The following is a 45,706-nucleotide window of genomic DNA, read 5'->3' as shown; positions in this document are numbered from 1 at the left end:
GGGCCTCGACGTGCCCGGCGACCTGGCGATCGTCGCCTACGACGACGAGAGCGCCTCCGTGGGGGAGATCCCGCTCACCGCGGTCACCCCGCCCAAGCGCCACCTCGGCCGCCAAGCGCCCGAGCTTCTGCTACGCCGCCTGCGCGAACCCGGCCTGCCCCACCACCAGGTACGGCTTCGCCCCGGCATCGTCGTGCGCCGCTCCTGCGGCGCCTCCTCGGGGGAGACCACCATTGACTGAACTCCGTCTCGGACTGGTCGGCGCGGGCGCCGTCGGCGTCCTGCACGCCGAGGCCGCGAGCGCCGTGCCCGGAGTCCGGGTGAGCGCCGTCTGCGACCCGAACCTGGACGCGGCCCACCGCCTGGCCGCCCCGCACGGCGCCCGCGTACACGCCACCCACCACGACCTGATCGCCTCCGGCGAGGTGGACGCGGTCCTCGTCAACACCCCGCACGCGCTGCACACGGCGATCGTCCGCGACGCGGCGGCGGCGGGCCTGCACGTGCTCGTCGAGAAGCCGATGGCCACCACGCTCGCCGACACCGACCTGATGATCGACGCCTGCGCCCGCGCCGGGGTACGCCTGGCCGTCGGCCACATCCAGCGCTTCCTGCCCGCCAAAGCCGCCGCGATGGCCGCCCTCGCCGACGGCGAGATCGGCGAGCCGCTGCTGCTCTCCGACCGGCGCGGCTCCGACTACCGCCCCGGCTCGCGGCCCGCCTGGTTCCTCGACCCGGCAGTCTCCGGCGGCGGCGTGCTGATCAACATCGGCGCGCACTGCGTGGACCGGCTCCTCTGGCTGACCGGCCGCCGAGCCGAACAGGTCGAGGCCACCGTGCACGGCTCACCCATCGAGACCGACGCCCTGGTACGGCTCTCGCTCACCGGCGGCCTCACCGCCCAGATCACGGTGACCAGCACCGGCCCGCCCCCCGCGCACGACGAACTCACCGTCGTCGGCGAGCGCGGCACCCTGGTCGTCTCCGCCTCGGCCGGCGCCGCCCTGCACCGCGACGGCACCACCACCTGGCTGCACCGGACCGCCCCCGGCGACATCGCCGCCGCCTTCGCCGCCCAGCTCACCGACTTCGCGCACGCCGTACGGCGCGGCGTCGAACCCGCCGTGACCGGCGCGCACGGGCGGCACGTCGTGCAGGTCGTGCTGGCCGCCTACGCGTCGGCCGCCGCCGGCGGCCCGGTCGCCCCGGAGGTGCTCGTTGGCCAGCCGTGACCCGCTCCGGCCCAACGTCCTGTTCATCCTCAGCGACGACCAGGGGCCGTGGGCGCTCGGCTGCGCGGGCAACCCCGAGATCAGCACACCCCACCTCGACGCGCTGGCCGCCGAGGGGGTGCGGCTGCCGAACTTCTTCTGCGCGTCCCCCGTCTGCTCGCCCGCCCGCGCCTCGCTGTTCAGCGGGGAGATCCCGTCGCGGCACGGCGTGCACGACTGGATCAGCCGGGGGCACGCGGGGCCGGACGGGGTGGACTTCCTGGCCGGGCGGCGGCTGTTCACCGACGACCTGCACGAGGCCGGGTACCGTCTCGGGCTGGTCGGCAAGTGGCACCTGGGGGCCAACGACCGGCCCAGACCGGGGTTCGTGCGATGGCTGGCGCATGAGAGCGGCGGCGGGCCGTACCGCGACGCCGTGCTCTACGACCAGGGCGTCCGGCGGGACGAGCCCGGCTACCTGACCGACGTGTTCACCGACGAGGCGTGCGCGTTCCTGCGCGCGGAGGCGGAACAGGACGCGCCGTTCTACCTGTCGCTGCACTACACCGCGCCGCACAAGCCGTGGCAGGGGCAGCATCCCGCCGAGTTCGAGGCGCTCTACGACGGGTGCGCGTTCGAGTCGTGCCCGCAGGGGGAGCCGCACCCCTGGCAGAAGTACGACTCCCGCGGGGCTCCCGTCGGCGGCGAGCCGGACCCGCGGGCGGCGCTGACCGGCTACTTCGCGGCGGTGTCGGCGATGGACGCCGGGATCGGTCGGGTGCTGGCCACGCTGTCCTCGCTCGGCCTCACCTCCTCCACGCTGGTGATCTTCACCAGCGACAACGGCTTCAACTGCGGGCACCACGGGATCTGGGGGAAGGGCAACGGGACATTCCCGCAGAACATGTACGACAGCTCGGTCAAGGTGCCGGCGATCGTCAGCCAGCCGGGGCGGGTGCCCGGAGGGCGGGTGTGCGAGTCCCTGCTGTCGGCCTACGACATGCGGCCCACGCTGCTCGACCACCTTGGCCTCGGCGGCGACGATCCTGAGCTGCCCGGCCGGTCGTTCGCCGGGGTGCTCGCGGGTTCTCCCGGGGACCCGGACGCGTCGGTGGTGGTCTTCGACGAGTACGGCCCGGTCCGCATGATCCGGACCAGCCGCTGGAAGTACGTGCACCGCTACCCGTACGGTCCCCACGAGCTCTACGACCTGGCCGCGGACCCGGGCGAGGAGCGCAACCTGGCCGGGACGCACGCCGTACAGGATGAGCTCGCGGCGCGGATGGACGCCTGGTTCGCCGCCTACACCGACCCGGCGGCCGACGGGCGGGCGCTGCCCGTGACGGGTGCGGGGCAGACCGCCCCCGGTGCGGCGGGAACGGCGGCCTTCGAGCCGCCACCGTTCCCGGTGGTCCCGCACTACGGGAGTGTGTAGCCCAGCAGGTGCTCGAACGCGCCCCGGTGCGGGGCCGGTCCTTCGCGGCCCCGCACCGGGACCCTTGCCAGCGCGCGGCGACTCCGCGACCTGGGTATGAGATCGCTTGCGGTGGGGCCATGAGCGAGGTCACGGGACGCCGGAAGTGCCCCGCTTGCCATTGGCGCCGTCACCGTTACCCTGCGGCGCGAGCCGGGCCTGGTAGGTCTCCCACAGCCTGCGACGGCAAGCGCGCGGGTAAGACGGGGAGTTGGGCCTCGATCAGCTCGTGGCCCGCCACGAGCTGGTCTTCAGAGCGGCAGTGACGGCACCGGCGAACTGCCACGGTTGGCGTGCCCGCCGCCGTAAATCACGGCGGTCGCACTGGGCGGCCGGGCCGGCAGCGCAGGTCGCGCGGGAGCGCACCGCCGGCGCGCTGATCCTGTTGCGAGCCTCCTGAGGGGGCAAAGCTCCGATCGTCAAGGGGTGGAGTCTCGATATCGCGGACTTGAACAGGTGAGTGATGATTTCGGGTAAAGATCTTTGCAACAGAGCGAGCGGCTCATGCGTCCCGGTGGTGTGGAGTTCGAGGATTTCGTCCGGACCAGGGGATCAGCCCTGCTCCGCTACGGCTACGTGCTCACCGGCAACGCGGAGGACGCCGCCGATCTCGTCCAGGAGGCTCTGCTCAAGGTGAGCGACACCTGGAGTCGCGTACGCAACAAGGACAGCCCCGAGGCGTACGTACGCACCACCATGGCCCGCCAGCACATCAGCTGGTGGCGCAGGCGGCGCAAGGAGCACGTAACCGACGAGATCCCGGAAGGGTCCCACCACGACACCCACACCTTCGGCGAGCTCTGGAAGGAGCTCGCCACGCTGCCCAGGAGGCAGCAGGCCGTGCTGGTCCTGCGGTACTACGAGGACCTGCCGGATGACGAGATCGCCGCGATCCTCGGCATCTCTCGGGGAACAGTGCGCAGCCAGGCGTTCCGGGCGCTCGCAACGCTCAGGATCAGGCCCGCTGTGCTCGAAAGGGGACGCACATGAGATCGGGAGACGAGCCGAGGGCCGGCATGAGGACGGAAGGCGATCTGGTGGGGGCGCTGCGGCAGGCGGCCGATCGGGCTCCGGAGCCCGATCTGCTGGCCGGGGTCGGCGAGCGCAAGCGCCGGAGGACCAGGCGGCGCGCGCAGTTGCTGGCAGCGGCCGCGGTGGTGGTCGTGGTGGGCGCGGGTACGGCCGCCACCAAGGTGATCTTCGCCAGCGGGGGCGGCGAAGGCGTCGGGACGGATGCCCGGCCCACAGCCGAGGAAGATCGCGGGGCGGTTGCGGAACCCACGGTCACTCAGGGGCTCGATGAGGGGCCCGAGACGGCCGGACCCACGACCACCAGGATCGTGACGGTGACGCCCAGGCGCCCTGCGGGGACGCCGATCGGGAGGCTCTGGCCGAAGGCGCTCTTCCAGATGCCCGCCAAGAACGCCGACGGCTGGCGCTACCGCCCGGTCACCGGGATCAACGCCACCGAGGTGCTGCTCATGGCGGAGTCCTCGTTTGAAAAGGCCGGAAAGATCGAGATTTATGACTCTAAAACCGGCAAGGCGCGGTTGGTCGCCGAGGTGCCGGCGACCAAGGGGTTGAAGGAGTACTTCCCGCAGAGCGCCACGACCGACGGCACGAACGTCGCCTGGTACGCGTCCGGCACGGACAAGGACCGGAACAGGGTCGCGGAGGTCTGGTGGGCTCCTCTGTCCGGCGGCAAGGCGCAGAAGATCCACACCACGACCGAGTACGCCATCGACGCCATCGGACTCGACGGAGATCAGGTCGTCTGGTCGGCCGTGAAGGGCGGGGTGCAACGGAAACCGCTCGTGGGCAGCACCATCGAGCTGCTGAGCAACGAGGACCTGCACCTGATCCGCTGGCCCTGGGCCAGCGACATCGGTGACGGGCCCGACGCCCTGGAGGCCAACCAGACGAAGATCGTCAACCTGGCGGAAGGTACGGAGACCAAGATCGCCATCAAGCCGGGCACGACGGGCCTGCGATGCGGGCCGACCTGGTGCCACGGTCGTCTGGACGACAGGGGCATCATCCAGCGCCCCGACGGAAGTGGGTTCCGCAGGTTGCCAGGGGCCGGGTTCATGAACGGGCTCTCGCCGTACCCCATTCTCGACCGCTTCCTGCAGTCCGGGGACACCGTGTACGACCTGAACACCGGCAAGCAGGCCGTGATCACGAGAGTCGGCAGCTGGGGCGGCGTCGGCACCTCGTCGGAGGCCAGCACGATCGTCTACTGGGGCGTCACCAAGGAGCAGAAACCGGCCAAGTACTGGATGCTGAACTTGGCGGCCGTTCCGCCCGGGCAATAGCGTCCGGATCATGCCCACCGCCAGATGCTGCGTGGATCGCGGCGGCCAGGTGGAGGTAGGCCACGACCGTCCACCGTATTGACGTGTCGCGCGCGAAAGATTACGGTCCTGACCATAATTGAACATGAATGGACAGCCTGGAGGTCTGCTGTGCTACGACTCTGTGTGTCCTTACTTATGGTCCTGACCGTTGTGCTGGTTCCAGTCTCCGCCCGCGCGAGCTCCGCACCGGACTGCGGCACCCAGGCGGTCACCACGTACGGCCCGGCCTCCGTCACCGGCGCGATCGTCGGTGCCACGGTCCACGACGGTCACGCCTACGTGGTCTCCCGCGGGCCGAAGCCTCCGGTCGTAGCCGAGATCGACCTGGCCACCCGCAAAGTAACGCGCACTGCCACCCTGCCGGACGGCCCCGCGGCCGGCGAGCCGGAAGGCGGTTGGGCCACGGCCGTCGCCGACGGCAAGCTGTACATCGGTACCTATCCCGTGCCCGACCTGTACAGCTACGACCTGGCCACGGGCCAGGTGGCGCACCTGCGCTCCTTCGGCGCGAACGGCGGCTTCGTCTGGAGCATGGCGACCGCGCCGGATGGCGCCCTTTACCTCGGTACCTCCTCCGACGGCCGGCTCTGGGAGTACATCCCCTCGACCGGCGCGGTCCGCAGGTACGGCGTACTGGCCCAGGGCGAGCACTATGTCAGGGCCGTGGCCGTCGACGACACCACGGCCTACGCCGGGCTGCTGGAAAAGGCCAAGCTGCTGGCCGTTGACCGGGCGAGCGGCGCGGTCAGGGAACTCGCCCAGGGCCCCGCGGCCGTCGGTACGGTGGCGCTGTACGGCGACCGGGTACTGGCGGCGAGCGGGAGCACGCTGATCGACGTGCGCAAGGACGGCACCGACCGCCGGCAGTTCGAAGCCGGAGTGGGCACCATCGACGCCTTCGAGGTGGCCCCTGACGGCACGGTCTACCTCACCTCACGCCCCGGCGGCGCCGTCTACAGCTACCGTACCGGGCAGAACGCGGTGATCAAGGTCGCCGACCCGCCCTCCCCGGGCGAGGAGACCCGGGCACTGCACCTGAACGGGCAGCAGCTCATCGGCTTCGCCGGCAGCGGCGGCATGTGGTGGCTGAACCTGGCGAGCGGGACTTCCGAGTTCGTCGACCTCATCGACGCGGGCTTGCCGGCGGGTCCCGAGCGGACCCAGAGCATCCTGCTGGTGCCCAACCGGGCGCTGTACATCGGCGGCCACTTCGCCGTGGAGGTCCGTGACCTGCGGACCGGAAAGCAGCGCAGAATCCGCGTGGTGGGCGAGCCGAAGGCCATGGTACGGCGGGGCAACGAGATCTACGCCGCGCTGTATCCGAGCGGAGAGATCATCTCCATGAACGTGCACACCGACGAGGTACGCAGCCACGGCTACATCGGCCATGGCCAGTCACGCCCGTGGGATATCGAGCACGATCCCGTCACCGACACCATCCTGGTGGCATCCGCGCCGACCGGCGCGAAGCTGAGCGGCGCCCTGACGGTGCTCGACCCCGACACCGGGAAGCTGGACGTGTATCCGAACGTTATCCCCGACCAGAGCCTGATGAGTCTGAGCGTCGATGCCGCGCGCGGTGTCGTCTACCTCGGCGGCGACGTGCTCGGCGGAGGCGGCACCCCGCCGACCAGGACGACGGCCTCGATCGCCGCCTTCGACCTGCGGCGGCGCACGGTGCTCTGGCAGATCGATCCCCTGCCGAACCACCGCACCTTCCAGGACCTCAAGGTGCACGACGGGCTGCTGTACGCGGTCTACAAACGTGTGCTCGGCGCCTGGATCGCACTCGACCCCGCCACCGGGACCATCAAGCACCAGGGCCTGCTTTCTGGCCACGGAGAGCTGCACGTACACAGAGGCCGGGTGTTCACCTCCACCTACTTCGGCGGCGGCAACGCCTACGAGCTCGGGTCAGAGGCCAAGCTGCTGGCGACCGGGCTGGGCGACGAGTGGCACACCAATCCGCAACTGCAGTTCGAGCCTGGCTCGTTCAACGCCTGGACGATCGTCGGCCGAAATCTGGCCAAGGTGCGGCTCGACCCGCGCTGCCCGCCCGTGACGATCCCGGACCAGCACGGCTAAGGCGCACTCGCAAAAGTGGAGAAATCCATGCGGGGCGCCGGGCCAGGGCTGATCCTGGGGTGGAGGAGGACTCGTGCGGAAAATGATCGCGTGCCTGTCCCTGGTGCTGTTCCTGTGCTCCTGCGGGGTGGTCCACCAGGCCCCGACCGGCGGATCACCTGACGCCTCGGCCGATGAGTTCGACAGGCGTGCCCGGGAGGTGGCGCAGCGCTGGCATGGCTCGGCCGACGACCGCGCCTGGCGTACAGGCTTCGTCGCCCTGGAGGTCCTGAACCCGCAGGGATGGAACCACGTGCGCCAAATCCCGGCATGGGTGAACAGAAGCGCGCACAACGGTGTCTGGCAACTGGCCGCCGAACTGCCCAAGGCCTCACCGGAGCGCGCCGACGTGCGATGGCCGGACGGCGAAGTCTCGCAGGTGCCGCTCATCAGTGCGGCAAGCGCGTACGCGCAGTTCAGCCGACCGGCCAAGCTCATCGAAGAGGACTGCCCGGCCAGGGGATGCCGTCCGCTCCGGGTGATCGGCGCCCGCCTGGGCAAGGTCCCGCTCCAGACCAGCCGCGGCACCATCCAGGCGCCCGCCTGGATGTTCGCTGTCGAGGGAGTCGAGCAGAAGAAGGTCCACGTGGCGATCGCCCCCTCGGCTGTCACCGCCCGTCCCGAACGCGTCCAGGGGGACATCGAGGAGGTGATGGCCTTCGAGCTCACCGCCGGCAAACCACATGAACTGCTTCTTCGTTACGGGTACGGCGCCTGCGACACCGTTCACGGGGCACGCGCCTACGAGACCGACCAGCTGGTCGTGGTCGACGTGGACACAAGGGATTCGGGTTCCGGTGAGGTCTGCCCGGCGATGCTCAAGACGGCCACGACCACCGTCGCGCTCGCCCGGCCGCTGGGAGAGCGCCTCGTGCTCGACTCAGGTACGGGGCTCCCGGTGCTGCGGGGGTTGAAGACGCGCTGAGCGCCGCAGGTCCTGAACAGCCTCTCCAGCAACGCCGGAACTTCGCTCGATCCTCCCGAGGTGGTTCGCACCCGCCCTTTCCCGGCTCCGCCGGAATCAGCGGACGGGGCGAGGCGGGTGGCTGTGCGGGTGGAACCCGGAGCGATATGGATCAACTGCCTCAGGAGGCTCGTTCGGCTCGGGGCGCCCCTGAGTGAGGCTATGCGGTTCAGACCACAAAGATGCGGATGGCTTCCATGGGAAGCCCCCAGCCCTCGGATCCGAGGTATATCCGACGCCAGGCGTTACCATCGCCCAGCCAGCCGCGATTGCGTACGTGTGCGCTACCTATCAACCGTGCGTCCGTGGCGTCGATGTCGCGTATCTTGATCTCCACTTGCTCGAGCGGCTGATTCTCGCCGACTGTGCCTACTCTGAACGATTCATTGACGTTGCGGCACTCCCAGGAGTCCCACCTGCGGGCGCCCACCAGCTTGACACGGGCGCAGATACCGCCGGGAATCGTGGTCATGAAGTTGAGCGCTTCCAAGTTCAGCCCCTGTCCCTGGGTGCCCGCCATTTGCCCAGCACACTTCCAGTCCAGCCAGCCCAGATCCTGGACATGGGCGTTGTAGCAGATGGTGCCGGTCGAGGCCCCGCCGGCCGCCGCCGCCGCGGGCGGTCCGGTGCCGCTCACCAGACCGCTGACGGTCAGCACGCCGCCCAGAACGGACATGAATCTACGCATGAAAGAAGGCCCTTCTCTTCGGTGAGCGATTCGGAGTGGCATGGTCGGCCTTACCGCCATCGACGTGCCAGGACCCGTAACGGAAGCCGTCGGCGCGTACACGCCACCGCTGGCATCCGAAGCCACACCTCATGTGTGAACAGGCCCATGCCCGAGAGGATCTCGGGCCTCGCTCACCGCGAACTCACCGCACACTCACCGTCCTGCGTCACAGCGAGCGGACGCGGCTCGTGAGGGGTTCAGCGGTGGGATGAAGGATTCAGGACAGGTGGCCCGGGATGGATCGCCCGATCGCGGGCCACCCCGCTTCTGGGCTCAGCTGCAGGTGACGCGGATCTCGTTGGACGGTCTGGAGTCGGGCTTTCCTGTGTACGGGTTTCGCCATGTCACGAGCGTGCGCCAGGTCTGCGTTCCTCGGCCGCCGCAGTCGAAGTAGATCCATTCGACGTATCCGGGACCGTTGATGACCTCGTGATTCATCTGGACCCAACGCCAGACGTCCCACCGTTGGATGTAGATGTCGGCACGGCTGTTCTGACCGCAACTGCTGTCGATACTGCCGCTGCCCCAGATGAGGTTGCCGTCCTTGTGGGTGACGCCGACGTGTCCTTGACAGGCCGCGGCACTTGCGGGATTGGCGGGGCTGAGAGCGGTGATGGACGCAGCGAGCGCCGCTACCGCTACGGAGAACCTGAGCAGTTTCAGCTTCATCGGGGCTCCTTCCGGAAGGTGTTCGGATGAAGCCACTTTCAGCCACGCGGCGGCCGGCGTTCTTGCAGATTCGTGCTCAGTTTGCGTCGGAGCCTGGCCGGTGTGTCGGCGAGGTGACGGCGGATGACATTGGTCATATGAGCCTGATCGACGAACCCGTGGAGGACCGCAAGTTCGGCCAGGTCGGTCATTCCTTCGGCGAGGTGCTCAAGGACCGAGCGGACCCGTAACTCGTTGCGGTATGCCGTGAGGGTCTGCCCGGTCACCTTCTTGAAGACCCGGCTCAGGTGGTGTGGCGACGTACCGACTAACTCGCCGAGCCGTTCCAGCCCGCACGAGGGGTTGCAGTTGAGCGCCTCCTGGGCCGCGGCGGCCAAAGCGTGATGCGCCATTCGGGTGCTCGGCCACGATGTGGGTCCAGGCCGTTCGGTACGCGCCGGCAAGGCTTCGAGCAGAGAAAGAAGCCTTTCCGCGAGCTCGAAGGAGTCGGTCCTGCCGCGGACCGCCGCGAGTAAGAGACGGTGCTGCAAATCCAGGCCGCTGCAGACGTTCAACAACCAGTGCTTCCGCTGTGCTCCCTCCACACAGGCGTCGAACGCGGCAGGTGAAAGCCGGATCCAGGTGAATCCGCACCGCCGGCCGAATACACGTTCTACGGTTCCTGCCTTCGCGAAGTAGCCTCGGGTGGCGTCGAGAAACTCTCGGCATCCCGACTCTTCCCGCCGGAACCAGCCCGACCTGACCAAGCAGAGCCCGTCGTCGGTTTCTGGAAGCTCAGGTGACCATCGACACCGCTCGCGGGCGTCTCGGAATCTGATGTCGCCGAGCACCATGCCGCCCGTCGCGGCGAGCCGCCGGCCGTGAATCACCATATGCGGATGATGCCGCATGCGATGGTGTGCGGCGGGGGCCCGCCCTTATGTGACAGGGCTTTCGGTTTGGCGAAGCTCGGGTTCTAGCCTTTCCGCATGGATGAGAACGTTTTGCTGGAACGGGCCCGCGCCGGTGACGAGAGAGCGTTCGAGCGTCTGGTGCTGGTCTATCGGGGTGAGCTGGCCGCGCATTGTTATCGGATGCTCGGCTCGCCGCACGACGCCGAGGACGCGGTGCAGGAGTCGCTGCTGAACGCCTGGCGTGGGCTGGCGGGGTTCGAGGGGCGTAGCTCGTTGCGTACCTGGCTATATCGGATCAGCACCAACACCTGCCTGCGGCTGAGCGGCAAGAGGGGGCCGCGGGTCACGTCTGCGGATCGGGAGGCGGCTCGTGGCCGTACCGACGATCTCGGGACGTTCGTGGGCGGGCCGGTGTGGATGGAGCCGTGGCCGGACGATCTGGCGTCGGACGAGGCGGGACCGGCCAGCAGCTATCTGCGGCGGGAGGGCGTCGAGCTGGCGTTCGTGGCGGCGTTGCAGCGGTTGCCCGGGACGCAGAGGGCGGTGCTCATTCTGCGGGAGGTGCTGGGGTTCTCCGCGGCGGAGGTGGCCGGGCTTCTGGACACGTCGGTGGCATCGGTGAACAGCGCGCTGCAACGGGCGGGGCAGACCATGCGCAAGCGGGTGCCCGTGGTCAGTCAGCGCGAGGAACTGGCCGCGCTCGGCGCGGGCGGGCGGCGTGAGCTGGTGGCCTCGTTCATGTCCGCATGGGAGCGAGCGGACGTGGACGGGCTCGTGGCGCTGCTGGCGGAGGACGCGCGGTTCACCATGCCGCCGCTGCCCGCCTGGTTCGACGGGCGGGACGACGTACGCCGCTTCCTGGCGGAGCGCGTGTTCGCGTTCGACTGGAGGTTGCGCCCGCTCGGGGCCAACGGTCAGCTCGGTTTCGCCTGCTACCAGCGGGCCCCTGGCGGTTCCGGGTTCGCGCCGGCCGCGATCATCGTGCTGAGCCTGCGGAAGGGGAAGATCGTGGAGATTGCCGGGTTCCTGGACGCGCAGCTGCATCACCTTTTCAGACTTCCGCCGGAAATTTCGCCCGAGGAGCGATGAGTTCGCGGCGGCTTTCGTCTCTGCACTCCTGACAACCGACACAACGGGAGAGCATCATGCGCAAAGTCGTCGTGACCAACATCGTCACCCCGGACGGCTACTTCGAAGGGCCCGGCAAGGACTTCATGGCGATGCCGGAAGAGGACGCCTTCGACGAGTACAACGCCGAACGGTTGCGTGCCGCCGACACCCTTGTGCTGGGGCGCGTGACCTACGAAGGGGCGAAGGCGTACTGGCCGGGAGTCGCCGGCGACGCCGAGGCCCGTCCCGTCCTGCGGGAGATGTCGCGGCTCATCAACGCCATGAACAAGGTCGTCGTCTCCGACAGCCTGACGCCGGAGCGGACCGCGCCCTGGCACGACACGCGTATCGTCAAGCGCGGCGACGCCCATGAGGCGGTGGCAGGACTCAAGCGGTCGCCCGGCCGGGACATCATGATCTTCGGCAGCCACGTGCTCTGGAACGACCTGCTCACGCACGGCCTCATCGACGAGTTGCACCTGATGATCGGCCCCAAGATCCTCGGCGGCGGCACTCCGGCCTTCGAACTTCCCGCGCCGATGTCCCTGCGCCTCCTGGAAGCCAGGCCGCTGCCGTACTCCCAGCTCGTCTTGATCCGGTACGGCGTCTAGCGGGACGTGGCGCTGCCGGAGGACCTGACAACCTTGAGGGCCGGGGCCGGATATTCGGTGGTCTGCCTGTCCCTGAGGACGCAAGATGGTGCGCATGACTCTGGCCACCCCCGTACTGCACACCGCTCGCCTGCGACTGCGGCCGTTCACCGATGCCGACAAGGAGGACCTCTTCGCGCTGCACAGCAGCAGCTACGTGCTGCGCTACTGGGACTCTCCGCCGTGGACCGAACGGGCTCGCGCCGAGCGCTTCATCGAGATGTGCCGGAAGATGGAGGACGAAGGTAGCGGGGCCCGGGTGGCCATCGAGCGTGCTTCTGACGGGGTCTTCGTCGGGTGGTGTGGTCTGACCGGATGGAACCCGGACTACCGCAGCGCGTCGTTGGGCTACGTTCTCCACGATGCGATGTGGGGCCGCGGCTTCGCGACGGAGGCCGCGCACGCCTTGCTGAAGTGGGCATTCGACACACTGGACCTGAATCGAGTCCAGGCCGAGGCTGATACGCGCAATGCGGCGTCCGCCCGGGTGCTGGAGAAGCTGGGATTCATGCGTGAAGGGACGTTGCGGGAGGATTGCATCGTGAACGGCGAGGTATCCGACTCGTGGGTGTTCGGGCTGATCAGGCGAGAATGGCGACCGTCGGACGCGCCGACCCCAGAGCCCCGTCAGGTTCACATTGTGAGATAGCGTTGCCGTCCGAAGCAGCCCTTCCACGGCGACGCTTGCGCCAGAGCCTCGGAAGAGCGTTCAGGTGCAGGCACCGGATCGTCCTGCCTGCCCTCGCCCGTCAGGGACTCGACCGCATGATCCGGCAACTCGACGAGGATGCCGTAGGTGCAGCCCAGCAGGACGGACACCATCAGCCGCCGCACAATGTTCGATCCGGCCATGCGGTGCCCTAGGGTTCGGTGTCGTGTCTCGACGATCATGGATTCTGTGGAGCGTGGCATTACTGGTCACGCTGATTCCCGACGTCTTCTTCTGGATCCGATCGCTCCTGGCCGGAGATGACGGCGGCACGAGTTACGTGTGGATGTCCGCGGGTTCGTGCCTGGGCAACCAGATCGACGACCTGATCAGGTACCCGGAACGCATGGTCAGGCTCCTGCCCCTCTTCTGGTACGGCGGCGCCCCCATGATCGTCGCAGCCTGGGGCGGCTGGTACCTGAGCGTGCGGACCGGGCGTGACCGGCTCGGCAGGGTCATCGCCCGCTCAGCCGCCGTGATCTTGCTCCTCCTCCGCCTCCCCGAGCTCCTGCTGTTCACGCTCGACGGGGCGCTGGGCCGGGAATGCCTGGACGCGTGGGGCCCGCCCGCGATAGTGAGCCGGAACGCGGGCATGGACCTCTACTCCCTGGCGCCGCCCATCCTGGTTCTGCTCGCGGTGCGCCCCGTTCGCCGCGGTTTCGTCAGGAGAGGCCGCTTCGCCCGTACGGCGGTCGCGGTCCTGACCCTGATGACCACCCTCCTGGTCGTGGACCAAGCTGCCCCTCCCGGCAAGGTGAGCAGCGAACGGGAGCTCGACTGCGCCGGTTTCGGCGACGGCACCGCCCACGACCTGACCAAGGCGGAGAAGGACTTCCTGTGCCGCGTCCGCGGCTACGACTCCTTCATGGACGATGGCATCGAGAGCTGGGCCGAGGTTTCCGACCGGGTGGTCCTGGCCCAGGGCCATGACCTGTGCCGCGTGGCCGAACAGCATGAGGGCGACACCGGCGCTCCCGCCGTGCGCGAGGCACCCCACGCGGCGCTGGCCGGCGCACTGGGAGCGTTGTGCCCCGCGGTGGCCAGGGCCCAGGAACTGGCCGGTCAGCGCGGGCAGGCGGAAGAGGCCGCGTACTTCGCCGGCAAGGAGAAGGCCTGCGCCGCGCACCCCGCGCACCGCCCGAAGATCGAACCGGTCCGGCGACACCGCGCCACCATGTGGACCGAGTTCTGGACCATCAACGGATGGGACGACGGATACGAAGGCACCAACCCCGAGCTGGTCAGAGAACTGGTCGGAAGTGAACGGGGCGCGCTGACCATCTGGGCGGCCGACGAGATCGGGCACGCCTGCGTGACCACCGAGTCCTACACCCGGCGGCCGCCGCTGGAGACCAAGGGGTGGAGGGAGGTGGTCGAGGTCGCCTACGAGAGCCCGACCGGTTCGCTGGCCCTCGCCGACGGCAGGGGGACCACGTCGCCCAAGCTGACGGCCAGCGGGCCAGGGTCCTACCGGGTCCGGGTCCACCTGCGTGGCCGTGACCGCGTCTACCAGATTCCCTACCCGCCGGACGCCGCCGTGGAGCTGCTGATCATGGTGTTCCCCGGCGAGCGGAAGGAGCCGGCCGTCTACCGGTGACGGAGTCCGGATCACGACGGCCATCTGGCAGGAGGGCGCGATCACATCTCACGTGCGTGGAGTTCCTTCGGTCATCCACGCACGGTTCGTAGAACGACGCACCCGTTCGAGCGGCACCTCCACGCGGCTGCCTGGCCGCACGTCCTCGGCGAGCCCGGTCAGCCGACGTACCAGGGCCACGCCGCCGGGGCTGCGCGGCATCGTGAAGACCAGCCTGTCGACGTCGAGCGCGCGCAGCTCGTGCCAGAGCCGTGCTGCCGTCGGCAGGGCCAGGTGCCGCCCGCGCAGATCCGGCCGGATCGCGAAGGCGCTCACCTCACAGGTACCGGGTTCAGGCCGGTGGAGCCGGACGGCGATGACACCCATGAGACCCAACCCCGGGTCCCCTCTCCGGGGTCTGTCGGCCACCAGCAGTACCCGCGTGTCCGCGAGCGCCTCCCGGAGGTCGTCCCGCTCGGCGTGCTCACCCGCCGCCTCCAGAGCGGCGGCCATCGACACCATGCCGGGCTCGTCGTAGGGCTCATAGTCCCGCACGATGTATCCGTCGTTGAGTTCGATCTCCAGGTAGGCGTCGTCCTGGCACGGCGCGTGCAGCGGATGCCGCCGGGCGCAGCCGGGATCCCAGTGGCCGGCGTAATGGATCAGCGAAGCGGCCAGATCGGAGTGGGCTGCCGCCCAGAGGTCATCGAACAGGAACCACTGCGCGTGTCCGAAGTAACCGCTGTGGACGCACATCTGGGCGAGATGGTCGCCGAGGTGGATGAGCGTACGGCCGGGGTCGCGCTCCTCCTCCGGGGTGAAACCGTTCAGCAGGCGCAGTGCCCTGGCGTGCGCTTCCTGGTGCGGTCGGGCCAGCGCCGCCAGGTGACGCCGGCGAGCGGCGGCGGATTCCGGGATCGACTCGTCCGGCCATCTGTTGCGACGCTCCAGCGCGGCACCGATCCGTTCCTCGCCCGGGGCCGTCAGCGCCCGCAGGGTCAGCAGTTCCTCGTCCCAGCGCTCGGGATCGGCGTCACTCTCGCGCAGGGCCGCCGCCAGCTCCGGCAGCCGCACACCGGGCAAGACGGTGGGCCGGAGTCCGCCCGCGCTCCGATCGCCATCAGGGAAGTCAAGGATGACCGCATAGGTGACGCCCACCTGGCCCGCGTGGCTGAGCTCGGTTCTGATCGGGGGCACGGGCGGCTCGAAGGTCCTGCCCTGGTCTGCCGGGGTGTCCGGCAGGCGCCAGCCCTCCTCCCACACGGGATAGGCCCAGCGTTCAGGCTCGGCCAGCACGAGCGCGTCGTCGGCGAAGTAGTAGGAGAGCTTCACGTCGTCATCGTTGGTGAGGACCCGCACGCTGTGGTCGTCGACGCGCAACTCCTCCTCGTAGTAGAGGTGCTCCCGCATCAGCCGCCGCAGCTCAGCCATGCTCTCGGGAGCCGGCTCGCCCGTCTCGAAGATGCTGCCGAGGCCGTAGACATCGGTGCCGAACTCGCGGCGTACCCACTCATAGGTGTCCTCCCCGGCGGCCTCGTACCAGGACCTGCGGAACCAGTCCAGGACGGAGAGGCCGGGATAGTGCCGCACCAGCTTGCTGAGCGGGCCCTCGTACCAGCTGCGATAGACGAAATACATCCCGCGTCCCATCCGTGGTCGACTGCAGCGATCATGGCAGATCCGTAGGACAAATCCGGAAAAGGCGACTCTTCCCTGAGTGCGTGAAGTGTGACATGTTACACGCGACATAGTTGTCATCGAGAGGAAGGCGTGACGTGCGCACGTTATCCGTCGTGCTCTTATCCGGCCTTGTCCTGGGCTTGGTACCCGGGACCGCTGCCGCCGGGCCAGACCCCCATCCCGCGAAGGTCTCTTCAGCGGTCCACCGCGACCGGCCGGTCAACCCCATCGCCGACGAGGAGCGCGCCCTGCGCACCAAGGCCATGGAACAGACGCTGGGGACCACCGCCCCTCTGGCGCGCGGTCGTGCGCCCAAGGTCGGCCGGCAGTACGTGGAGCTGGCGCTGGAGCGCAAGGACCGGGTTTTCACGGTCCTGTCCGAGTTCGGGGACAAGGTCGACAATGAGACACGGCACAACGGCCAGATCAGGTACGGCGGCGCCCCCGGCCCGCTGCACAACCAGATTCCCGAACCTCGGCGAGGATACGACAACCACACCTTGTGGAGACCGGATTTCAACCGCGCCTACTACCAGGACATCTACTTCGGCCAGGGCAACTCGCTGCGCAGCTTCTACCGGCTCCAGTCCTCCGGCCGCTACGACATCGGCGGCTACGTCTCCGACTGGGTGAAGGTTCCGTACAACGAGTCGCGCTACGGCACTCCGCGCTGCACCTCGGGACTGGACTGCGACACCCCGGTCTTCGACTTCGTCCGCGACTCGGTCACCGCCTGGTACGAGGCCGAGCGAGCCAAGGGCCGCAGCGTCGCGGACATCGCCGCCGAGCTGAAGACCTTCGACGTCTGGGACCGCAGTGACCACGACAACGACGGAGACTTCGACGAGCCCGACGGATACCTCGACCGTTTCCAGGTGATCCATGCCGGTGTCGACGAGACCTGGGGCGGCGGTGCCCAGGGCGCCGACGCGTTGTGGGCCGTCAGCCACGACGCCTACTGGAACCTGCGCGGTCAGGCGGGCCCCGCCGGCAACCTGCGCGGCGGCGTCCAGATCGGCGAGACCGGCATCTGGGTCGGCAAGTTCCTGACCGCCGGCGAGAACAGCGGCGTCGGCCTCATCGCCCACGAATACGGCCACGACCTCGGGCTTCCCGACCTTTACGCGTACGGCGAAGGAGGGGACAACGGCGTCAAGTTCTGGTCGCTGATGTCCGACGCCTCCTACCTCGGGCGTAAGCACGGACCACTCGCGGAGTACCCGGGCGACCTCGACGCCTGGAGCAAGCTGCGCCTGGGCTGGCTGGATCACGAGCGCGCCCGGGCCGCGACCTCCTCCGCACACACCCTCGGCGTCAGCTCCTACAACACTCGCGATCCGCAGGCCGTACTCGTCGACCTGCCGCCACGTACGGTCAGCACCGAGCTGACCACCCCGGCACAAGGCTCCTACCAATGGTGGAGCGGCAAGGGCGACTACCTCAACGAGACTCTCACCCGGCAACTGGACCTGACCGGCGTCACGGACGCGACGCTCACCGCGAAGGTCCGGTACCAGATCGAGCAGGACTTCGACTACCTCTACACCGAGGTGTCCCTCGATGGGAGGGCATGGACCCAGGTCGGTGACAGTCTGACCGGCAGCTCGGATTGGCGGGACCTGAGTGTCGACCTCCGTGCGTATGCCGGGAAGAAGATCTGGTTCCGGTTCCGCTACTCCACCGACACCAACACCGTCGAGAACGGCTTCGTGGCCGACGCGATCAACCTGCCGGGGGTCTTCTCGGATGACGTCGAGAGCGGCGACAACGGCTGGACCGCGGTGGGCTTCAGCCGCGTGGGCCGGGTCGGAACCAAGGACCACCCGCGCGCCTATCTCGTGGAGAACCGCCGCTACACCGGCTACGGCCAGTACCTCAGGACCGGACCGTACAGCGCCGGGTTCCGCAACGACCCCGAGCGGGCCGAGATCTTCGAGCGCTTCCCGTACCAGGACGGTGTGCTCGTCTGGCTCTGGGACACCTTCCACGCCGACAACAGCACCCAGAACTACCCGGGCGAGGGCCTGATCCTGCCGATCGACGCCCGAGCGGTGCCGCTGCGGTGGAAGGACGGCGCTCGGGCCGGAGGGCGGGTCCAAGTCTTCGACGCCACCTTCGGCCTGGCCAGGACCGACAGGCTGCGGTTGCGCAAGGACGGCGTCGAGACGGTCTTCCCCGCCCGGCCGGGCATTCCCGTCTTCGATGACCACACCGGGGTGTACTGGGACGCCGCCTACCCCACCCTCGGCGTCCGCCCGCCGGACACCAACACCAGGATCCGGGTGATCCGAGAAGCCGACCAGGGGCGGCGCACGACCATCACGGTCGGCCCGGCCACCTGACCCGATGGCCGCCATGAGCCCGGCAGGCCACGTCTGGCGGGCTCGTACCCTCGTGGAACGGCGCTCGCGCCCGGCGACACCCACGGCTGGGGGACGCCCCGGTTGGGCTATGCGCGGGTCGCGAGGTCGAACAGGGTCGTCAGCTCACGGGCGTAGCCCGGCAGGTCGAGGCCGGCAGCGCTCTGCAGCAGGAACGGCAGGCCGTCGAGGCTCCGCTGAATGGTCGCGGCCATGACGAACGTGTCGAAGTCGCGGAACTCGCCACCGGCCTGGCCCTTGCGCAGGATGGCCTGGACGCGCCCGACGGCGGTGCGGTCGTCCGCGGGATCGTAGGAGCCGGCGCCGTCACCGTCGCGGAAGTTCAGGAAGATCGACATCAGGGCCTGCATCTGGGTCCGATGCTCGGCGATGAACTCGACCACGCCGGTGATGTACGCGCGGAGCTCGGTGCGCGCGTCCGGCTGGCCGGTCAGCCGCTCGGTGAGGAACCGGCCGAGCAGTCCGTAGACCTCGGTCACGACGGCGCTCATCAGCTCGGCCTTGCCCGCGAAATGGTAGGAGATCAGCCGCGTGCTGCTCAGGCCAGGCGCAGGCCGGGTACCACGTCGTCTTCAGCGTGCTGATCCCGATCATGCTCGTGGACATCCTCTTCCCGGCCCACCGCGATCGGCCCTACCTGCGACCGGGTGGTCTCGCCGGCGTCGCCGCCCTCGCGGTCCTCGGTGTCGGCATGGTACGCATGACCATCCCGCCCTCGCAGGACCCCGGATATCAGGCACCGGTGGCCGTGCTCGCGGGTGTCGTGCTCGCGGTCGCGACCCTGGCCGTGCTCGCCCTGCGCGTACTGCCGGGCCGTACCCCGTCACCGGCCCCCGCGAGCCGTCTCCCACAACCCGCGGCGGCCGGGCTGCTCGCCCTGCTGGCCACGTTCGGATTTCTGGGCCTGCTGTTCCCGGCGGGAGATCCGCCGGCATTCGGCGAAGGGGCGTGGACTCTCGTGCCGATGGCGGTGGCGGCGGCCATCGGCGCCGGTGCGGGATGGCTGTTCCTGCGGTGGTCGGCAACCGGCGGATGGAGCGATCAGCACCGGATCTGGGCGGCGGGCGGTGCGCTGATGGCCCATTCCGCCGTGGCCGTGTACGTCTTCGCGTCGAGCACCTTCGACCGCGTCGGCCAGATCGTCCTCGCCGCGATCACGGTCCTCCTGCTCGCCCTGCTGGCACGACGGACACGCCGCGCCGCGCCCTGCCTCTGACGGTGCGTCCCCATGGCTTGACGACGGAGAGCACCGTGGCGAGGAAGAGGACGGCCAGCATCACGACCGACCCGGCGATCAGGCCCGGCTCCAAGGAGCCGACGTCGGCCCGCGGATCGGCCAGGGTGGCCGCGAGCGCGGCCTTCACCCCCTGGGCGGTGTACGCGTATCCGAAGACCATGGCGAAGACGGTGAGCACCAGCTTGGTGATCACCCACCAGTGGTGCAGGAGGCGCCACTTGGTGTACAGCGCCAGCACCAGACCGGTGATCAGCGCGGCCAGACTCCCCGGGATCATGATCGCCGTGTCGCTGACATGCATCAGCTCGTAAGCCGCAGGCCGCAGCGGCTTTCCGCCGCTGGTCAGCGCCACGACGCCCATGACGAGCATGGCGTAACAGCCGCCCAGCCAGCCCACCGAGGCGCTCACGTGCAGAACCAGCCACACCTTGCGTGCACTGGGCTTCATCCGCCAGGTGATGGCGGTATGGACTGTTCTCATGTGATGCCCTCCTGCGCGATCGACGACGATGCCTCCAGCACACAGGCGATCGGCAGCCGGGCGAATCACGGCAGATGCCACTCTTCTTGGTATAGCTGGCTGTCATGGCACGGGCGTACAGACGTCCTAAGCTGCGACGGTGTGGAGAGCACGCATCCGCGAGAGGCGGCGAGGCTCCTGGCCTCCTCCGCCCCCTGGCGCGCCTGGGCCTACGCGGCGACCGGCGCCCTGCTCGGCGGCGGCACGATGGCGGTGGTGCTGACGCTCGTCCTGGTGGGCGCGACGCTGGCGCCGGTTCTCGTGGGATTCGTCCCGCTCACGGCGGCGGGGCTGGCCGGGATCCCGGTCGGCGCCATCGAACGCCGGCGGCTGCGATTGCTGGGCCTGCCGGCGCACCCCAGCCCCCACCGGACGCTGCGCGGCGCGGGGACCGTGGCCTGGCTGCGCACCAGGCTCCGTGAGAACGCCTCCTGGCGCGAACTCGCCTACACCATGGCGCTGATCACCGGACTGTGGCTGCTCGACTACGTGGTCGCGGCCATCCCTCTCGCCTGCCTGGTCTGCCTCGCCGCACCCGTCGTCCACCTGGTGTCCGGGCCGGTGGACGTCCTCGGCATCCATCTGGCCACGCTGGGGGACTCGCTCCTGACGGCTGGATTCGCCGGGCTCGGGCTGGTCGCCGCGGCCTATCTGGCCGTCGCGGTCGCGAGCGTCCGCGTCGCGGTGGTCCGGGTACTGCTCGCGCCGCCACCGTCCGAGGCCCCTGACATGGAGACGGTCGGCTCCAGCGGCCGGCTGCTCGACGCGTTCGACGCCGAGCGACGACGTATCGAGCGTGACCTGCACGACGGCACCCAGCAACGGCTGGTCGCGCTCGGCGTGATGCTGGACATGGCGCGGATGGGCGTGGAAGACCCTGAGCTGCGCGGTCTCCTGTCCCGAGCCCATCGGGAGACGCTCACGACGCTCGAAGAACTGCGCGATCTCGTCCGCGGCATCCATCCGCGGGTGCTGACCGAGCGCGGCCTGCCCGAAGCCGTCGCCGAGCTGGCCAGAGCTCACCCCCTGGCGATCCGGGTGAAGGTCGAGGTACCGGGCAGGCTCGCGCCCGGCGTGGAGAGCACCGCGTACTTCGTGGTCTGCGAGGCGCTGGCGAACGTCGCCAAACACGCCCAAGCCGGCGACTGCTGGGTCAGCGGGCGGATCGTCCGCGACGTACTGATCCTGGAAGTAGGCGACAGCGGGCGGGGCGGCCTCGCCCCTCGGGAGGACGGAGGCGTTCGAGGCATGGCCGATCGGGTGGCCGCGGTGGGCGGCCGGGTGAAGTTCGACAGCCCAGAAGGAGGGCCGACCGTGCTGCGCGCCGAGATCCCCTGCCTGCCACAGGCGATGACGGCATGAGAGTCGTGCTGGCCGAGGACTCCGGCCTGCTCCGGGAAAGCCTGGTCAACCTCATCACGCACTTCGGCCACGAGATGGTGGCCGCGGTGGCCACGGCCGGCGACCTGCGTACCGCTGCCGCTGAAACCCGGCCCGACATCGTCGTCACCGACGTACGCATGCCGCCCGACCACACCGACGACGGCCTGCGGGCCGCGATCGAGCTGCGCCGCGGCCGCCCCTCGCTGCCCGTGCTGGTCCTCAGCCAGTACGCCGACACCGCCTCGCTCACCGAGCTGCTGCGCAGCGGTGGCGCCGGCACCGGCTACCTGCTCAAGGACCGGGTGGCCGACGGAGCCCAGTTCGTGGCGACCATGTGCGAGGTCGGCGGGGGCGCGACGGTGATCGATCCGGATGTGGTGCGGCGGCTGCTCACGCACCGGGACGACCCCTTGCTGCGGCTCAGCGCCCGCGAGCTCGAGGTGCTGGCCCTGATGGCCGAGGGCCGGTCCAACGCCGCCATCGGCAGGGAACTGGTCATCTCCGACGTAACCGTCTCCAAGCACATCGGCAGCATCTTCACCAAGCTGGACCTGATCGAGGACCAGGTCAGCCACCGAAGAGTCCTGGCGGTTCTCAGCTACCTGCGCGGCTGACCGCGTCGCTCTTTGCAAATTGTCTTTGCAAAGGGTCTTTGCATCTCGTAGTCTGGTCTCATGCCTGATCCGCCGGGTCCCCAAGAGATCACCGACGTCGAAGCGCTGAAGCTGCTGGCTCACCCCATGAGGCAGCGGATCGAGCGGCAGCTACGGCAGGGCCCGGCCAACTCCACGACACTCGCCCGCGCCCTGGGGGAGAGCAGCGGGCTGACCAGCTACCACCTCCGGCAACTGGCCAAGCACGGCTTCATCGAAGAGGCCCCCGAACTGTCACGGGGACGGGAGCGATGGTGGCGTCATGTGCCGGCTGATCGCCGGATTCCGCCTTACAGCAGGCAGAGCCCGGAGATGCGGGAGGTGGTCGAGGAGATGAATCGCCTCGACTTCGCCGACGAGCTGGAGCAGTTCACCCGCTTCCAGCTCCAGCGCGGGCAGATGGGGGAGTGGGCCGACGCCCTGGCCTGGTCCCGCTCGACGATCAAGCTCACGGCCGATGAGCTCACCGAATTCCTTGAGGAGTATGTGAAACTGCTCTACCGCTTCAAACGGCCGGAGAAGGAGACGCCACCCGGCGCGCGTGTCGTGCTCGCGCGGCTGCTGGCCTTCCCCGCACCCGCCGACGGCGAGTGAATCCGGGCCGCCGAGTGCCAGCTCGGCGGCCCAGGAACGGAATCCGCATCACCACGCCCGCGAAGGGCGTGTTTCACCGTGCGCGAATACCGCAAAGAAAGGAGAGCAGCTCATGCTGCTCCGACGCAAGTTGCCGGCCCTGTTACTGCTGCTGGCCGCTGTTCTGCCCGCCGGCCCCGTCCGGGCCGAGACCCGGGACGTGCGCAGCGGCGACGTCACCTTCACCGGTGCCGGCGGAGTGACCCTGCACGGGACGATCATCGGCCCGAAGACGACGAAGGGGCGCGGCCCGGCCATCGTCATGGTGCACGGCGCCGGCCCGGTCACCCGGGACGAATATCGGGACGAGGCGGAGGCGTACGCCAGACAAGGGGTCGTGACCTTGATCTACGACAAGCGCACCGACGGCTATTCTACCGTGCGGCGGGACTACGGGATGCTCGCCACCGACGCCCTCGCCGCCGTGCGGACCCTGCGCGCCCGCCCCGAGGTCGACCCGGACGGGGTCGGCATCTGGGGACTGTCGGAGGGCGGCTGGGTGGCGCCCCTGGCGGCGGCGCGTTCGGCGGACGTCGCCTTCGTGATCGTCGCGGGGGCGGTCGGCACCACCCCCGCGAGACAACAGGCGTGGGCGTACGGCGAGCGGCTCCGCCATGCCGGGATCCGCGGATCGCTCATCCCGGCGCTGCAACGACGTCTCATCCGTTACGCCGTCGCCAGCGGGCTGTTCGGCGAGGCCGCCCACGATCCCGTCCGCGGCTGGGAACGTGTCCGCCAGCCGGTCCTCGCGGTATGGGGAACCCTGGATCGGGAGGCGGTGCCCGCGGAGAGCGCGAAGATCATTGCCGGGGCGCTGGCCCGGGGCGGCAACGAACACTACGCCATCCGCTTCATCGCCGGCGCCCGGCACAACCTCAACGGCACCCGGGACGACGGCTTCGACCGGCCCGACCTGCTGCCCGCGGCGTACGCCACGCTGGAGGTCGCCTGGATCAAGAGCCTGGCCGGCGGGCCGCCGCCGATCCGGATCGGCAGCCCGCCGCCCCAGGCACAGGCGAGCCGCCCGGTCGACGGGCCGCTCGCGTGGTACGAGGCTCCGCAGTGGCAGCTGGTCGCGTTCGTGCTCTTCGCGATGGCTTGCCTGAGCTACCCCGTCGGGGCGCTGGTGCGCCGGGGGCGCGGACGCCGCGGCGCCCCCGTGGCCGCCCGGCCCGCCCGCGTGTTCGTCGTCGCGCTGACGGCGACGGTGATCGGCTTCCTCGCCTATCTGGGCGTCCTGATCCTCACCGGCGCGACCGTGATCGGGCCGGTCGTCCTCGGCCGGTCCGTCCCGTGGCTTCTGCTCCAGGTCCTCGCCGTGACCGTGGTCGCCGCCGGAATCGCCACCGGCGCCGCCGCGTGGCGATCGCGGCGTTCCCTGTCCCGTGGCGGCCGGCTCCGGCTCGGCGTGCTGATCGCGGCCGCCGCGGCGTTCCTGCCGTGGGCGCTGTACTGGGGACTCGTTGTTCCGTAGACACCCCTGTCCGAGTGGAATCGGCGGTCACACCACTTCGCCATCCGCGTGGACGGCGGGGTGGTCCTCAAGGTATGACCTGCCCCACGCGTCGAGCAGGCCGACGATGGTCTCCAGGCTCCTGCCCGTGTCCGTGACTGAGTACTCGACCCGGGGCGGCACCTCGCGGTAGACCATGCGCGAGATGATCCCGTCCTCCTCCAGTTCCCGGAGTTGGCGGGTGAGCATGCGGGGGGTGATGCCGGGCATCTCCCGCTGGAGTTCGCCGAAGCGGTGCGTGCGCTGGAGCAACTTGTAGACGATCGCCAGCTTCCAACGGCCGCCGAGGATCTCCATGGCCACCTCGACCATGCAGTTGGCGGGCTTGTCGTGCAACCCCTTACGCACTGGTGACCTCTATTCCTATACAAATCAGCACTATGACACATGAAAGACAGTACTTGTAGAATATGCACTATTATCCCCAGGCTGGTGCCCATGCACCAGGACATCCATCCACCCTCGACTCCTCACAAATGGGCAGTACTCGCCGTCATGTGCGCGAGCCTGTTCCTGGTCGGCATCGACGTGACCGTGCTGCACGTCGCCCTGCCCAGCCTGTCCAGGGACCTGAAGCCCGGCGCGAGCGCGATGTTGTGGATCGTCGACAGCTACTCGCTCACCCTCGCGGCGCTGCTGGTGACCTTCGGCACCCTGGGAGATCGGCTCGGCCGCAAGCGCATGGTGCTGGCCGGGTTCGCCGTGTTCGGCGTGATCTCGGCCGCGGCGGCGATGTCCACCACGACCGCCCAGCTCGTCGGGGCAAGGGTCCTGCTCGGCGTGGGAGCGGCGATGATCATGGCGTCCACCGTGGCGATCATCAGATCGGTCTTCCCCGACGCCCGCGAGCGGACGATCGCGCTCGGGGCGTGGACGGCGGCGCACAGCGCGGGCGCGATGCTCGGCCCCGTCCTCGGCGGGCTGCTCCTCGAACACTTCTGGTGGGGCTCGGTCTTCCTGGTCAATCTGCCCATCGTGGCTCTGGTGCTGATCATCGGTGCCCGGCTCATCCCTGAATCCAAGGATCCCGCGCCGCGCCGCTGGCGCCCGGCGGACGCGGCGCTGTCGGTCGCCGCCCTCGGTCTCATGGTCTACGGGCTGAAGCACCTGGCCGAGGATCCGTCGCTGGTGCCGGCGGTCGCCGGGTCGGCCGGAATGGCGCTGGCGGTGCTGTTCGTGCTGCGCCAGCGGCGTGACTCCGAACCGCTGCTGGATCTGTCGCTGTTCGCCGACCGCCGGGTCAGCGTCGCGACGGTGAGCGTGCTGGTCTGCTTCGGCGCCAACACGGCGCTGCTGTTCTTCCTCACCCAATGGTTCCAGCTCGTGGACGGGCTCACTCCGTTTCAGGCCGGTTTGTCGCTCGTGCCGCTGGCCGCCGCCAACGCGGTGGGCGCGGCCGCGGCACCGTGGCCGGCGGCACGCTGGGGACGCCGTTCGAGCGTGGCGGCGGCGCTGGCCGCCCTCGGTGCGGCACTGGCCGTGCTCCCACTGGCCTTGGGCGGGCCCGCCGTACCCCTTGTGCTTGTCCTCGCGGGAGCGGCCGCCGGGGTGGTGATGACGCTCGGCGCGGACCTGGTGATGTCGGCGGCCAGCCAGGAGCGTGCGGGACAGGCGGCCGCCATCCAGGAGACCTCGTTCGAGCTGGGTGCGGGGCTGGGCATCGCGATCCTGGGTACGGTCGTGTCGGTCGTCTACCGCGCCGCGCTGCCCGGCCCGCCGTCCGAGGCGAGCCAATCGCTCGGCTCAGCCGTCGACAGCGCCGCGACGCTCCCGCCCGACCAGGCGGCCAACCTCCTCCAGGTGGCACGGGGCGCATTCCACACCGGCCTGAGCACCACCCTGACCGCCGCCGCGGTCGTTCTGTGGCTGACCGCCGCCATGGTCATGGCGCTGCTGCGCAACACACCCGCCCACGATCGCCTGTGACCTCGGCCTGCACCCTGACGAACGCACCCGCCTGCCCGGGTTTCTCGGGCCGTCGGCGGTCGGCCTCCGGCGGGAGCCGGAAGGTCGGCGGGCTCAGGCGTCCGGCTCGCTCGTGTGCCGGAGGATGGCAGCGGCGATGCGGGGGAGTGCCGGTGCGGGCAGGGTGTGGCCCATTCCCTCGATGGGCATCAGGACGCCGCCGGGGATCGCCGCGGCCAGCGCGCGGCCCTGGTCGAAGGGGGCCATGGGGTCCTCCGTGCCGTGGATCACCAGCGTGGGAGCCGTGATCGAGCCGATAAGATCCGAACGGTCGCGCGAGGCCATCACCGCGAGGATGTGGTTGCGCATCGAGTGAGCCATGTCGCCGGCCCGGGCCGCTTCCCGCTCGATGATCCGGCGCGTGGCCGCCTCGTCGAACGGGGCGAGGGAGCCCGACAGGATGCGGGCCAGGTCGATCCGGGACTGGATGCGCTGGTCGTCGGTGGTGGGGGGATCGGTGGCCTGCCGGGTGTCCCAGGCGACCAGCCGTGGGTCGCGCTCCGAGCCGCGGAAGGTACCGGTCTGCGGGTCGACGGCGGCGGCCGCGGACATGACGGCCGTCAGGGTGCGTACCCGGCCGGGGTGTTCCAGGGCGATCTCCTGCGCGATCATGCCGCCCATCGAGGCTCCGACCACGTGTGCGGCCTTGACGCCCAGCCCGTCGAGCAGGCCGATCGCGTCGTCGGCCAGGTCGGTCAGGGTGTAGGGGCGGGTCGCGTAGTCGACGGAGCCGGACAGGCCGGTGTCGCGGTTGTCGTAGCGAATGACACGGCGCCCTCCGGCCCGCAGCATGTCACACAGGTCGTCCGGCCAGGAGGTTCCCTGGGCGCCGAGCCCCATCACCAGCAAGATCGCCGGGTCGGCCGGGTCTCCCAAGGTCTCGCACCACAGCCGGATCCCGTTGCTCTCGACCCAGCGTTCCATCGCGTGCTCCCGTCTCTGGCAGACTGCTTCCGGCAAAAAGTATAGGCCCGTTAACTTTTTGTCGGAAGTGGTCAGGGAGCGGGTGCCCGTATCACCGCGAGCATCTGCGCTCTCAGGTGGTCGCGGACCACCGCGAGGTCGCCACCGAGCCGGGCAGCGATCACCGGCGTGACCATGCCCATGACGGAGATGACCGCGATCTGGGCGGCCAATGCGGACAGGTCCGGCCGTACCTGGAGCAGGAGGGAGACCCACTCCTCGCGCACCACGCGCATCGCACGGATGAGACGCCGGCGGTCCTCCTCGGGGAGCCTCGGTAGTTCACCCTGCAGGATCAGCATCAGCTCCTGGTTCTCCAGGGCGAATGCCGCGAACCACTCGATGAGCGCGACCAGTCGCTCCTCGGGCGCCTGCTCCCGCGCGGTCAGTACGGCCCGCCCGCCCTCTCCCAGCCGTTCCAGCGACAACTCGATCAACGCGATGAGGATGGCCTGCTTGCCCGCGAAATGCCGGTAGACCGCGGGCCCGCTGACGCCGGCCGCCGCGCCGATGTCGTCGATCCCGGTGAGGTCGTAGCCGCGTTCGACGAACAGGCGGGCGGCCTGCAGCAGGATGACCCGTTTGCGCGCCCCGTGCTTGCGCCCGCTGCCGACGAAGGCTTCCAGCTCGGCCATCACGGGCCCGTCTGATGTCACCGCCCGCCTCCGTTCCTGTCCTTGGTGACGCTCAACGTACGACACCCAGACGTCGGCGTGTGAGCCAGGAGGTCCCGAATGATCTGGTGTACGGTCTCCCGCTCCCCGGCAGGCGCGCCCATCAGGTCTATGGAGGGCGGCAGCGCGTACCGGATGATCAGGGTTCGGGAGTCTCGCCGCGGTGGATGAGATCGAGCACGGCGTCGCGGACGTCGTTGAAGACGGCGATGGTCTCCTCGGCCGCTGCGGCGATGGCCGCCCGGCTGGGTGGGGTGGCGGGTTCGAGCAGGGTGGCCATGGTGTCGGCGAGGACTTCGACGGGGTCGTCGACACCGGCCGGGGCGATGGCCGGTTCGGAGACGGCGGCGAAGAATCCACCGAGCACGGCGTGCACGACATACGTCTGGCGAGGCAGGGGCTGGTCATCGCGGATCAGGCCGTGGCGGTGCAGGATCGGCATGACCGCCGAGCACATGGCGGCGGGATTGATGCGGGCGAACAGCTCCCGGTCGGCGGGCTCTTCGTCGAACAGCCGCAGGAGTTCCGTGTCGCCCCTGTAGGTGCGGTGTGCCAGCGGGAGTTGGTGGGTGGTGCGCAGGAGCAGTGCGGCCAGGTGACGAGGCTGGACCGTCGCGGGGTCGGCGGTGATGCGGCCGATGCTCTGGTCCATCAGCGTCAGCAGGTCACGGGCGAACAGTCCGCGAATGAGGTCTTCCTTGCTCGGCCAGTACAGATAGACGGTGCCCTTGCCGACTCCGGCCGCGCGGCTGATCTCGGACACCGTGACCTTGCCCGCGCCGTGGTCGAGCACCAGTTCGCGTGCGCTGTCCAGGATGCGGGCGGCTTTGCGCGAGTGGTGTTCGACCAGCTGGCTCATCGGGTTCGTTCCTCTTGTTCCAGATCCGGGACGTCTCAGACGGCGGCGACGTCCACCTCTTTGTTGCTCATGTCCGGGCCTATTATCTTGCCCAGGAACTGCCCGATGGCCGGGGTGTGCACGAGGCGCATCATCAAGGTGCGCAGGATCCGCTCCTTGCGGTCATGCGGAGTGAAGATCTTGCGCATCTGCAGCGCGCTGTTCTGCTCGGTATGGATGAAAGGCCGCATCCTGGCCTCCCACGCCCGCAACGCGCCAGGCTGGTCACCCGGGTGGCGTTGCAGCATGGTGCCCAGCAACTCGGCTCCGGCGATGCCGCTGGAGGCGCCCATGCCCGCGTACAAGGTCACGCACCAGGCGGCGTCGCCGATCAGGACGACCCGCCCGCGGTGCCATCGTGGCATCTTGACCTGGTTCACGGAGTCGAACAGGTATTCCGGGGCCTGTTCGAACCGCGTGAACAACTCTTCCAGCAGCCGGCCAGTGGGTTCGGGGCCGAAGGCGGCGCGGATGGACTCGATCGGCGGACGGCGGAACTCGGCGTCGACGTCGCGCGTGCGGTAGGAGAACAGCAGGCTCGGCGTGTGGTCGGAGAAGGGGAAGATGATCGCTGAACGCCCCGGTTCGGCCAGGGACAGGCCCACGTCCAGGCCGAGGCCCTCGATCGGCTGGTCAAGGACGGTGGCGCCGATCATGTAGTTGAGCGGGTGCAGGTACTTTTCGGGTCCGAAGGCCAGCTCGCGCACGGTCGAGCGCATCCCGTCGGCGCCCACCACCAGGTCGAAGCGCTCGGGGACGGTGGCCCCGGAGACGGTGTCGAGGAGGGTGACCTCGGCCGCGGAGTCGTCCTGCGTGATCTGGGTCGGCACCGTGGAGTAGCGGATCTCCACATCGGCGGGCAGCGCGGAGAACAGGGCCTGCTCGATGTCGCCGCGCAGCAGCTGCCGGGGGATGGCGGGCAGGGCGGCCGGGCTCATTCCGGGGCTGCGGCGCCCGGCCCGGTTCACGTCATGGCTGACCATCCGGGCGGGCGTCCGATCTCCGATCGCCTCCAGGACGCCGAGCCTGCGCGCGGGGGCGGCGCCTGCCTTGAACAACATGATGAAGTACCCGCCCGCACGACGGGCGGGTGCTCGTTCCACGACCACGGGCTCCCAGCCCACCTGGCGTAGCCGCAGCGCGGTGGCGAGTCCCGCGACGCCGAGGCCAACCACCAGAGCCCGGCCGCCCTTGCCCGTTTTTGTCATGACAGCTCCTCTTGTTCGCGTCCTGAGCAGAAGGCTAATTGGGAAACTGACCAAATTGGTTCTGACGGTCAGTTCGTGCGGGTGAGATGCCTCACCGCCGGTCCTGGTCCCTCGGAAGCGCCTTCGACATCACGGCCTCTCACGGGCCTCCAGGCCCTCGCGCAAGGTACGGTGCACAGGGGTCCAGCCGAGTTCCCTGGTGGCCTTGGCATGGGAGATGCGCATCGTCGTGTCGATCATCAGGCAGCCCAGATACGGCACGGCGAGCCGGAGCAGCCATCTCGGCGTCACCACGGGCCGCGGGGTGCCGTGGGCTCGGGAGACCTCGGTGAGGAAGGCGCGCCAGCTCACCGGCTGGTCGTCCACGATGTTGTACGCCTCGCCGGCCCGGCCGCGTTCCATGGCCGCGACCGTGGCGGCGGCCGCGTCGTTCACGTGGACGAAGGAGGTGGTGGCGGTCTTGCCCCGAGGCAGGATGGGAGCCCGTTTGCGCATCATGTCGGCGAACATGTCGCTGAAGGCGTTCTTGCCGTAGAACATCCCGTACCGCAGAGCGATGCCCTCGATGCCGTCCGCGGCGAACACCTGGCTTTCGGTGGCCATGCCGGCGTCGGTGACCAGGTCCCCGATGTTGCCGACGCGGGAGCCGAAGGTGTCATCCTCGGTCAGGACGGTGTCGCCGTGATCGCGGTAGCCGTACCCGGTGATCAGTGATTGTGTGACGAACCGCCGCGCGCCGACCAGGCGCGCGGCCGCCAGGAGGTGCTCGGTCCCCCGACCGCGCAGGGCAAGGGTGGGGTCGTCGGGGCGCAGCGTACGCGGAGCGTTCCGCAGCGCTGTGGCCTGGTGCATGACCACGTCGGCGGCCCCGCCGTCGACGGCGCGGAGCAACGCGTCCCGATCCAGTACATCGGCGATCACCGGGTCCGCGCCATGCTCGGCGACCAGCCGTCGCTTGGCGGGATCGCGGATGACGGCAGTCACCTCGTGACCCGCGCCGGCCAGCGCCGACAGCAGCGGTACCCCGATCGCGCCGGTCGCTCCGGCGAGCAGGACCTTCATCGCGCTTGCTCCTTGGTCGCTCGCGCGCGCAGATGCCGGGACCGGAGGACAATGCCCACCAGTGCGAGGAGGGTCTGCGCGCCGATCACGTAGGGATCGCTCGCGGCGCCGCCGAGATGAGAGTCGATCGTGTGGTTGACCGTGTGGATCAAGCTGGCCGCCGCGAGGCCGACGAGGGCGACGAGGATGGCGTCCCGCCAGATCAGCGAGACCAGCAGGGCGACCCCGATGCCCAGGTGGAAAGCACCCAAGTCATGCAGGAAATGAACATGATTGGGATAGTTGACGAACTCGGCGAACTCGCGTGGCCACCCCCACATCCAAACGCCGAAGTACAACGTGTAGAGCGCGCTGACGATCACGACAATCTTCGTCACAGCCCGTGTCATGAAGACCTCCTGCCTCGAATGAACATCGCAAGGACGGAGCAGCCGGCGTCGGTGTGACATGAGGGCGGTCCTTGTGGCACAGGTCACCGTGGCGCGATCTGTGGGGTGTGTGTCGTTGACGCCCGGCCCGGGTTGGTCGCACCGTCGAAGTGTGCAGAAACGTCAGATCGCCTTCGTCGTCTACCCGGGCTTCCAGTCGCTCGATCTTGTCGGACCGCACGAGGTGTTCAGCCGCGCGGAGACCTACGCCGCAACGATCGTGGCGCCGGAATCCGGGCTGGTGCGCGCCGAGAGCGGGCTGCCGGTCCACGTCGCGCACGGCCTGGCCGACCTGGATCCGGCGGGCTTCGACACGCTCATCGTGGCCGGCGGGTCGGGGGTTTACGCGGCCAGGTACGACCGGCGCCTGACCGCCTGGGTCGCGGCGGCGGCGGCGAGCGCCAGGCGGGTCGCCTCGGTGTGCAGCGGCACCTTTCTGCTGGCCGAGGCCGGGTTGCTGGACGGTCGCCGGGTCACCACCCACTGGAACAGGGCTCGGCGGCTGGCGCGGGAGTATCCGCGGGTCAGCGTCGATCCGGAGCCGATCTTCATTCGTGATGGGCGCATCTGGTCGTCGGCCGGGGTGACCGCGGGGATGGATCTGGCGCTCGCCCTGATGGAGGAGGATCTGGGCCAGCGGGTGGCGCTGGAGGTCGCGCGTGACCTGGTGCTGTTTCTGCGCAGGCCGGGCGGGCAGTCGCAGTTCAGCGTGGGGTTGTGGTCGGTACGGCCGGCCAGCGACCCCATCCGCGAGGCGGTGTCGTCGATCCATTCGGCGCCCGGCGCCCGGCACGACATCGCCGATCTGGCCGAGCAGGCGGGGCTCAGCACCCGCCACCTGCAACGTCGTTTCACCGCCGAGGTCGGCATCCCGCCCGCCGCCTATGTCGAACGTGTGCGGTTGGAGGCCGCGCAGCGAGCACTTGAGGAGGGCGGGGACCCCGTCGACGCCATCGCGCGCCGGTTGGGCTTCGGCACGGCCGAGACCTTGCGGCGTGCTTTCCATCGGCGCCTGGGGGTCGCCCCTTCGGACTATCGCGACCGATTCCGTTCCGCTCTGAGAGGATCGTCATGACCACCTACGGACTCCTGGTCTTCAACAGCGCCGAGGAACTCGACTTCGTCGGCCCCTGGGAGGTCTTCATGGCCTCCAGGATGCTCCGCGAAGACGCCGACGCCGGCGTGCTCGTCGCCGAACGGTCCGAACCCGTCCAGTGCAGCAAGGGCATGCGCGTGCTGCCGCATCACACGCTCGATGACCATCCGCCGCTCGACGTGCTGCTGGTTCCCGGCGGCAACGGTGCGCGGCGGGTCGAGCCGAACAACCCGGTCGTGACCGGCTGGATCGCCAAGACCTCCGAGCGGGCCGCGTGGACGGTCGGCGTGTGCACGGGAGCGTTCCTGCTGCATGCCGCCGGGCCGGCGCGCGGCCGCCGCGTGGCCACCCACTGGAACCACGAGGACTCGCTGGAGGCTCTCGGCGACGTCACCGTCGTCCGCGACGCGCGTTACGTCGTCGACGGCAATCTCCTCACCAGCCAGGGCGTCTCCGCGGGGATCGACGCCGCGCTCTGGCTCGTGGGGCGGCTGCATGGACGCGAGCACGCGCGGGCCGTGCGCCGCATGATTCAGTACGAGCCGGCGCCGCCGTACATGGCCGACGAGCCGCTGGCGCTCTAGCGGGTGATTTATAGTTCACTGGCAAGTGCACTTACAGCAGGGGTGGCGCATGACCAGCTTGCATGACCTGACCGGTACGCTCGCCGCCAACGTGCGAGGAAACCGCCAGGCTCGCGGCTGGACGCTGGATGAGATGGCCGAGCGATGCGGTCTGAGCCGGCGCATGATCGTGCAGATCGAACAGGGGCAATCCAACCCCAGTATCGCCACCTTGTTGCGTATCTCCGATGCCCTCGGGCTGGGCCTGCCCCAGCTCGTGGCGCTTCAGCAACCGCCCAAGCCGAAGGTCGTCCGTTCCGGGCAGGGCCCGCGGCTGTGGCGGGGGACTCACGGCGGCCACGCGCACCTGGTGGCCGGCTCGGGCCCGCCCGACGTGCTGGAGCTGTGGGATTGGACGCTCCATCCCGCGGAGTCGCACAGCAGTGAGGCACACTCGCCGGGCACCGTCGAACACCTGCTCGTCATCAGTGGCGAAGTCGATCTCCGGGTCTCCGACGAGGTGCGGCGCCTGCTTCCCGGTGACGCCGTGAGCTTCAACGGAGACCAGCCGCACAGCTATGCCAATCATCCGGACGCCGAGGGTCCGGCTCGATTCGCGCTCAGCGTTCTTCAACCCGGAGTGGGCGCCGCGACAGGCTGATGACAAGGGAGTGATCGCTCTGGATCCATCGATCGTCGACCAGCAACTGGACGCGGTGATCCGGTCATTGACCGCGACCGTCGACGGGGACGTGGTCGCCTGGCCGCCGGAGACGCGGTCGCCGGCGACATCATCAGCTGGACCGAGAGCGCCGCCGGCCACACCTTCGTCACCAACAGCAGTCGCAGGTGGGCGGACGCCTCCATCCTCGCCGGCACGCCGGAAGCCCAGGTACGGGCCGCCGAATCCCGCATCACGTCGTTCTACGCGAATCACTGATTCCGCCACCCGGCTTGCACTAGAGAGTGCATTATGGTGCATTTCGGAAGGGTGCGGACAGCTCCGCGCTCCGAAAGGGAGTCCGGAATGGGGGCTGACGGAACGGCTACGCCTGCCGCTCACCCGTTTCCGCGTCGAACCAGGACGCGCCGGTCAGGTCCAGGTCGACCCGGCACTCGCTCCCGGGCGCGAACGTCAGGTCGCCCGGCATGCGCGCATTGTGCAGTTCGGGGCCGTCCAGGGTGAAGGCGATCACGGTCTCGGCGCCCAGGTGTTCGACGACCACCACCTTGCCGCGCACCCCGCCCGGTTCTGCGGAGATCGTCACCTTTTCCGCGCGTACGCCGAGCAGCCGCCCGTCCCGGGGCAGGAGGTTCATCGGCGGGCTGCCGATGAAGCGGGCGACGAAGGTGTTGGCCGGCCGGTCGTAGATCTCCTTCGGCGTGCCGTACTGCTGGATGACGCCCTCGTTCATCACGATGATGCGCGTGCCCATGGTCATCGCCTCGACCTGGTCGTGTGTGACGTACACGAAGCTCTTGCGTACCCGCTGGTAGAGCGCGCTGATCTCGGCGCGCATCTGCGTGCGCAGCTTGGCGTCGAGGTTCGACAGCGGCTCGTCGAGGAGGTAGAGCGACGGCTCACGCACCAGGGCGCGGGCGACGGCGACCCGCTGGCGCTGCCCACCGGACAGGGTCTTGGGCCGCCGGTCCAGGTGCGCGGTCAGCTCCATCATCGCGGCCACCTCCTCCACGCGGTCGCGCACCGCGGGATCGCGCAGGAACTTCCGGCGCATCAGCCGGTTGACCACCGGGAAATGGTGATACCAGCGGAAACGGCCCATGAGGAGCGGGAAGGCGATGTTCGCTCGTACTGTCATGTGCGGATACAGGGCGTAGGACTGGAAGACGAAGGCGATACGCCGCTCGCGCGGTTCGAGCCCGTTCACCTTCACGCCGTCGAACTCCAGCGTGCCGCTGGTGATGTCGGTCAGCCCGGCGATCATGCGGAGCATGGTCGACTTCCCGCACCCGGAAGGCCCCAGCAGGACGAGGAACTCCTGGTCGGGAACCTCCGCGTCGAAGTTCTTGATGACGCTGACGTCACCGAAGCTCTTGGTGACCGCGTCGAAGCGAATGTTCGGCATCTAACCCTTCACCGACCCAGAGGTGAGCCCGCTCACGATCCTGCGCTGGACCAGCAGGAAGAAGATGATGGCCGGCACCGTGAAGATCAGGGCCGCGGTCATCACCGTGCCGAGCGGCGTGACGAACTCGCCGACGTAGGAGGCCAGTCCCTTGGACGCCGGCCACTTCTCCTTGTCGACCATGAACGTGTTGGCGAACAGGAATTCGTTCCACCCGTCGAAGAACGTGATGACGGCGGCCGCGGCCACCGACGGCATCACCAGCGGGAGGATGATCTGGGGGAGCATCGCGTACTGCGGGCAGCCGTCCACCCGCGCCGACTCTTCGATCTCGATCGGGATCCGATCCATCGCGCTCTTCATGATCCACACGGCGACCGGCATCGCGAAGGCCGTATTGGCGAGCACGAGCCCGCCGAGGTCGTTGAGCAGCCCCACCACCAGGAAGATCGCGTAGAGCGGCACGACGACCAGCGCTTCGGGCAGCATCTGCGTGGCGAACAACGCGAAGCCGAACACGCCCTTCCCGCGGAACCGATAGCGAGAAAGGGCATAACCCGCCAGTACGGCGAGCAGCAGGCTCAGCAGCGTCGTGCCGAACGCCACGAAGGCGCTGTTGGTCAGCCAGCCCAGCATCGGACCGAGCGCGCCGAAATCCAGCCCGCCAGGGTCGGGCACCAGCGGCGGCGACGCGGAGAAGATCTCCTCGGTGGTCCGTGTGGCCGTCGTCAGCATCCAGTAGAGCGGGAAGCCCGTGCCGATCACCAGCACGAGCACTGCGAGAAAACGCAGGATCCGGCCGATCACCACGCCTCCTCCCTTCTGTCGAGCAGGAAGTGGGCCACCGTCACCAGCGCCGCCAGCAGCAGTCCGACGGTTCCCAGCGCCGCCGACAACCCCAGGTCGGAGTTGAGGAACGACTCGCGGTACACGCTGATCACCACCGTGTTCGTGGCCTCGACCGGTCCGCCTTGGGTGAGCAGCCAGATGATGTCGAAGCGCCGCAGCGACCAGATCGTCATCAGCAGGGCCACGATCCTGAGCGTGGGGGTGAGGAACGGGAAGACGATGTCCCGGAAGGTGTTGACCGGGTCGGCGCCGTCCACCCGCGCCGACTCGTAGAGTTCGTCGGGCACCGACTGCAGCGCGGCGAGCACGACGAGCATGACGAAGGGGAAGACCTTCCAGATCGAGGCCACCGTGACCGCCGTCAGGGCCCAGGTGGTGTCGGTGAGCCAGCCTTGGCCGTCGAAACCGAGCGCGCGCACGCCCCGGTTCAGCACCCCGCTGTCGTTGTTGTAGATCCACACGAAGATCAGGGCGACCGCCACGGTCGGTACCGCCCAGGGCATCGTGAGGATGGTCCGCGCCGCCGTACGCCCGGGGAAGGTGCGGTTCAGCAGAACGGCGGCCAGCGTCCCGAGCAGGAGAGAACCGGCTACGGTCGCCGCCGAATAGACGAGGGTGACCACGAGCGAGTGGTAGAAGCCGGGCTCGCCCAGCAGGTTGGCATAGTGCTCGAACCCGATGAACTCTCCGGCCGTGGGATTGAGCAGCTTGGCGTCGGTGACGCTCAGCCACAGGCCGTTGAGCAGCGGCGCGGCGGTCAGCAGAACCAGGTAGACCGCCGCTCCCGCGATGAGGAGGTACGGCAAGCGCCGGGTCACGCCAGTTTCTCCGCCTCCTGTTGAGCCCTCTTCAGTGCCGCCGCCGGGTCCTCGTCCTGCACCAGGACCTTCTCGATCTCCTGCAGCACGATGTGCCTGATCTGGGGCGTCTTGGTCTCGAAGCCGTCGATCACCGCGTCGCTGGAGTTCGGCGCCTGTTCGCGGAAGGTCTCGACCCACGGGTTCTCGGTCAGGAACGCCCGCGGTGGCTGGGCGTCGGTGCCGATCACGCTGGCGCCCAGCGCGGCGGCGGCCGACTCCTGCGCCCGGGCCGAGAAGAACCACTTCAGCCAGTCCTTGGCCAGCGCCTTGTTCTTGCTGTTCTTGTTGATTCCGACGAAGAAGCTCGCGTGGCTGGAGCCCTGGCCGGGGAAAGGCAGTTTGCCCGCGCCGACCCCGCTCGCGCTGGGAACGACCTGGTTACCGTTGACCATGGTGAACAACGCGGAGCTGTTGTCGATCATCATTCCGATCTTGCCCTCTTTGAACTTCGACCGGAAGGTGGAGGCGTCGTCGCCGACGGACATCGCGCCGCTGTCGTACATCTGCTTGTACGCGGTGACCGCCGCGACGTTCTCCGGCGAGTCGATGGTGAGCTTGCCGCCCCGCGACCAGCCGCCGCCGAACCCGTACGGCCAGTTGGAGAAGTCGATCCACCAGGGCGCCTCCTCGTTGATCTGATGCCGTACGGCGAAGCCGGGATTGCCGGTCTTGTCCTTGATGGCCTTGGCCGCCGCGACCAGGCCGGGCAGGTCGGTGGGCGGTTCGACGCCGGCCTCTTTCAGCAGCTTCTCGTTCCAGAACAACGCGTAGTTGACGATCTCCCAGGCGTACGCGAGCTGCTCCTCCTTGAAGACGGCCGCCTTGTTGCCGTTGTTCAGCTTGGCCTTGTCCTCGGGGGCGAGCACGTCACCGACCGGTTCGAGCAGGCCGTTCTGGGCCAGTTCCGGGAAGAAGGTATCGGGGATGAGGAGAATATCCGGCCCGCCGCGCGCGCCCATCTGCGTCTTGAGCGTGCTCTCGTAATCCTTGCGGGTGATCGCCTGCTGCTTCAGCCTGGCCTTGGGATTGGCCTGCTGGTAGCCGGTCACCGCTTTCCATAGCTGGTCACCGCGGTTGGGTTCGAGCCACTGGAAGTTCGCGAAGACGAGTTCCCCGCCCTCGTCGGCCGGCTTGCCCGTACCGCCGCCTCCGCCGCAAGCCGTCACGGCCAGCACCGCCGCCGTTAATAAGGCTCCGAGTTTGCGCATGGCCAAGTGTGGTCAGAACTTTTACAACGAATCAATATGCTGGACAAAAAATCTGTCAATGGGACACTGTCCGCGTGAGCGCCATCGAGGAGTTCGAGCCGCTGCTGCGCCCCATCATGAAGGCGATCGCGGCGGCCGTCGGCCCGCATTGCGAGGTCGTGCTGCATGACCTGTCACGCCACGACATGCACAAGACCATCGCCGCCATCGAGAACGGCCACGTGACCGGGCGTCAGGTGGGAGGCCCTTCGACCAACCTCGGCCTTGAGGTGCTCAAGACCGAGGCGGAGGACCACGACGAGTTCGGCTACCGGGCCCGTACCAAAGACGGCCGGGAACTGCGCTCCTCCTCGGTCTACATCCGCGACGACTCCGGGCGGGTGGTCGCGGCCTTCTGTATCAACGTGGACATGACACCCCTGCAGGCCGCACGGGCCAACCTGGCGGCGATCCTCGACGGGGACGCGCCGGTGCGCGAGGAGATCTTCGCGAGCGACATCGTCGAGGTGCTGGACAACCTCATCGAGACCGCGATCGGCGGGAGGTCAGTGGCCCTGATGTCCAAGGACGACAAGCTGGAGGTTCTCCGGTTCCTGGACGCCAAGGGGGCCTTCTTCGTGAAACGCTCCATCGACCGCATCGCCCGCCGGCTGGGCATTTCCCGGGTGACCGCGTACAACTACCTCGACCAGATCCGCACCACCCCGACGAAGCCCGCGCTCTGAAACGGCTGGGCAGGAAGCGTCCTTCCCGGGCAGGACGCCGTCGCCGATCCAGTCGGCGATGTGCCTGTCGGCGCACTTGTTGCCGTTGCCGAGGATCGCGTGGTTCCATCCCTCCACGGTGACGAACGCCGCCCGTCGTCCCAAGGCGCGACGGGTGGCGAGGGCCCCGCCCAGATCGGAGATCCGGTCTCGGGTGTTGTTCAGCATGAGGATGTTCCGCGGGCCGTACGCGTCGGCCCTGACCGGTTCGCCGGTCGGCTCGCCCGGCCAGAAGGCGCAGGCGCTGACGTTGGCGAATCCGCCCCGGGTGATGGGGTAGCGCCTGGCGTCCACCCGCGTGTTGCGCCGGTAGACCTCGATGTCACGCGGCCACGCGGTGTCGGAGCACTGAATGGCGAGAAAGGCGGAGACTTCCCGGTCGCCGTCGGCGGTGGCCCCGGTGGTCAAGGCGTTCAGGAGCGCTGCCACGGCCGGCTCTGGCGGGGCGCCCGGCAGCCTGCCGAGAAACTGGATCAGGCCGGCGAGGGAGGGGAAGGCGCCGTTGGAGCGAAGCAGCGCGTACGTCGCCCTGCGCAGCTCGCGCCCGTCCATGGTGAACGCGCCGACGCGGATCGGCGCCGCGTCCAGCCGGGTGCCCAGCGCGAGAAAACGGGCACGGACGGCGGCGGCCTCCGAGCCGAGACCAAGGGTCTGGTCCTGGCCGCCCGCCCATGCCGCGAAGTCGTCGAAACGGAGCTCGGAGGCCCGGCCGATCAGGCGGTTCTGGTGATACCAGCCGTGTTCGCTGTCGACATTGGAGTCCAGGGTGATCCGATCGGTGTGCGGGGTGAACATCGACGCGTACGCGACTCCCAGGTAGGTGCCGTAGGAGTTGCCGTAGAAGGAGATCTTCCGTTCGCCGAGCGCCTGGCGCAGCAGGTCCATGTCCCTGGCCGTGTTGGCGGTGGTGAGGTGAGGCAGAATGGCTCCGGCTCGGCGCTCGCAGGACGTGGCGATCGACTCCGCCGTGGCGGCGTCGTCGTGGTGCGGGAACGGCACCTGCGAGTACACGATCTGCTCGTCGGTCAGCCCGCAGGAGATCGCGTTGCTCCTGCCGGTTCCCCGCGGATCAAACCCGATCAGGTCGAACCGCGCGAACGCCCGTCGCACGGACGGCGGGCCGACTCCGGCCAGGCCCACGGTGTAGGCCAGTCCCGGCACCCCTGGGCCGCCGGGGTTGGCGAGCATCACACCCCGCCGGTCGGGACCGGTGGCGGGAACCCGGGACACGGCGATGCCGATGGTCTGTCCTCGCGGTTTCCCATGGTCCAAGGGCACGCGCAGGGTGGCGCACCTGGCCTCGGCGGGCCAGCCGCCGGAGGGTGCGGAATCGGCCGGGCACGGCCCCCAGTCCAGGGGCTCGCCCCCGGCCGCGGCCACCGCCGACGTGCAGGAAGCGGCCACGAGAGTCGCTAGAGCGATGATTTTGCCGATCACACGTGATCTCCTTCTCCGATGGACGAGACCACATCGTTTCCGGCCCCACGCCGAGGCGGCCACGGGCCTGGGCCCCCGATCATGGGGGCCTACACCCCCTGCGGGCGGGACGGTGACGCGGGAGAATGGGTCGTCATGCAAGGGGAGATGACCGCGCGGCGATTCGGCGCGCACGTCCGGCGCCGGATGGCGTCCGCAGGCGGCCTCGTGCTGGGCCTCCTCACCGGTGCCGCAGCGTTGTCCTTGGTGGTGCTGGTCGTGGCCGGGCTGATCCTGGTGCCGGTCGCCGGCCTTGGCCTGCCCGTTCTGATCGAGGCGCTGGTGCTGGTCAGGGCACTGGCCGGGCTGCACGGCCGATGGGCCGCGCGCGTGCTCGGCACCCCATCCTCCGGTTCGTACGGCGAGCGGCCCCAGCGCCGGCTCGGCGCGCGGTTGCGCGACCCGCGTACACGTCGCGAGATCCGCTGGCTGCTCGCCTGCGGGCCGGTCGCGGCCGGTACCACGCTCGTGCCCGGCGCGCTCGTGGCCGGGGCCGTGGCGGTGATGAGCAAGCCGAAAGATCTCGCCGGTACGGTGGCGCAGGCGTTCGCGGCCGCACTGCTGGTGCTGATCGCCTGGTTGCTGCTGCCCTGGCTGTGCCGCCTGCAGGCGAGGATCACGTGGAACCTCCTGGTTCCGGCCGATCGCGCCGAACTGGCCGCACGGGTGGCCGAGCTGACCGCCTCACGGTCGATGGCCGTCGACACGCAGGCGGCCGAGCTTCGGCGGATCGAACGTGATCTGCACGACGGCGCGCAGGCCCGGTTGGTCGCGCTCTCGATGAGCCTGGGACTGGCCGAGCAATCGATCGCCGGCGATCCCGAACAAGCCCGCCGCCTCGTGATGGAGGCCCGGGAGTCCGCGACCACCGCGCTGGCCGAACTCCGCGATCTGGTCCGGGGCGTTCATCCACCTGTCCTGGCCGACCGGGGCCTGCCGGGTGCGCTGGAGGCGGCCGCGCTGCTGTGCCCCGTGCCGGTGCGGGTGGAGGGCGGTGTGCAGGGGCGCCCGCCGGCGCCGGTGGAGTCGGCGGCCTACTTCGCCGCCGTCGAGGCGCTGACGAACGTGGCCAAGCACAGCTCGGCGGACCGCGCCTGGCTGGGCCTGGCCTACGACGGCGGCGTGTTGAGGTTGGTCGTGGGGGACGACGGTGTCGGCGGCGCGAGCCTGGATCATGGCAGGGGTCTGGCAGGGGTTCGGAGCCGGTTGTCCGTCTTCGACGGCACGCTCACCGTCCGCAGCCCGCGCGGCGGGCCGACCGAGATCATCATGGAGGTGCCATGCGCGTTGTCGTCGCCGAAGATCACGCTCTCCTCAGAGACGGGCTGATCCGGCTGCTGGTGGCGTACGACTTCGACGTCGTGGACGCCGTCGCCACCGGCCCGCTGCTGCTGGAGGCGTTGACCCGGCACCGGCCGGACATCGCCGTGGTGGACGTACGGCTGCCGCCGACCCTCACCGACGACGGCCTGCGAGCGGTCATCCAGGCACGACGCACCCAGCCCGGCCTGCCGGTCCTGATCCTGTCGCAGTACGTCGAGCAGCTCTACGCCAAGGAACTCCTCTCCAGCGGCAGCGGGATCGGCTACCTGCTCAAGGACCGGATCGGCGATGTGACCGAGTTCGTCGACGCCGTCAGGAGAGTCGCCGCCGGAGGCACCGCGATGGACGGCGAAGTGATCGCACAACTCCTCACCCGGCGCGGCCGGGACGAACCGCTCGCCGAACTGACGCCCCGGGAACACGAGGTCCTGCGGCTCATGGCCGAGGGACGCTCGAACGCCGCCATCGCCGGACGGCTGTTCATCACCGAGAAGTCGGTCGGCAAGTACACGACCGGCATCTTCCTCAAACTGGGGCTGGCACCTTCTGACGACGACAATCGTCGCGTGCGGGCCGTCCTGGCCTACTTGCAGTCCGATCCGCGTTAGGTGCCGCTGCCGGTTAAGCAAAATTGCGCACTTGGAAATATTGACGATCGCCCTGGGAGGCGACCGGCTGCGGGCCCGCTACGTGGTCGGCTGCGATGGCGGCCGCAGTATCGTGCGCAAAGCGCGGCGGCATCGGGTTTCCCGGCTCCACCAGCAGTGAAGTCTCCAGGATGGGCGAGGTGGAGCTGCCGGCCACCGAGGCTCTCCGGCAGGACTTCGGCGAACTCCTCCGGTACGACCACCCGCTCCAGGCCCTCACCACCTGGTTCGGGATTGCCAAGGAGTGACACGCTTCTACCTGTTCACGCCTCTGCCCGCGTACCACGAAGACCGGGTGGTTCTGATCGGGGACGCCGCCCATCCGGTCACCGCCGCCACGCGCAACCTGGTCACCAGGATGATCTTGACAAACATATGCATGAGTTATATAAATGAGTCATGTGTTATCGGACGGCCAATGTTCTCGGTGCGCTCGGCATCGCCCTGACCGATGCGCAGAATGCGGTGCTCGGGGCGTCGTCGGGGCTGGCGCCGACGGACGCGGCGGCGCTCAACGCGGTGGCGGTGGCGCCCGGATGCAGCATCGGGGCGATGCAGGTCGCTCTGGGGATCACGCAACCCGGCACGGTCCGCGCCGTGGATCGGCTCGCCGGCGCGGGGCTGGTGGAGCGTCGTGCGGGCATGGACGGTCGTACGGTGTCGCTCCATCTGACGTCGGCAGGCCAGGAACTGTGGCAACGGCAGGCTGACGCCCGCCTCGATTGGCTGCGGCAGACGATCGAACGGTTGCCGGCCGCCGAACGTGCCGATGTCGAGCGGGTGGTCTCGGCGCTGCTGACCGCCGTTACCGGTGACGAGGAGTCGGCGGAGCGGATCTGCCGGTTGTGCGATGAATACCGCTGCCCGCAGGATCGGTGCCCCGTTACCCTCGCGATAGGACCGGGCTCATGAAGGCCGGTGGGCCGCTGCTGATGGTCGCCAGCGCGGCTACGTGGGCCGCCGGGCTGGTGCTGACCAAGGTGGCGCTCGACGTGACCGGGGCGGCTCCCGGCTCGGTGCTGGTGGTGCAGCTGATCGCTTCCGTCGGCGCACTCGCCGTCGCCTGCTCGCTCACCCGATGCTCGCTCAAGGGCGCGTGGCGGCAGGGCTGGGTGGGTCTGCTGGAGCCTGGGGTCGCCTACCAGTTCGCCCTCGCCGGGCTCGCGCTCACCAGCGCCGCCAACGCGAGCGTGCTGGGGAGTCTGGAGCCGGTGATGGTGCCGCTCATCGCCTGGGCGCTGCTACGCCAGCGACCGCAGCGGCGGCTCATCGTCGTCATCGGGGGCGCCACGGTGGGATCGGCGCTGGTGTCGTTCTCGTCCGGCGCGGGGGGCGGTTCGTGGGCAGGAGACGGCCTCGTCGTCGCGAGCGTGGTCGCGGCCGCTGTCTATGTGGTGGTGGCCTCCAGGCAGGTCGCCACCACCGGGCCGCTGGCGGCGGCGCTCACGCAGCAGGTGTGGGCGCTGGGGTTCGTGATCGCCTGTCAGCTCATTCTGGGGGGCCAGTTGGTGTGGTCCTCGGCCACGCCTGCCCAGCTTCTGCTGGTCGCCGCGGCGGGCGTCCTCAACTACGCGTTGCCGTTCTGGCTCTATCTGACCGCCCTCACGCGGATGCCGGTGGCGCGCGCGGCCACCTACCTCACCCTGATCCCGGTGTTCGGGGTGCTGGGCGCCGTGCTCGTGCTGGGGGAGCGCCTGACGTGGCTCGACCTCGTCGGCGGCGTCCTCGTGGTGGGCAGCCTGGTCGTCGACGCGCGCAGGGCCCCCGCGGACGACGGCGTACGCGACAAAGAGGAAGCTCGACTCGGCAACCCTGACCCTTGCCCATAATGCACTTCAAAGTGCATTATGGTGCACTATGGGAACGGATACGGCTGACATGGGCTTCAGCACCCTCGCGGTGCATGGCGGGGTGGCTCTCGATCCCGTCACAGGAGCCATCGGGCCGCACATCGCGACCTCGACGAACTTCGCCGCGGAGTACGGAAGCATCGGATTCAGCGCCGAGGCCACGGTCGAGGCGGAGGTGCCCTTCGCCTACGCACGCGAAGGCCATCCGAACGCGGCCCAACTCGAAGAGAAGTTGGCTCTGCTGGACGGCGCGCAGGCGGCGGTGGTGTTCGCCACGGGGATCGCGGCGATCTCGGGACTGATGCTTCAGGTGCTCTCGCCCGGCGATCACCTGCTGGTCGGTGACGTCAGCTATGCCGGCACCGCTGAACTCACCCGGGGGCTGTTGCCCGGCCTGGGGATCGAGGTGAGCATCGCCGACATGTCGGATCTCGACGACGTCCGCGCGGCGTTGCGTCCGAACACCCGCCTCGTCTACGCCGAGACGCCGTGTAACCCGGTACTCAAGCTGGCGGACATACCGGCACTCGCGCAGATCGCGCACGACCATGGAGCGGAGCTGTGTGTCGACGGGACCTTCGCCACACCCGCGGTCACCCGCCCCCTGCGACTCGGGGCCGACTACGTGGTGTACTCCCTGACCAAGTACATGGGCGGTCATGGCGACGCACTGGGGGGAGCGGTGCTCGGCAGGGCGGAACCGATGGATCGCCTGCGGCGCCACATCGGGGTTCACCTCGGCGGCACCCTCAGCGCCTTCAACTGCTGGCTCATCCTTCGCGGGCTGGAGACGTTGCCGATCCGGATGGCCGCCCACGCGCGAGGAGCCACGCGGGTGGCGCGCTTCCTTCAAGATCATCCCAAGGTCCTGTCGGTCCGGTATCCCGGTCTGCCGTCCCACCCGCAACACGCCCTGGCTCGGCGACAGATGATCAGCCCGTCCGGCATGGTGTCCTTCACGGTCGCGGACCATGAGAAGTTCGGTCGGGGACTCAAGGGCAACCTGCGGGTCTTCTCTTACGCGGCCTCGCTGGGCCTGACGCGAAGCCTCATTCTGGAGGCCCGGACGGCCGACCTTCAGCGCACGACCTTCAAGCTCGACGCGGAGCACCTCCGGCGCTACCGGGACTGGGCGGGCGAAGGATTCTTCCGTTTGTCGATCGGGCTGGAGGATCCAGAGGACCTGTGCGCCGACCTCGAACGGGCCCTGTCAGTGATCTAGCTGTACTGACCACGGAGGTTAGGTACAGGGGTTGATCGGTTTGGCATAAGGAAGGGCTTCCGGGTTCGGTGTGGATTGCGAGATCTGCACCGTGAA

The 45,706-nt window shown here is 69.1% G+C and carries 46 protein-coding genes and 1 pseudogene; 28 read left to right on the top strand and 19 right to left on the bottom strand.

What is annotated here, in order from left to right:
- The 7 genes from ACFWYW_RS55170 to ACFWYW_RS55140 form a co-directional block, all read left to right on the top strand.
- Window positions 1-241 (top strand): substrate-binding domain-containing protein (locus tag ACFWYW_RS55170; protein WP_379641390.1); only part of this gene is annotated, 241 nt, incomplete at its 5' end.
- Window positions 234-1,232, top strand: a complete 999-nt coding sequence (locus ACFWYW_RS55165; RefSeq protein ID WP_379622595.1) for a Gfo/Idh/MocA family protein — start codon at window positions 234-236, stop codon at window positions 1,230-1,232. The genes ACFWYW_RS55170 and ACFWYW_RS55165, both read left to right, overlap by 8 nt.
- Window positions 1,219-2,646: a sulfatase-like hydrolase/transferase gene (locus ACFWYW_RS55160; RefSeq protein WP_379622593.1), complete on the top strand. Its 1,428-nt coding sequence runs from the start codon at window positions 1,219-1,221 to the stop codon at window positions 2,644-2,646. The genes ACFWYW_RS55165 and ACFWYW_RS55160 overlap by 14 nt, the downstream gene beginning before the upstream one ends.
- A gap of 543 nt (window positions 2,647-3,189) precedes the next feature.
- On the top strand, window positions 3,190-3,675 hold the full coding sequence (locus tag ACFWYW_RS55155) for a SigE family RNA polymerase sigma factor (RefSeq protein WP_379622591.1): 486 nt from the start codon (window positions 3,190-3,192) through the stop codon (window positions 3,673-3,675).
- Window positions 3,672-5,000, top strand: a complete 1,329-nt coding sequence (locus ACFWYW_RS55150; protein ID WP_379641389.1) for a hypothetical protein — start codon at window positions 3,672-3,674, stop codon at window positions 4,998-5,000. Before ACFWYW_RS55155 ends, ACFWYW_RS55150 begins: the two co-directional genes overlap by 4 nt.
- A 192-nt stretch (window positions 5,001-5,192) precedes the next feature.
- Window positions 5,193-7,127 carry a PQQ-binding-like beta-propeller repeat protein gene (locus ACFWYW_RS55145; RefSeq protein ID WP_379622587.1) on the top strand — a complete coding sequence of 645 codons (1,935 nt, stop codon included), beginning with the start codon at window positions 5,193-5,195 and terminating at the stop codon, window positions 7,125-7,127.
- Between the two features lie 73 nt (window positions 7,128-7,200).
- Window positions 7,201-8,091: a hypothetical protein gene (locus ACFWYW_RS55140; protein WP_379622585.1), complete on the top strand. Its 891-nt coding sequence runs from the start codon at window positions 7,201-7,203 to the stop codon at window positions 8,089-8,091.
- 208 nt (window positions 8,092-8,299) lie between these two features.
- Here the strand turns inward: ACFWYW_RS55140 and ACFWYW_RS55135 are convergent, their stop codons facing one another.
- The 3 genes from ACFWYW_RS55135 to ACFWYW_RS55125 all read right to left on the bottom strand — a co-directional run bounded on the left by ACFWYW_RS55135 (window position 8,300) and on the right by ACFWYW_RS55125 (window position 10,401).
- Complete coding sequence (locus ACFWYW_RS55135; RefSeq protein ID WP_379622583.1) at window positions 8,300-8,806, bottom strand: hypothetical protein; 507 nt, start codon at window positions 8,804-8,806, stop codon at window positions 8,300-8,302.
- Window positions 8,807-9,133: 327 nt separating this feature from the next.
- Window positions 9,134-9,529, bottom strand: a complete 396-nt coding sequence (locus ACFWYW_RS55130) for a hypothetical protein (RefSeq protein ID WP_379622581.1) — start codon at window positions 9,527-9,529, stop codon at window positions 9,134-9,136.
- A gap of 38 nt (window positions 9,530-9,567) precedes the next feature.
- Window positions 9,568-10,401: a helix-turn-helix domain-containing protein gene (locus tag ACFWYW_RS55125; RefSeq protein ID WP_379622579.1), complete on the bottom strand. Its 834-nt coding sequence runs from the start codon at window positions 10,399-10,401 to the stop codon at window positions 9,568-9,570.
- Window positions 10,402-10,497: 96 nt separating this feature from the next.
- On the opposite strand from ACFWYW_RS55125, the gene ACFWYW_RS55120 reads away from it, so the two are divergent.
- The 3 genes from ACFWYW_RS55120 to ACFWYW_RS55110 all read left to right on the top strand — a co-directional run bounded on the left by ACFWYW_RS55120 (window position 10,498) and on the right by ACFWYW_RS55110 (window position 12,831).
- Window positions 10,498-11,511, top strand: coding sequence for an RNA polymerase subunit sigma-70 (locus tag ACFWYW_RS55120; protein WP_379622577.1), 1,014 nt, complete (start codon window positions 10,498-10,500; stop codon window positions 11,509-11,511).
- Window positions 11,512-11,567: 56 nt separating this feature from the next.
- Window positions 11,568-12,143: a dihydrofolate reductase family protein gene (locus ACFWYW_RS55115; RefSeq protein ID WP_379622575.1), complete on the top strand. Its 576-nt coding sequence runs from the start codon at window positions 11,568-11,570 to the stop codon at window positions 12,141-12,143.
- 94 nt (window positions 12,144-12,237) lie between these two features.
- The gene (locus tag ACFWYW_RS55110; protein WP_379622572.1) at window positions 12,238-12,831 is read left to right on the top strand and encodes a GNAT family N-acetyltransferase; all 594 of its coding nucleotides are present in this window, start codon (window positions 12,238-12,240) and stop codon (window positions 12,829-12,831) included.
- Here ACFWYW_RS55110 and ACFWYW_RS55105 read toward each other — a convergent pair.
- Complete coding sequence (locus ACFWYW_RS55105; protein WP_379622570.1) at window positions 12,816-13,073, bottom strand: hypothetical protein; 258 nt, start codon at window positions 13,071-13,073, stop codon at window positions 12,816-12,818. The genes ACFWYW_RS55110 and ACFWYW_RS55105 overlap by 16 nt on opposite strands.
- 14 nt (window positions 13,074-13,087) lie before the next feature.
- On the opposite strand from ACFWYW_RS55105, the gene ACFWYW_RS55100 reads away from it, so the two are divergent.
- Complete coding sequence (locus ACFWYW_RS55100) at window positions 13,088-14,488, top strand: hypothetical protein (protein WP_379622568.1); 1,401 nt, start codon at window positions 13,088-13,090, stop codon at window positions 14,486-14,488.
- Between the two features lie 48 nt (window positions 14,489-14,536).
- Here ACFWYW_RS55100 and ACFWYW_RS55095 read toward each other — a convergent pair whose 3' ends face one another.
- Entirely contained in the window at window positions 14,537-16,105 is a 1,569-nt protein-coding gene (locus tag ACFWYW_RS55095) for a hypothetical protein (RefSeq protein ID WP_379622566.1), read from the bottom strand.
- Window positions 16,106-16,242: 137 nt separating this feature from the next.
- On the opposite strand from ACFWYW_RS55095, the gene ACFWYW_RS55090 reads away from it, so the two are divergent.
- The gene (locus ACFWYW_RS55090) at window positions 16,243-18,489 is read left to right on the top strand and encodes an immune inhibitor A domain-containing protein (RefSeq protein ID WP_379622564.1); all 2,247 of its coding nucleotides are present in this window, start codon (window positions 16,243-16,245) and stop codon (window positions 18,487-18,489) included.
- Between the two features lie 107 nt (window positions 18,490-18,596).
- On the opposite strand, the gene ACFWYW_RS55085 is transcribed toward ACFWYW_RS55090, so the two are convergent.
- Entirely contained in the window at window positions 18,597-19,019 is a 423-nt protein-coding gene (locus ACFWYW_RS55085) for a hypothetical protein (protein ID WP_379622562.1), read from the bottom strand.
- Window positions 19,020-19,105: 86 nt separating this feature from the next.
- Between ACFWYW_RS55085 and ACFWYW_RS55080 the strand changes: the two genes are divergently transcribed.
- Window positions 19,106-19,744, top strand: coding sequence for a hypothetical protein (locus ACFWYW_RS55080; RefSeq protein WP_379622560.1), 639 nt, complete (start codon window positions 19,106-19,108; stop codon window positions 19,742-19,744).
- On the opposite strand, the gene ACFWYW_RS55075 is transcribed toward ACFWYW_RS55080, so the two are convergent.
- A complete protein-coding gene (locus ACFWYW_RS55075) occupies window positions 19,683-20,246 on the bottom strand; it encodes a hypothetical protein (protein WP_379622558.1) in 564 nt (187 codons plus the stop codon). The two genes, ACFWYW_RS55080 and ACFWYW_RS55075, sit on opposite strands and share 62 nt — an antisense overlap.
- A gap of 141 nt (window positions 20,247-20,387) precedes the next feature.
- On the opposite strand from ACFWYW_RS55075, the gene ACFWYW_RS55070 reads away from it, so the two are divergent.
- The 4 genes from ACFWYW_RS55070 (at window position 20,388) to ACFWYW_RS55055 (ending at window position 24,428) form a co-directional block, all read left to right on the top strand.
- Window positions 20,388-21,647: a sensor histidine kinase gene (locus ACFWYW_RS55070; RefSeq protein ID WP_379622556.1), complete on the top strand. Its 1,260-nt coding sequence runs from the start codon at window positions 20,388-20,390 to the stop codon at window positions 21,645-21,647.
- Window positions 21,644-22,282: a response regulator gene (locus ACFWYW_RS55065; protein WP_379622554.1), complete on the top strand. Its 639-nt coding sequence runs from the start codon at window positions 21,644-21,646 to the stop codon at window positions 22,280-22,282. The genes ACFWYW_RS55070 and ACFWYW_RS55065 overlap by 4 nt, the downstream gene beginning before the upstream one ends.
- Before the next feature lie 60 nt (window positions 22,283-22,342).
- A complete protein-coding gene (locus ACFWYW_RS55060) occupies window positions 22,343-22,915 on the top strand; it encodes an ArsR/SmtB family transcription factor (protein WP_379622552.1) in 573 nt (190 codons plus the stop codon).
- A 112-nt stretch (window positions 22,916-23,027) separates the two neighbouring features.
- Window positions 23,028-24,428 carry an alpha/beta hydrolase family protein gene (locus tag ACFWYW_RS55055; RefSeq protein WP_379622550.1) on the top strand — a complete coding sequence of 467 codons (1,401 nt, stop codon included), beginning with the start codon at window positions 23,028-23,030 and terminating at the stop codon, window positions 24,426-24,428.
- A 27-nt stretch (window positions 24,429-24,455) separates the two neighbouring features.
- Here ACFWYW_RS55055 and ACFWYW_RS55050 read toward each other — a convergent pair whose 3' ends face one another.
- On the bottom strand, window positions 24,456-24,815 hold the full coding sequence (locus ACFWYW_RS55050) for a winged helix-turn-helix transcriptional regulator (protein WP_379622548.1): 360 nt from the start codon (window positions 24,813-24,815) through the stop codon (window positions 24,456-24,458).
- Window positions 24,816-24,905: 90 nt separating this feature from the next.
- Here ACFWYW_RS55050 and ACFWYW_RS55045 point away from each other — a divergent pair, with 90 nt between their 5' ends.
- A complete protein-coding gene (locus ACFWYW_RS55045; protein ID WP_379622546.1) occupies window positions 24,906-26,393 on the top strand; it encodes an MFS transporter in 1,488 nt (495 codons plus the stop codon).
- A 93-nt stretch (window positions 26,394-26,486) separates the two neighbouring features.
- Here the strand turns inward: ACFWYW_RS55045 and ACFWYW_RS55040 are convergent, their stop codons facing one another.
- The 6 genes from ACFWYW_RS55040 to ACFWYW_RS55015 form a co-directional block, all read right to left on the bottom strand.
- Complete coding sequence (locus ACFWYW_RS55040; protein ID WP_379622544.1) at window positions 26,487-27,356, bottom strand: alpha/beta fold hydrolase; 870 nt, start codon at window positions 27,354-27,356, stop codon at window positions 26,487-26,489.
- Between the two features lie 71 nt (window positions 27,357-27,427).
- Entirely contained in the window at window positions 27,428-28,051 is a 624-nt protein-coding gene (locus ACFWYW_RS55035; RefSeq protein WP_379622542.1) for a TetR/AcrR family transcriptional regulator, read from the bottom strand.
- A 157-nt stretch (window positions 28,052-28,208) separates the two neighbouring features.
- Window positions 28,209-28,928: a TetR/AcrR family transcriptional regulator gene (locus ACFWYW_RS55030; RefSeq protein ID WP_379622540.1), complete on the bottom strand. Its 720-nt coding sequence runs from the start codon at window positions 28,926-28,928 to the stop codon at window positions 28,209-28,211.
- Between the two features lie 35 nt (window positions 28,929-28,963).
- Window positions 28,964-30,175 (bottom strand): FAD-dependent monooxygenase, encoded by a 1,212-nt coding sequence (locus ACFWYW_RS55025; RefSeq protein WP_379622538.1) that lies wholly within the window; start codon window positions 30,173-30,175, stop codon window positions 28,964-28,966.
- 129 nt (window positions 30,176-30,304) lie between these two features.
- Window positions 30,305-31,237, bottom strand: coding sequence for an NAD-dependent epimerase/dehydratase family protein (locus ACFWYW_RS55020; protein WP_379622536.1), 933 nt, complete (start codon window positions 31,235-31,237; stop codon window positions 30,305-30,307).
- On the bottom strand, window positions 31,234-31,614 hold the full coding sequence (locus ACFWYW_RS55015) for a hypothetical protein (RefSeq protein ID WP_379622534.1): 381 nt from the start codon (window positions 31,612-31,614) through the stop codon (window positions 31,234-31,236). The genes ACFWYW_RS55020 and ACFWYW_RS55015 overlap by 4 nt, the downstream gene beginning before the upstream one ends.
- Window positions 31,615-31,777: 163 nt before the next feature.
- Here ACFWYW_RS55015 and ACFWYW_RS55010 point away from each other — a divergent pair, with 163 nt between their 5' ends.
- From ACFWYW_RS55010 to ACFWYW_RS55000, 3 genes are read left to right on the top strand one after another with little or no spacing between them, the layout of a single operon-like run.
- Complete coding sequence (locus tag ACFWYW_RS55010) at window positions 31,778-32,740, top strand: GlxA family transcriptional regulator (RefSeq protein WP_379622532.1); 963 nt, start codon at window positions 31,778-31,780, stop codon at window positions 32,738-32,740.
- The gene (locus tag ACFWYW_RS55005; RefSeq protein ID WP_379622530.1) at window positions 32,737-33,345 is read left to right on the top strand and encodes a DJ-1/PfpI family protein; all 609 of its coding nucleotides are present in this window, start codon (window positions 32,737-32,739) and stop codon (window positions 33,343-33,345) included. Before ACFWYW_RS55010 ends, ACFWYW_RS55005 begins: the two co-directional genes overlap by 4 nt.
- Before the next feature lie 49 nt (window positions 33,346-33,394).
- Window positions 33,395-33,985 (top strand): helix-turn-helix domain-containing protein, encoded by a 591-nt coding sequence (locus tag ACFWYW_RS55000; protein WP_379622529.1) that lies wholly within the window; start codon window positions 33,395-33,397, stop codon window positions 33,983-33,985.
- A gap of 385 nt (window positions 33,986-34,370) precedes the next feature.
- On the opposite strand, the gene ACFWYW_RS54995 is transcribed toward ACFWYW_RS55000, so the two are convergent.
- Genes ACFWYW_RS54995 through ACFWYW_RS54980 form a run of 4 tightly spaced genes read right to left on the bottom strand, consistent with a single transcriptional unit; the run spans window position 34,371 to window position 38,328 of the window.
- Window positions 34,371-35,411: an ABC transporter ATP-binding protein gene (locus tag ACFWYW_RS54995; RefSeq protein WP_379622527.1), complete on the bottom strand. Its 1,041-nt coding sequence runs from the start codon at window positions 35,409-35,411 to the stop codon at window positions 34,371-34,373.
- A complete protein-coding gene (locus ACFWYW_RS54990) occupies window positions 35,412-36,218 on the bottom strand; it encodes a carbohydrate ABC transporter permease (protein ID WP_379622525.1) in 807 nt (268 codons plus the stop codon).
- Window positions 36,215-37,078, bottom strand: a complete 864-nt coding sequence (locus ACFWYW_RS54985) for a carbohydrate ABC transporter permease (protein WP_379622522.1) — start codon at window positions 37,076-37,078, stop codon at window positions 36,215-36,217. Before ACFWYW_RS54985 ends, ACFWYW_RS54990 begins: the two co-directional genes overlap by 4 nt.
- Entirely contained in the window at window positions 37,075-38,328 is a 1,254-nt protein-coding gene (locus ACFWYW_RS54980; protein ID WP_379622520.1) for an ABC transporter substrate-binding protein, read from the bottom strand. The genes ACFWYW_RS54985 and ACFWYW_RS54980 overlap by 4 nt, the downstream gene beginning before the upstream one ends.
- A 74-nt stretch (window positions 38,329-38,402) precedes the next feature.
- Here ACFWYW_RS54980 and ACFWYW_RS54975 point away from each other — a divergent pair, with 74 nt between their 5' ends.
- The gene (locus ACFWYW_RS54975) at window positions 38,403-39,053 is read left to right on the top strand and encodes a transcriptional regulator (RefSeq protein WP_379622518.1); all 651 of its coding nucleotides are present in this window, start codon (window positions 38,403-38,405) and stop codon (window positions 39,051-39,053) included.
- A 21-nt stretch (window positions 39,054-39,074) separates the two neighbouring features.
- Here the strand turns inward: ACFWYW_RS54975 and ACFWYW_RS54970 are convergent.
- Window positions 39,075-40,280 (bottom strand): annotated as a pseudogene (locus ACFWYW_RS54970) (alpha/beta hydrolase); the annotation flags it as partial.
- A 396-nt stretch (window positions 40,281-40,676) separates the two neighbouring features.
- Here ACFWYW_RS54970 and ACFWYW_RS54965 point away from each other — a divergent pair.
- The 6 genes from ACFWYW_RS54965 (at window position 40,677) to ACFWYW_RS54940 (ending at window position 45,610) form a co-directional block, all read left to right on the top strand.
- A complete protein-coding gene (locus ACFWYW_RS54965; RefSeq protein WP_379622516.1) occupies window positions 40,677-41,897 on the top strand; it encodes a sensor domain-containing protein in 1,221 nt (406 codons plus the stop codon).
- A complete protein-coding gene (locus ACFWYW_RS54960) occupies window positions 41,849-42,499 on the top strand; it encodes a response regulator (protein WP_379622514.1) in 651 nt (216 codons plus the stop codon). Before ACFWYW_RS54965 ends, ACFWYW_RS54960 begins: the two co-directional genes overlap by 49 nt.
- Before the next feature lie 82 nt (window positions 42,500-42,581).
- Window positions 42,582-42,659: a hypothetical protein gene (locus ACFWYW_RS54955; protein ID WP_379622634.1), complete on the top strand. Its 78-nt coding sequence runs from the start codon at window positions 42,582-42,584 to the stop codon at window positions 42,657-42,659.
- A gap of 278 nt (window positions 42,660-42,937) precedes the next feature.
- The gene (locus tag ACFWYW_RS54950) at window positions 42,938-43,450 is read left to right on the top strand and encodes a MarR family winged helix-turn-helix transcriptional regulator (protein WP_379622512.1); all 513 of its coding nucleotides are present in this window, start codon (window positions 42,938-42,940) and stop codon (window positions 43,448-43,450) included.
- Window positions 43,447-44,367: a DMT family transporter gene (locus tag ACFWYW_RS54945; RefSeq protein WP_379622510.1), complete on the top strand. Its 921-nt coding sequence runs from the start codon at window positions 43,447-43,449 to the stop codon at window positions 44,365-44,367. The genes ACFWYW_RS54950 and ACFWYW_RS54945 overlap by 4 nt, the downstream gene beginning before the upstream one ends.
- Before the next feature lie 49 nt (window positions 44,368-44,416).
- Window positions 44,417-45,610, top strand: coding sequence for a trans-sulfuration enzyme family protein (locus tag ACFWYW_RS54940; protein ID WP_379622508.1), 1,194 nt, complete (start codon window positions 44,417-44,419; stop codon window positions 45,608-45,610).
- Window positions 45,611-45,706: the final 96 nt, after the last annotated feature.

The organism is Nonomuraea sp. NPDC059023, assembly GCF_042740095.1.
Taxonomy (GTDB): Bacteria; Actinomycetota; Actinomycetes; order Streptosporangiales; family Streptosporangiaceae; genus Nonomuraea.
Note: the sequence above shows the minus strand (reverse complement) of the source record. Positions and strands in the feature narration are given on the sequence as shown.

Excerpts from the sequence above, each read along its gene's own strand:
- ACFWYW_RS55155 (WP_379622591.1), top strand. The coding sequence starts at position 3,190 with ATGCGTCCCGGTGGTGTGGAGTTCGAGGATTTCGTCCGGACCAGGGGA.
- ACFWYW_RS55150 (WP_379641389.1), top strand. The coding sequence starts at position 3,672 with ATGAGATCGGGAGACGAGCCGAGGGCCGGCATGAGGACGGAAGGCGAT.
- ACFWYW_RS55135 (WP_379622583.1), bottom strand. The coding sequence starts at position 8,806 with ATGTCCGTTCTGGGCGGCGTGCTGACCGTCAGCGGTCTGGTGAGCGGC.
- ACFWYW_RS55130 (WP_379622581.1), bottom strand. The coding sequence starts at position 9,529 with ATGAAGCTGAAACTGCTCAGGTTCTCCGTAGCGGTAGCGGCGCTCGCT.
- ACFWYW_RS55125 (WP_379622579.1), bottom strand. The coding sequence starts at position 10,401 with ATGGTGATTCACGGCCGGCGGCTCGCCGCGACGGGCGGCATGGTGCTC.
- ACFWYW_RS55120 (WP_379622577.1), top strand. The coding sequence starts at position 10,498 with ATGGATGAGAACGTTTTGCTGGAACGGGCCCGCGCCGGTGACGAGAGA.
- ACFWYW_RS55115 (WP_379622575.1), top strand. The coding sequence starts at position 11,568 with ATGCGCAAAGTCGTCGTGACCAACATCGTCACCCCGGACGGCTACTTC.
- ACFWYW_RS55110 (WP_379622572.1), top strand. The coding sequence starts at position 12,238 with ATGACTCTGGCCACCCCCGTACTGCACACCGCTCGCCTGCGACTGCGG.
- ACFWYW_RS55105 (WP_379622570.1), bottom strand. The coding sequence starts at position 13,073 with ATGATCGTCGAGACACGACACCGAACCCTAGGGCACCGCATGGCCGGA.
- ACFWYW_RS55095 (WP_379622566.1), bottom strand. The coding sequence starts at position 16,105 with ATGTATTTCGTCTATCGCAGCTGGTACGAGGGCCCGCTCAGCAAGCTG.
- ACFWYW_RS55085 (WP_379622562.1), bottom strand. The coding sequence starts at position 19,019 with ATGAGCGCCGTCGTGACCGAGGTCTACGGACTGCTCGGCCGGTTCCTC.
- ACFWYW_RS55075 (WP_379622558.1), bottom strand. The coding sequence starts at position 20,246 with ATGAGAACAGTCCATACCGCCATCACCTGGCGGATGAAGCCCAGTGCA.
- ACFWYW_RS55065 (WP_379622554.1), top strand. The coding sequence starts at position 21,644 with ATGAGAGTCGTGCTGGCCGAGGACTCCGGCCTGCTCCGGGAAAGCCTG.
- ACFWYW_RS55060 (WP_379622552.1), top strand. The coding sequence starts at position 22,343 with ATGCCTGATCCGCCGGGTCCCCAAGAGATCACCGACGTCGAAGCGCTG.
- ACFWYW_RS55055 (WP_379622550.1), top strand. The coding sequence starts at position 23,028 with ATGCTGCTCCGACGCAAGTTGCCGGCCCTGTTACTGCTGCTGGCCGCT.
- ACFWYW_RS55045 (WP_379622546.1), top strand. The coding sequence starts at position 24,906 with ATGCACCAGGACATCCATCCACCCTCGACTCCTCACAAATGGGCAGTA.
- ACFWYW_RS55040 (WP_379622544.1), bottom strand. The coding sequence starts at position 27,356 with ATGGAACGCTGGGTCGAGAGCAACGGGATCCGGCTGTGGTGCGAGACC.
- ACFWYW_RS55030 (WP_379622540.1), bottom strand. The coding sequence starts at position 28,928 with ATGAGCCAGCTGGTCGAACACCACTCGCGCAAAGCCGCCCGCATCCTG.
- ACFWYW_RS55025 (WP_379622538.1), bottom strand. The coding sequence starts at position 30,175 with ATGACAAAAACGGGCAAGGGCGGCCGGGCTCTGGTGGTTGGCCTCGGC.
- ACFWYW_RS55020 (WP_379622536.1), bottom strand. The coding sequence starts at position 31,237 with ATGAAGGTCCTGCTCGCCGGAGCGACCGGCGCGATCGGGGTACCGCTG.
- ACFWYW_RS55005 (WP_379622530.1), top strand. The coding sequence starts at position 32,737 with ATGACCACCTACGGACTCCTGGTCTTCAACAGCGCCGAGGAACTCGAC.
- ACFWYW_RS55000 (WP_379622529.1), top strand. The coding sequence starts at position 33,395 with ATGACCAGCTTGCATGACCTGACCGGTACGCTCGCCGCCAACGTGCGA.
- ACFWYW_RS54995 (WP_379622527.1), bottom strand. The coding sequence starts at position 35,411 with ATGCCGAACATTCGCTTCGACGCGGTCACCAAGAGCTTCGGTGACGTC.
- ACFWYW_RS54980 (WP_379622520.1), bottom strand. The coding sequence starts at position 38,328 with ATGCGCAAACTCGGAGCCTTATTAACGGCGGCGGTGCTGGCCGTGACG.
- ACFWYW_RS54965 (WP_379622516.1), top strand. The coding sequence starts at position 40,677 with ATGACCGCGCGGCGATTCGGCGCGCACGTCCGGCGCCGGATGGCGTCC.
- ACFWYW_RS54960 (WP_379622514.1), top strand. The coding sequence starts at position 41,849 with ATGCGCGTTGTCGTCGCCGAAGATCACGCTCTCCTCAGAGACGGGCTG.
- ACFWYW_RS54950 (WP_379622512.1), top strand. The coding sequence starts at position 42,938 with ATGTGTTATCGGACGGCCAATGTTCTCGGTGCGCTCGGCATCGCCCTG.
- ACFWYW_RS54945 (WP_379622510.1), top strand. The coding sequence starts at position 43,447 with ATGAAGGCCGGTGGGCCGCTGCTGATGGTCGCCAGCGCGGCTACGTGG.
- ACFWYW_RS54940 (WP_379622508.1), top strand. The coding sequence starts at position 44,417 with ATGGGCTTCAGCACCCTCGCGGTGCATGGCGGGGTGGCTCTCGATCCC.